At 73.1% G+C, this 57,324-nt stretch carries 48 protein-coding genes, 1 pseudogene and 1 riboswitch (1 of these 50 only partly in view); of the genes and pseudogenes, 24 read left to right on the top strand and 25 right to left on the bottom strand.

Annotation, left to right across the window (positions count from 1 at the left end):
* Positions 1-136 precede the first annotated feature (136 nt).
* The 5 genes from alc to AB0J08_RS26000 form a co-directional block, all read right to left on the bottom strand.
* Positions 137-1,402: an allantoicase gene (gene alc, locus AB0J08_RS25980; RefSeq protein WP_360638955.1), complete on the bottom strand. Its 1,266-nt coding sequence runs from the start codon at positions 1,400-1,402 to the stop codon at positions 137-139.
* Complete coding sequence (gene allB, locus AB0J08_RS25985) at positions 1,399-2,778, bottom strand: allantoinase AllB (RefSeq protein ID WP_360638959.1); 1,380 nt, start codon at positions 2,776-2,778, stop codon at positions 1,399-1,401. The genes alc and allB overlap by 4 nt, the downstream gene beginning before the upstream one ends.
* A 174-nt stretch (positions 2,779-2,952) precedes the next feature.
* The gene (locus AB0J08_RS25990; protein WP_360638962.1) at positions 2,953-4,095 is read right to left on the bottom strand and encodes a glycerate kinase; all 1,143 of its coding nucleotides are present in this window, start codon (positions 4,093-4,095) and stop codon (positions 2,953-2,955) included.
* Between the two features lie 319 nt (positions 4,096-4,414).
* Positions 4,415-5,302, bottom strand: coding sequence for a 2-hydroxy-3-oxopropionate reductase (locus tag AB0J08_RS25995; RefSeq protein WP_360638965.1), 888 nt, complete (start codon positions 5,300-5,302; stop codon positions 4,415-4,417).
* Positions 5,303-5,345: 43 nt separating this feature from the next.
* Positions 5,346-6,215 carry a TIM barrel protein gene (locus AB0J08_RS26000; protein ID WP_360638968.1) on the bottom strand — a complete coding sequence of 290 codons (870 nt, stop codon included), beginning with the start codon at positions 6,213-6,215 and terminating at the stop codon, positions 5,346-5,348.
* A 217-nt stretch (positions 6,216-6,432) separates the two neighbouring features.
* On the opposite strand from AB0J08_RS26000, the gene AB0J08_RS26005 reads away from it, so the two are divergent.
* The 7 genes from AB0J08_RS26005 to AB0J08_RS26035 all read left to right on the top strand — a co-directional run bounded on the left by AB0J08_RS26005 (position 6,433) and on the right by AB0J08_RS26035 (position 12,346).
* The gene (locus AB0J08_RS26005; protein WP_329490596.1) at positions 6,433-6,687 is read left to right on the top strand and encodes a thiamine-binding protein; all 255 of its coding nucleotides are present in this window, start codon (positions 6,433-6,435) and stop codon (positions 6,685-6,687) included.
* On the top strand, positions 6,684-7,064 hold the full coding sequence (locus tag AB0J08_RS26010; protein ID WP_360638971.1) for a helix-turn-helix domain-containing protein: 381 nt from the start codon (positions 6,684-6,686) through the stop codon (positions 7,062-7,064). The genes AB0J08_RS26005 and AB0J08_RS26010 overlap by 4 nt, the downstream gene beginning before the upstream one ends.
* A 226-nt stretch (positions 7,065-7,290) precedes the next feature.
* Positions 7,291-7,794, top strand: coding sequence for a 2-oxo-4-hydroxy-4-carboxy-5-ureidoimidazoline decarboxylase (gene uraD / locus AB0J08_RS26015; RefSeq protein WP_360638974.1), 504 nt, complete (start codon positions 7,291-7,293; stop codon positions 7,792-7,794).
* Positions 7,795-7,854: 60 nt separating this feature from the next.
* Positions 7,855-8,190 carry a hydroxyisourate hydrolase gene (gene uraH / locus AB0J08_RS26020; RefSeq protein WP_360638977.1) on the top strand — a complete coding sequence of 112 codons (336 nt, stop codon included), beginning with the start codon at positions 7,855-7,857 and terminating at the stop codon, positions 8,188-8,190.
* Positions 8,191-8,216: 26 nt separating this feature from the next.
* Positions 8,217-9,131 carry a factor-independent urate hydroxylase gene (gene pucL, locus AB0J08_RS26025; protein ID WP_360638981.1) on the top strand — a complete coding sequence of 305 codons (915 nt, stop codon included), beginning with the start codon at positions 8,217-8,219 and terminating at the stop codon, positions 9,129-9,131.
* A gap of 280 nt (positions 9,132-9,411) precedes the next feature.
* On the top strand, positions 9,412-10,890 hold the full coding sequence (locus tag AB0J08_RS26030; protein ID WP_360638984.1) for a nucleobase:cation symporter-2 family protein: 1,479 nt from the start codon (positions 9,412-9,414) through the stop codon (positions 10,888-10,890).
* Positions 10,891-10,960: 70 nt separating this feature from the next.
* Positions 10,961-12,346 (top strand): 8-oxoguanine deaminase, encoded by a 1,386-nt coding sequence (locus AB0J08_RS26035; protein ID WP_360638987.1) that lies wholly within the window; start codon positions 10,961-10,963, stop codon positions 12,344-12,346.
* Between the two features lie 166 nt (positions 12,347-12,512).
* Here AB0J08_RS26035 and AB0J08_RS26040 read toward each other — a convergent pair whose 3' ends face one another.
* Positions 12,513-13,760 carry an MFS transporter gene (locus tag AB0J08_RS26040; protein ID WP_360638990.1) on the bottom strand — a complete coding sequence of 416 codons (1,248 nt, stop codon included), beginning with the start codon at positions 13,758-13,760 and terminating at the stop codon, positions 12,513-12,515.
* A 55-nt stretch (positions 13,761-13,815) separates the two neighbouring features.
* Here AB0J08_RS26040 and AB0J08_RS26045 point away from each other — a divergent pair, with 55 nt between their 5' ends.
* Positions 13,816-14,832 (top strand): helix-turn-helix domain-containing protein, encoded by a 1,017-nt coding sequence (locus tag AB0J08_RS26045; protein WP_360638993.1) that lies wholly within the window; start codon positions 13,816-13,818, stop codon positions 14,830-14,832.
* A gap of 94 nt (positions 14,833-14,926) precedes the next feature.
* Here AB0J08_RS26045 and AB0J08_RS26050 read toward each other — a convergent pair whose 3' ends face one another.
* Complete coding sequence (locus tag AB0J08_RS26050) at positions 14,927-15,313, bottom strand: gamma-glutamylcyclotransferase (RefSeq protein ID WP_360638996.1); 387 nt, start codon at positions 15,311-15,313, stop codon at positions 14,927-14,929.
* A gap of 140 nt (positions 15,314-15,453) precedes the next feature.
* Positions 15,454-17,106: a malate synthase A gene (gene aceB, locus AB0J08_RS26055; RefSeq protein ID WP_360638999.1), complete on the bottom strand. Its 1,653-nt coding sequence runs from the start codon at positions 17,104-17,106 to the stop codon at positions 15,454-15,456.
* Between the two features lie 201 nt (positions 17,107-17,307).
* On the opposite strand from aceB, the gene AB0J08_RS26060 reads away from it, so the two are divergent.
* Together AB0J08_RS26060 and AB0J08_RS26065 are read left to right on the top strand one after the other, a co-directional pair.
* Positions 17,308-18,105 (top strand): IclR family transcriptional regulator, encoded by a 798-nt coding sequence (locus tag AB0J08_RS26060; protein ID WP_360639002.1) that lies wholly within the window; start codon positions 17,308-17,310, stop codon positions 18,103-18,105.
* A 245-nt stretch (positions 18,106-18,350) separates the two neighbouring features.
* Entirely contained in the window at positions 18,351-18,866 is a 516-nt protein-coding gene (locus AB0J08_RS26065) for a hypothetical protein (protein ID WP_360639005.1), read from the top strand.
* A 167-nt stretch (positions 18,867-19,033) separates the two neighbouring features.
* Here AB0J08_RS26065 and AB0J08_RS26070 read toward each other — a convergent pair whose 3' ends face one another.
* On the bottom strand, positions 19,034-20,278 hold the full coding sequence (locus AB0J08_RS26070; RefSeq protein ID WP_360639008.1) for a glycoside hydrolase family 16 protein: 1,245 nt from the start codon (positions 20,276-20,278) through the stop codon (positions 19,034-19,036).
* A 2-nt stretch (positions 20,279-20,280) separates the two neighbouring features.
* Positions 20,281-20,445, bottom strand: a riboswitch (cyclic di-AMP (ydaO/yuaA leader).
* 395 nt (positions 20,446-20,840) lie between these two features.
* Here AB0J08_RS26070 and AB0J08_RS26075 point away from each other — a divergent pair.
* The gene (locus AB0J08_RS26075; RefSeq protein ID WP_360639011.1) at positions 20,841-21,170 is read left to right on the top strand and encodes a hypothetical protein; all 330 of its coding nucleotides are present in this window, start codon (positions 20,841-20,843) and stop codon (positions 21,168-21,170) included.
* Between the two features lie 75 nt (positions 21,171-21,245).
* Here AB0J08_RS26075 and AB0J08_RS26080 read toward each other — a convergent pair whose 3' ends face one another.
* Together AB0J08_RS26080 and AB0J08_RS26085 are read right to left on the bottom strand one after the other, a co-directional pair.
* On the bottom strand, positions 21,246-22,388 hold the full coding sequence (locus AB0J08_RS26080) for an alpha/beta hydrolase-fold protein (RefSeq protein WP_360639014.1): 1,143 nt from the start codon (positions 22,386-22,388) through the stop codon (positions 21,246-21,248).
* 267 nt (positions 22,389-22,655) lie between these two features.
* Positions 22,656-23,276, bottom strand: a complete 621-nt coding sequence (locus AB0J08_RS26085; RefSeq protein ID WP_360639017.1) for a TetR family transcriptional regulator — start codon at positions 23,274-23,276, stop codon at positions 22,656-22,658.
* Between the two features lie 334 nt (positions 23,277-23,610).
* Here AB0J08_RS26085 and AB0J08_RS26090 point away from each other — a divergent pair, with 334 nt between their 5' ends.
* A complete protein-coding gene (locus tag AB0J08_RS26090; RefSeq protein ID WP_360639020.1) occupies positions 23,611-24,375 on the top strand; it encodes an SDR family oxidoreductase in 765 nt (254 codons plus the stop codon).
* Between the two features lie 575 nt (positions 24,376-24,950).
* Entirely contained in the window at positions 24,951-26,060 is a 1,110-nt protein-coding gene (locus tag AB0J08_RS26095) for a mechanosensitive ion channel family protein (RefSeq protein WP_360639023.1), read from the top strand.
* Positions 26,061-26,150: 90 nt separating this feature from the next.
* Here the strand turns inward: AB0J08_RS26095 and AB0J08_RS26100 are convergent, their stop codons facing one another.
* Complete coding sequence (locus AB0J08_RS26100; protein ID WP_360639026.1) at positions 26,151-26,864, bottom strand: VOC family protein; 714 nt, start codon at positions 26,862-26,864, stop codon at positions 26,151-26,153.
* Positions 26,865-27,232: 368 nt separating this feature from the next.
* Positions 27,233-27,976: a hypothetical protein gene (locus AB0J08_RS26105; protein WP_360639029.1), complete on the bottom strand. Its 744-nt coding sequence runs from the start codon at positions 27,974-27,976 to the stop codon at positions 27,233-27,235.
* Between the two features lie 227 nt (positions 27,977-28,203).
* On the opposite strand from AB0J08_RS26105, the gene AB0J08_RS26110 reads away from it, so the two are divergent.
* Positions 28,204-29,199 (top strand): helix-turn-helix domain-containing protein, encoded by a 996-nt coding sequence (locus tag AB0J08_RS26110; RefSeq protein WP_360639032.1) that lies wholly within the window; start codon positions 28,204-28,206, stop codon positions 29,197-29,199.
* A gap of 64 nt (positions 29,200-29,263) precedes the next feature.
* Positions 29,264-30,034: an MBL fold metallo-hydrolase gene (locus AB0J08_RS26115; RefSeq protein ID WP_360639035.1), complete on the top strand. Its 771-nt coding sequence runs from the start codon at positions 29,264-29,266 to the stop codon at positions 30,032-30,034.
* Between the two features lie 152 nt (positions 30,035-30,186).
* Here AB0J08_RS26115 and AB0J08_RS26120 read toward each other — a convergent pair whose 3' ends face one another.
* Positions 30,187-31,527: an NADH-quinone oxidoreductase subunit D gene (locus tag AB0J08_RS26120; protein ID WP_360639038.1), complete on the bottom strand. Its 1,341-nt coding sequence runs from the start codon at positions 31,525-31,527 to the stop codon at positions 30,187-30,189.
* 732 nt (positions 31,528-32,259) lie between these two features.
* Here AB0J08_RS26120 and AB0J08_RS26125 point away from each other — a divergent pair.
* The 6 genes and pseudogenes from AB0J08_RS26125 (at position 32,260) to AB0J08_RS26150 (ending at position 42,487) form a co-directional block, all read left to right on the top strand.
* Positions 32,260-32,886, top strand: coding sequence for a DNA polymerase ligase N-terminal domain-containing protein (locus AB0J08_RS26125; protein WP_360639041.1), 627 nt, complete (start codon positions 32,260-32,262; stop codon positions 32,884-32,886).
* Between the two features lie 21 nt (positions 32,887-32,907).
* A pseudogene (locus tag AB0J08_RS26130) lies at positions 32,908-33,090 on the top strand (ATP-dependent DNA ligase); the annotation flags it as partial.
* The gene (ligD, locus tag AB0J08_RS26135; RefSeq protein WP_360639044.1) at positions 33,087-34,019 is read left to right on the top strand and encodes a non-homologous end-joining DNA ligase; all 933 of its coding nucleotides are present in this window, start codon (positions 33,087-33,089) and stop codon (positions 34,017-34,019) included. The pseudogene AB0J08_RS26130 and the gene ligD, both read left to right, overlap by 4 nt.
* Positions 34,020-34,173: 154 nt before the next feature.
* Positions 34,174-40,188, top strand: a complete 6,015-nt coding sequence (locus AB0J08_RS26140) for a tetratricopeptide repeat protein (protein WP_360639047.1) — start codon at positions 34,174-34,176, stop codon at positions 40,186-40,188.
* Between the two features lie 5 nt (positions 40,189-40,193).
* Positions 40,194-41,453, top strand: a complete 1,260-nt coding sequence (locus AB0J08_RS26145) for a CHAT domain-containing protein (protein ID WP_360639050.1) — start codon at positions 40,194-40,196, stop codon at positions 41,451-41,453.
* Positions 41,450-42,487: a hypothetical protein gene (locus AB0J08_RS26150; protein WP_360639053.1), complete on the top strand. Its 1,038-nt coding sequence runs from the start codon at positions 41,450-41,452 to the stop codon at positions 42,485-42,487. Before AB0J08_RS26145 ends, AB0J08_RS26150 begins: the two co-directional genes overlap by 4 nt.
* Positions 42,488-42,928: 441 nt before the next feature.
* Here AB0J08_RS26150 and AB0J08_RS26155 read toward each other — a convergent pair whose 3' ends face one another.
* The 5 genes from AB0J08_RS26155 to rpe all read right to left on the bottom strand — a co-directional run bounded on the left by AB0J08_RS26155 (position 42,929) and on the right by rpe (position 47,943).
* Positions 42,929-43,678: a hypothetical protein gene (locus AB0J08_RS26155; protein ID WP_360639056.1), complete on the bottom strand. Its 750-nt coding sequence runs from the start codon at positions 43,676-43,678 to the stop codon at positions 42,929-42,931.
* A gap of 20 nt (positions 43,679-43,698) precedes the next feature.
* Positions 43,699-44,202, bottom strand: coding sequence for a SigE family RNA polymerase sigma factor (locus AB0J08_RS26160; protein WP_360639059.1), 504 nt, complete (start codon positions 44,200-44,202; stop codon positions 43,699-43,701).
* A 529-nt stretch (positions 44,203-44,731) separates the two neighbouring features.
* Positions 44,732-45,691, bottom strand: coding sequence for a pirin family protein (locus AB0J08_RS26165; protein WP_360639063.1), 960 nt, complete (start codon positions 45,689-45,691; stop codon positions 44,732-44,734).
* Between the two features lie 240 nt (positions 45,692-45,931).
* On the bottom strand, positions 45,932-47,137 hold the full coding sequence (locus tag AB0J08_RS26170) for an alpha/beta hydrolase-fold protein (RefSeq protein ID WP_360639066.1): 1,206 nt from the start codon (positions 47,135-47,137) through the stop codon (positions 45,932-45,934).
* Between the two features lie 122 nt (positions 47,138-47,259).
* Positions 47,260-47,943: a ribulose-phosphate 3-epimerase gene (gene rpe, locus AB0J08_RS26175; protein WP_360639069.1), complete on the bottom strand. Its 684-nt coding sequence runs from the start codon at positions 47,941-47,943 to the stop codon at positions 47,260-47,262.
* Between the two features lie 380 nt (positions 47,944-48,323).
* Between rpe and AB0J08_RS26180 the strand changes: the two genes are divergently transcribed.
* On the top strand, positions 48,324-49,181 hold the full coding sequence (locus AB0J08_RS26180) for a hypothetical protein (protein ID WP_360639072.1): 858 nt from the start codon (positions 48,324-48,326) through the stop codon (positions 49,179-49,181).
* Positions 49,182-49,414: 233 nt separating this feature from the next.
* On the opposite strand, the gene AB0J08_RS26185 is transcribed toward AB0J08_RS26180, so the two are convergent.
* On the bottom strand, positions 49,415-50,116 hold the full coding sequence (locus AB0J08_RS26185; RefSeq protein WP_360639075.1) for a C39 family peptidase: 702 nt from the start codon (positions 50,114-50,116) through the stop codon (positions 49,415-49,417).
* A gap of 169 nt (positions 50,117-50,285) precedes the next feature.
* Between AB0J08_RS26185 and AB0J08_RS26190 the strand changes: the two genes are divergently transcribed.
* Positions 50,286-51,572 carry an SUKH-4 family immunity protein gene (locus AB0J08_RS26190; RefSeq protein WP_360639078.1) on the top strand — a complete coding sequence of 429 codons (1,287 nt, stop codon included), beginning with the start codon at positions 50,286-50,288 and terminating at the stop codon, positions 51,570-51,572.
* A gap of 30 nt (positions 51,573-51,602) precedes the next feature.
* Here AB0J08_RS26190 and AB0J08_RS26195 read toward each other — a convergent pair whose 3' ends face one another.
* On the bottom strand, positions 51,603-52,196 hold the full coding sequence (locus tag AB0J08_RS26195; protein ID WP_360639081.1) for a DUF4188 domain-containing protein: 594 nt from the start codon (positions 52,194-52,196) through the stop codon (positions 51,603-51,605).
* 120 nt (positions 52,197-52,316) lie between these two features.
* Positions 52,317-52,919, bottom strand: a complete 603-nt coding sequence (locus AB0J08_RS26200; protein WP_360639084.1) for a TetR/AcrR family transcriptional regulator — start codon at positions 52,917-52,919, stop codon at positions 52,317-52,319.
* Positions 52,920-53,213: 294 nt separating this feature from the next.
* Between AB0J08_RS26200 and AB0J08_RS26205 the strand changes: the two genes are divergently transcribed.
* The gene (locus tag AB0J08_RS26205; protein WP_360639087.1) at positions 53,214-54,428 is read left to right on the top strand and encodes a glycosyltransferase; all 1,215 of its coding nucleotides are present in this window, start codon (positions 53,214-53,216) and stop codon (positions 54,426-54,428) included.
* Between the two features lie 133 nt (positions 54,429-54,561).
* On the opposite strand, the gene AB0J08_RS26210 is transcribed toward AB0J08_RS26205, so the two are convergent.
* From AB0J08_RS26210 to AB0J08_RS26220, 3 genes are all read right to left on the bottom strand, one after another.
* On the bottom strand, positions 54,562-55,548 hold the full coding sequence (locus AB0J08_RS26210) for an aldo/keto reductase (RefSeq protein WP_360639090.1): 987 nt from the start codon (positions 55,546-55,548) through the stop codon (positions 54,562-54,564).
* Between the two features lie 93 nt (positions 55,549-55,641).
* The gene (locus tag AB0J08_RS26215) at positions 55,642-56,463 is read right to left on the bottom strand and encodes an ABC transporter permease (protein WP_360639093.1); all 822 of its coding nucleotides are present in this window, start codon (positions 56,461-56,463) and stop codon (positions 55,642-55,644) included.
* Positions 56,463-57,324, bottom strand: partial view of an ATP-binding cassette domain-containing protein gene (locus tag AB0J08_RS26220; RefSeq protein WP_360639097.1) — the 3' portion only. It continues 167 nt past the right edge of the window; 862 of the gene's 1,029 nt are visible here — the last part of the coding sequence; the start codon falls outside the window, past its right edge; its stop codon occupies positions 56,463-56,465. The genes AB0J08_RS26215 and AB0J08_RS26220 overlap by 1 nt, the downstream gene beginning before the upstream one ends.

The raw sequence follows: 57,324 nt of genomic DNA on the forward strand, positions 1-57,324 counted from the left end.
TCGACGTGCTGTGGGCGATGCTGCGTGACAAGAGGCTGTTCACCTCCGCCCCGCCGGTCACGCAGACGGCTTGACACGGTCATTGAGATTCCTTCAGGGTCGATAAGGCGTGCGTGGAGAAGGGAGTGACGGCGGTTCAGACGCCGAGCAGGCGCCAGACGGCCGAGCGGCGGCGGGAGGAGTGCTCGCCGTCCGGTCCGTCGCCCGGCTGCAGCGCGGCGACGGCGGCGGTGGCCGCGGCCCGGTCCGCCAGCGGGCGGGCGGCGGCCAGTGCGGCGGCCTCCGCGCCGGTGAGACCGGCCCCGGTGAGCGCGGCGGTGGCCTCGGCGGCCGGGACGGCGTCGAACCAGCGCAGTGCGAGGGCCGCGCGGCCTGCCTCGGTCAGGCGGCCGGTGAGACGCAGGCGGGCGAGGCCGCCGTCCGGGTGGACGTTGATCCGCACATGGGTCACCGGGCGGCCGACGTCGAGTCGGAAGCGGTGCCGGGTGTCGGGCTGGAGGCGGGTCCGGGGCAGGATCTCGAACCAGCCGTCGCGGTCGGTGGCGGGATCCCCGCCGGCCGAGGCGTCGTAGCCGGTCAGGTCGGCCCAGCCGGGAGCGTTGGCGACGAAGTGGGTGGTGTCCACCTCGGCGGCCAGGACCTCGCCGCCCCCGGCCAGGGCGATCTGCACCCAGTCGTTGGCCTTGTCGCGCCGACGCCGGGTCTCCCAGCCCTCGCCCATGACGGAGGCGCGACCGGGAGCGTTCAGGTTGTGCGGGGAGGAGAAGTAGCGGTCGGACGCCGCCTCGGCCACGCCGCCGTACTCCTGGGCGGCCAGGTCGAAGGTGAGGCCGTCCAGCTCGCGCGGGTCGGGCAGCACCTCGCCGTGCACCCGCAGCCGGGCGACCCCGCCGTCCGGGAAGATGTTGAGGCGCACATGGGTGTAGCGGGTGTCGTCGCGTATCGCGAACTCGTGCGCGGTGTCGCCCTGGAGCGGGGTGCGCGGCAGCAGTTCGACCCAGTCGGCGGCCGCGAGCTCCGCCGGCGACGGGTGCCCGGGGACGGCGGCGGCCTCGACCGAGGCGCTCTCCGGGTAGTTGCCGGTGAAGTGCGCGGTGTCGACGATCAGCCCGCGGATGACGCCGCCGACGCCGAGCCGCACGACCGCCCAGTCGTGGTCCTCGTCGGCGGGGTGCGGCTGGTCGGCGCCGGCGCCGCGGCGGCGCCTGGACTCCCAGCCGTCCATGATCTGGCCCTTGTGGCCGAAGGTGTGCGGGCGGAACTCGGCGGGCTTGGCGACCAGCAGGTTCTCCGCGTCCGCGAAGGTGTCCTCGTTGGTGGCGACGACGCCCGCGCCGAGCAGCCGCGACGCCAGGTCGACCAGCTCGGTGAACGGGGCGCTCGGGGTGTTGACGGTGCTCACTGGGTCTCCTGGTGACGGGTGATCCGGCGGCCGAAGGGCTCGGCGGCGGTGTCGACCACCCGGCCGCGCAGCCAGGTGGTGCGGACGGCGCCGGTCAGCGTGCGGCCCGCGTAGGGGGTGACGGGATTGCGGTGGTGCAGCTCGGCGGCCTGGACCGCGAACGCGCCGTCCGGGTCGAAGGCGACCAGGTCGGCGTCGTGACCGACGGCGATGGCGCCCTTGGTGCCGGTGAGACCGACCAGCGAGGCCGGGCCGCTCGCCATCCAGCGGACCACGTCGGACAGGGTGTGGCCGCGCCGGCGGGCTTCGGTCCAGATCGCCGGCAGGCCGAGCTGGAGGGAGGCGATGCCGCCCCAGGCCGCCGCGAAGTCGCCGCTGCCGCCGTACTCGGGCAGCAGCTTGAGGTCCGGGGTGGAGGGCGAGTGGTCGGAGACGATCGCGATGAACTCCCCGGCGGCCAGGGCGGCCCAGAGTTCGTCGCGGTTGGCCTCGTCGCGGATCGGCGGACAGCACTTGAACGCGGTGTCGCCGTCCGGCACCTCCTCGGCGGCCAGCGTGAGGTAGTGCGGGCAGGTCTCGGCGGTCACCCGGACGCCGTCCGCGCGGGCCTGGCGCAGCAGCGGCAGCACCGCGGCGGAGGAGACGTGCAGGATGTGGACCCGGGCGCCGGTGCGCCGAGCGGTGTCGAGCAGCCGGGCGACGGCCGCGGTCTCGGCGCCGGCGGGGCGGGAGGCGAGGAAGTCGCGGTAGTGGACGCCGGATTGCTGGGGGGCGGCGGCGAGCACGGCCGGATCCTCGGCGTGGATGATCGCCAGCGCGCCGATCCGGGCCTGCTCGGCCAGTGCGGCCTCCAGGTCGGCCTGTTCGACGTGCGGGAACTCGTCGACCCCGGACGGGGCCAGGAAGCTCTTGAAGCCGAACACGCCCGCGCGGTGCAGTGGTTCGAGATCCGGGACGTTGCCGGGGACGGCGCCGCCCCAGAAGCCGAGGTCGACCCAGGCCTGGCCCTCGGCGGTCTTCCGCTTGACCTCCAGGCCGTCCACCGTGGTGGTGGGCGGGATCGAGTTGAGCGGCATGTCGATGATCGTGGTGACACCGCCGGCGGCCGCGGCCCGGGTGGCGGTGGCGAAGCCCTCCCACTCGGTCCGGCCGGGCTCGTTGACGTGCACGTGGGTGTCGACCAGACCGGGGAGCAGGGCGGTGTCGCCGAGGTCGGTCGACTGCCGGTCGCCGGCGGTGAGCGCGCCGTACTCGGCGATCCGCTCGATCGTCCCGTTCCGGATCAGCACGTCGGCGGGACGCTCGCCGTCCGGGAGGACGACCCGGCGGGATCGGATCACCGCCGCCTCGCTGAAGGACGCCTCGCTGGGGGGCATGGGGGACCTCCGAAACTGGGTACGAGTGGGGTGTGCCGAAGGAATGCCCGGAGCCTAGGGCCGCCTTCAACAAAACGTCAATGTAGGAAGATACGAGAGCCGGACGGACCGGACGGTCCGCTCGGGAGAGGCGGTCGGACCGGCCGGGAGCGCCGGGAGCGCCCGCCGGACGACTCAGCCGCTCAGCAGCGCGAGCGCGAGCCGCTCCCCCGCGACCTCGGCCAGCTCCGCCGCCCGGGTCATGCTGTCCCCCGGCCGTTCGGCCAGGTCGGTGAGCGCGTACGCGGCGGTGAAGCCGGCCGCCCGCCACTCGCGCTCCCCCAGCTCCAGCCGTCCGGCCACGGCGGCCACCCGAACCCCCGCCCGAGTGGCCGCCGCGGCGACTCCGGCGGGTGCCTTGCCGTGGAGCGTCTGAGCGTCCAGGCAGCCCTCGCCGGTCACGACGAGGCGTGCCCCACGCACGGCCTCGTCGAAACCCAGCAGTTCGAGCATCAACTCGATGCCGGGTCGCATGGTGGCGCCGAGCAGGGCGAGGGCGGCGAAGCCCACCCCGCCCGCGGCCCCGGCGCCGGGAGCCTCCCGGACGTCCCGGCCGACGGCCTCGCCGACCAGGTCGGCGAAGCGGGTCAGCCCCTCCTCCAGAACCACCAGGTCGCCGCCGTCGGCGCCCTTCTGCGGTCCGTAGACGGCGGTCGCGCCGCGCGGGCCGAGCAGCGGGTTGTCCACGTCGCAGGCCACCACGACCTCGACGCCGGCGAGCACGCCGGCCAGCGGTCCGAGGTCGATCCGGGCCAGCTTGCGCAGCGCGCCGCCGCCGGGCGGCAGCTCGCCGCCGTCGGCGTCCCGCAGGCCGACGCCGAGCGCCTGGACCATGCCCGCGCCACCGTCGGTGCAGGCGCTGCCGCCGAGGCCGAGCACGATCCGCTTGGCCCCCAGGGCCACCGCCCGGGCGATCAGTTGGCCGACCCCGTAGGAGCCGGCCGCGAGCGGGGCGGTACGGCCGCCGGGGAGCCTCGCCAGCCCGGAGGACTGCGCCAGCTCGACCACGGCGGTGTCGCCCCGGACGGCGAGCGCGGCGTCCACCGGCAGGCCGGTGGGGCCGGCCACCTTGGCCGGGATCCGGGTGAACCCGGCCGCCAGAGCGGCGGCCAGGGTGCCCTCGCCGCCGTCGGCGACGGGCAGTTCGCGGACCTCGACACCGGGCGCGGCACGGCGGATGCCGGCGGCGATCCGGGCGGCGACGTCGGCGCCCTCCAGGGTGCCCTTGAACTTGTCGGGAGCTACGACCACATGGCCCTGGGTGGGGGTGGCGGGCATGGTGCGGGCCTCACTTCCGGACGGTTCTGGCGCTGGTTCGTCAAGCATGTGCCCCGGAGGGCCGGGGTGCGGCCCCCTCCCCGCCGTTCCCCTCGTCCCGCTTCCGACGTACGAGAGGCTCCCCTCGGCGAGGGAGGGGGCCGGGCGACGCGCTGGCACGACCGAAGTGCCCCCGACAGGGGAGTGCGCGCCGCCGGTTGGTCGATCGGCAGGAGGCGGATGAGCCCCGGCCCGCCTGCCGATCGGCTTGGCCTCCTGGTGGCGCGGGCACGACCGGATAGGTACACGCCACCAGGAGGAGTCAGTGGTAGCGCGGGGGCTACTCGACCTCGCGGCCGGAGAGCCGCTCGACGCCGCGCAGCAGCGCCGAGTGGTCCAGCGAACCGTCGCCGTTGGCACGGGCGGAGGCGACCAGCTGGGCGACCACGGCGCCGACCGGCAGCGCGGCGCCCACGGCGCGGGCGGCGTCGGTGACGATGCCCATGTCCTTGTGGTGCAGGTCGATCCGGAAGCCCGGCGCGAACTCGCGGTTCAGCATGTTCGCCTTCTTGCGGTTCAGCACGGTGGAGCCGGCCAGGCCGCCGCCGAGCACGTCCAGGGCGGCGGCGAGGTCGACACCGGCGTTCTCCAGGAACACCACGGCCTCGGCCAGCACCTGGATGTTGACGGCGACGATCAGCTGATTGGCGGCCTTGACGGTCTGGCCGGCGCCGGCCGGGCCGACGTGGACGACCGTGGTGCCCAGCGCGTCGAACAGCGGCTTGGCCTCGGCGAAGTCCTCGGCCGCGCCACCGACCATGATCGAAAGCACCGCCTCGACGGCACCGGCCTCGCCACCGGAGACCGGGGCGTCCAGGGTGCGGACGCCCTTCTCCCTGGCGGCGGCCTCCACCTTGATCGAGGTCTGCGGGGTGATGCTCGACATGTCGATGACGAGCGTGCCGGGCCGCACGTTCTCCAGCACACCGCCCTCGCCGAGGATGGCCTGCTCGACGTGCGGGTCGGCCGGGACCATGGTGATGACGACCTCGGCGTCCTTCACCGCGTCCGCGATGCTGCTCGCACCGTGGCCGCCGGCCGCGACCAGGGCGTCGATCTGCGGCTGGGTGAGGTTGTAGCCGGTGACGTGGTGGCCGGCCTTGACCAGGTTGGCGGCCATCGGGCTGCCCATGATGCCGAGGCCGATGAAGGCGATCTTGCGGCTCATCGCGTCGTTCCTTTGTACGTGGTGGGGTGAGGGTGGCGAGGGCCTACTTGGCGGCGCGGTGCTCGCGCGGCAGCCACTCGAAGCTGTCGGCGCTGACGCCGGTGGAGGGGCGGTACTCCAGGCCGATCCGGCCGCCCCCGGCGGAGCCGCCGACCGGCCCGTAGCCGGCGGCGGTCAGGCGCGCGAAGAGGTCCTCGAAGTCGAGCCCGCCGGTGCCGGGCTCGTTGCGGCCGGGGGTGTCGGCGATCTGGACGTGGCCGAAGCGGTCGGCGTAGGTGTCGATGACGGCCGCCAGGTCCTCGCCGTTCCTGGCCAGGTGGTAGAGGTCGCAGAGGAACTTCGCGTTGCCCAGGCCGGTCGCGGCGTTGACCTTGTCGACGACCTCGACCGCGGCGGCCGCGGAGACCAGCGGGTAGTCCGGGGACTCGGGCTTGTTCAGCGCCTCGATCAGCAGGATCGCGCCGATCTCGTGGGCGGCCCTCGCGGCGACGACGAGGTTCTCCAGCGCGAGCGCGTCCTGCTCGGCCGGGTCCACGCCCTCGATCCGGTTGCCGTAGAGCGCGTTGAGCGCCGTGGCGCCGAGCGAGGCGGCCAGAGCGGCGGCGACCGGGACGTTGGCGCGGAAGCGCTCCCGCTCGGCCGGGACCGAGACCGTGCCGCGGGCGCCCTTGGCGAGGTCGTCCAGGAAGTTGAGGCCGGTGAGCCGCACGCCGGCGTCGGCGAAGGCCTTGCGAAGCGCGTCCTGCTCGGCCTGGGACGGGGCGTGCTCCTCGCCGAACGGCCACCACAGCTCGGCGGCGGTGAAGCCGGCGGCGGCGGCAGCGGCCGGGCGCTCCAGGAGCGGGAGCTCACCGAACAGGATCGACAGGTTGACGGTGAAGCTGTGCGCGGCGGCGGCAGTCACGTCAATCACCTCTCATCTCTCTTCCGTCTGTCCGCAACTTCCACGATCCGGAAGAGCGATTCTGCTTTATGGAAGCATGTCCGTCACGTCGAGCGGGTGTCAAGAGCGCCGCAACAATTTGTTGAAGCGGCCGGAACCGCTCCCCCACCCCGGGTCCGCCCTGTTCGATCCACCAGCCGCCGACCGCTCGATGACCGGGCGCACCCCCGCTCGGTACAGTGAGCAGGTGCGATTGATGGTGGAGTTCACGACAGAACCGTTCGAACTGGACACGTTCCCGGAGCACGCCGTGGCGGCCCGGAAGGTGGTCGACGAAGCCGGACTGGCCGTCGCGGTCGGCCCCTTCGGAACCGGCGCGGAAGGCGAGGCCGACCAGGTCCTGGCCGCCGTGACCAAGCTGCTCCGGGAGACCCTGGACGCCGGCGCGACCCGGATCTCGGTCCAGGTCAGCGTGCTCGGCGAGGAGGGCGGTACGCCGTGACCGAGCACGTGGACCACCCGCTCGCCGTGGCGATGAAGCCGCTGCTGGACGCCGTCGGCGCGACGCCCGTACCACTGGCGGAGGCGAAGTCCGAGGACGTCCTGCTGGAGTGGGAGGGCGCCCCGGCCCTGGCCGTCCGCCTGCCGCACCTGAGCAGTGCGCTGGACCGGCTGCTGGCCGAGATGACCCGCCAGTTCGACGGCCGCCCGCTGACCGAGCTGGACCGCTGGGAGAAGCAGCGCGTGGTCGCCCTGCTGGAGGAGCGGGGCGCCTTCACCGTCCGCCACGGGGTGGAGACGGTCGCCTCGGCACTCGGCGTGAGCCGCTTCACCGTGTACAACTACCTCAACCGCCAGGACGGCACGAAGTCCGGCTGAGCGTGCGACCCCGGAGTCCGGCCGACGCGGCCGGCCGGGTGAACCCCGCCGGCCCGGCCAGTCTTCACCAGCTCCCGGCGGGGCACACTTGTCTCATCGCACACGAAACGGCCCGGTAACCGGGGGCGGTTCAAAACGTAACCACCAACCGTTCAACAAAGTGTTGACGACCTGGTTGGGTGGATCTAGCTTGTGCGGGTGGCACCACTCTTCAGGAGGTCCACCCGTGACCAACCACCCCCACGCCCTTGACGCCCTGGCGGCGGCCGACGCCGCCGAGCTGAGGGAGATCCTGCTGGAGGTCTGCTCCAGCACCACCTGGGCCGACGCCGTGGCCTCGGCCCGACCCTGGTCCGACCGTGCGGCCCTGCTCGACGCCAACGCGGCGGCCATGGCCGCCCTGACGGTCGCCGACCTGCACGACGCGATGGCCGGCCACGCCCGGATCGGCACGCCCAAGGCGGGCGACGCCACCTCCGAGCGCGAACAGGCCGGCATCCGGGGAGTGGACACCGCACTCCTCGACGAGCTGCACGAGGCCAACGCCGCCTACGAGGCCAAGTTCGGTCACGTGTTCCTGATCTGCGCCACCGGCCGCACCGCGGACACCATGCTCGCCGCCCTGCGGGAGCGCTACCCCAACGACACCGCCACCGAGGCGGAGATCGTCCGGGGCGAGCTGCGCAAGATCAACGACATTCGGATCAACCGCCTGCTCGACGAGAACTGACGTCTCGTCACGTAGGTTCGACGCATCGTCACACCTGCCATCAGTAAGGTCACTCCACCCATGACTGGCATCTCCACCCACGTGCTCGACACCAGCCTCGGCCGCCCGGCCGAGGGTGTCCCGGTCGAGCTCGCACTGCACACCGAGGGTGGCTGGAAGGTGCTCGGCACCTCCGCCACGGACTCCGACGGCCGGGCCAAGGACCTGCCGGCCGCGGAGGCGGGCTCGGTCGTCCGGCTGCTCTTCGACACCGCCGCGTACTACGCGCGCACGTCGCAGGAGCCGCCGTTCTTCCCCGAGGTCTCGATCGTCTTCACGGTCGCGCCCGCGCAGCACCACTACCACGTACCGCTGCTGCTGAACCCGTTCGGATACTCGGTCTACCGCGGAAGCTAGACCGCTTGATTGATTGGGAGCCTGTCATGGCCCACGTGCTCGGTCAGAACCAGTACGGCAAGGCGGAGAACCGCATCGTCCGCGTCTACCGTGACAGCACCCGTCACGAGATCAAGGACCTGAACGTCTCGGTCGCCCTCTCCGGCGACCTCGACGACGTCCACCTCACCGGCTCGAACGCCAACTGCCTGCCCACCGACACCACCAAGAACACCGTCTTCGCCTTCGCGAAGGAGTACGGGATCGAGTCCGCGGAGCAGTTCGGCATCACGCTGGCACGCCACTTCGTGGACAACAACGAGCCGATCCACCGCGCCCGGATCCGGATCGAGGAGTACACCTGGGACCGGATCCGGACCCCGGACAACTCGGCCCGCTTCATCGGCTCCGAGGAGGTCGGCCACTCCTTCGTCCGCCAGGGCCAGGAGACCAGGACCAGCGAGATCGTCTACGACGGCGAGACGGTCCAGGTCATCTCGGGCCTGAAGGACCTCGTGGTGATGAACTCCACCAACTCGGAGTTCTGGGGCTACATCAAGGACAAGTACACCACCCTGCAGGAGGCCTACGACCGCATCCTCGCCACCCAGGTGACGGCGCGGTGGAAGTACGGCTTCGACGGCCGGGACGACGAGCCCCAGCCCAACTGGAACCGCTCCTACACCCATGTGCGGCGGCACCTCCTGGAGGCGTTCGCCGAGACCTACTCCTACTCGCTGCAGCAGACCCTGCACTCGATGGGCACCCGGGTCCTGAACAACCGCGCCGAGGTGGACGAGGTACGCCTCGAACTGCCCAACAAGCACCACTTCCTCGTCGACCTGGAGCCGTTCGGCCTCAAGAACGACAACGAGGTCTACTACGCCGCCGACCGGATGTACGGCCTGATCGAGGGCACCGTGCACCGCGAGGGCGTCGTCCCGGTGATCCCGGTCGCCTGACCGCCCCCACCCCATGGACCCCGCCCGGCACCACCGCACCCTCCGGCCTCCCACGGCCGGCTGGTGCCGGACGGTTCGCAGTACCCGCACCTCCTGCACCAGACGTTTCTCCACCCCCCACCAACCGGAGACCGTGCCCGCCTCACGGCGGCCGGCCCGGGGTGCTGGAGAGGCCGGCCGAGGGACCCTTGCACCGCCGTCCCGCCCTCGGCCACCAGGCAGTCGACACGTCTCCAGCGCCGCGGGCGCGCCGAGAGCCAGGGCACAAGAGGGGCTCGACATGGCACTCCGCTCCACCCGCACCACAGACGGCGGTTCCACCCCGGACAGAGACATCGTCCATGGGCCTCCGGGCCCGGACGGTGTGTCGACCAACCTCCCCGACGCACCGTCCGGCTCGGGGGTCCACCCCGTGGACGAGCTGCTGCCGCCGGTGAAACTGATCTCCACCGGACTGCAGCACGTCGCCGCGATGTACGCGGGAGTCGTCGCTCCCCCGCTCATCGTCGGCGCCGGCGTGGGGCTCTCACCCACCGAGCTCGCCCTCCTCATCTCGGCCAGCCTGTTCACCGCCGGACTGGCCACCCTCCTGCAGACCCTCGGCATCTGGAAGATCGGCGCGCGGCTGCCGTTCGTGAACGGCGTCTCGTTCGCGGGCGTCGCGCCCATGATCGCCATAGCCGAGGAGCACGGACCGAAGGACGCCCTCCCGGTGATCTTCGGAGCGGTGATCGTCGCGGGGCTCCTGTGCTTCCTCGCGGCGCCGTACTTCTGCAAACTGATCAGGTTCTTCCCGCCGGTCGTCCAGGGCACCGTGATCACCCTCATCGGGGTGTCCCTGCTGCCGGTGGCGGTCAACTGGGCGCGCGGCGGTTCGCCGGCCGCGCCCGGGTACGGCTCCATGCGGGCCATCGGCCTCGCCGCGATCACCCTCCTCGCGGTGGTGCTCTGCAACCGGCTGCTGCGCGGCTTCTGGCAACAGCTCTCCCTGCTCGTCGGACTGGCGATCGGCACCCTGCTCGCCTTCCCGCTCGGGCTGGCCGACTTCGGCGCGGTGCGGGACGCGAAGGTCTTCGCGCTCCCGTCCCCGTTCCACTTCGGCGCCCCCCTGTTCGATGCGGCCGCCATCGTCTCGCTCTGCATCGTCATGGTGGTCTCGATGACCGAGTCCACCGCCGACATGCTGGCGCTCGGGAGGATCGTCGACCGCGAGGCCGACGAACCCACGCTCGCCGCGGGCCTGCGGGCGGACGGGCTGGCCACCGCCCTGAGCCCGGTCTTCAACGGCTTCGCCGCCAGCGCCTTCGCCCAGAACATCGGCCTGGTGGCGCTGACGAAGATCCGCAGCCGCTTCGTGGTCGCGGCCGGCGGAGGCATCCTGATCCTGCTCGGGCTCTTCCCGGTGCTCGGATCGGTCGTCTCCCTCGTACCGCAGCCCGTCCTGGGCGGTGCCGGGATCGTGCTCTTCGGCACGGTCGCGGCGAGCGGCATCCGCACCCTCGCGGAGGCCGGCATGGAGTCCAGCTCCAACACCGTCCTGGTTTCGGTCGCGCTCGGGGTCGGCATCATCCCGATCGCGGCGCCGACCTTCTACGACGCGTTCCCGGAGGCCGTCCGCACCCTCCTGCACTCCGGGATCTCGGCCGGCAGCGTGATGGCCGTCCTGCTCAACCTGCTCTTCCACCACGTCGGAGTAGCCCGTCGGTCGCCGACCGACGAGCCCCCCGCCACGACGGTGCCGACGGCGACACCGTCCTGACCGGTTGACGGAGGGCGCGTGCCGCTCATCGCGCGCCCTCCGTCAACCCTCCCCCCATAGGAGTAACGCCATGGCAGTCCAGCCCCCACCCGCCGACCAGCGGATCGTGATCGAGAACGTCGCGATCGCGACGGTCGACGCCAACGACACCGAGTACGCCCGCGGCCACGTGGTCGTCCTCGGCAACAGGATCGAGTCGGTCGGCGACGGCCCCGCCCCGCAGTGGCTGGACAACGTGGTACGCCGGATCAACGGCGAGGGCCACCTCGTCACCCCCGGCCTGGTCAACACCCACCACCACTTCTACCAGTGGATCACCCGCGGGCTCGCCCAGGACAACATCCTCTTCGACTGGCTGGTCGCCCTCTACCCGACCTGGGCCCGGATCGACGACAAGCTCGTGCACGCCGCCGCCCAGGGCTCGGCCGCCGCGCTGCTCAAGTCCGGCTGCACCACCGCGGCGGACCACCACTACGTCTTCCCCCAGGACGGCGGCGACATCCTCGGCGCCGAGATCGAGGCCGTCCAGGAGCTCGGCATGCGCTTCACCGCGCTGCGCGGCTCGATGGACCGCAGCAAGAAGGACGGCGGTCTGCCGCCGGACCACGCGGTCGAGAACACCGAGGAGATCCTGATCGCCTCCGAGGCCGCCGTCGACCGGTACCACGACGCCTCCTTCGACTCGATGCTTCAGATCGCCATCGCACCCTGCTCGCCCTTCTCGGTCTCCACCGAGCTGATGCGCGAGGCCGCCGTGCTGGCCCGCCGCAAGGGCGTCCGGCTGCACACCCACGGCTCCGAGACCGCCGAGGAGGAGGCGTTCTGCAAGGAGCTGTTCGGCATGGGCCCGACCGACTACTTCGAGTCGGTCGGCTGGCTGGGCGAGGACGTCTGGATGGCGCACTGCGTCCACATGAACGACTCCGACATCGCCAAGTTCGCCGAGACCGGCACCGGTGTCGCGCACTGCCCGTCCTCCAACGCCCGCCTGGCCGCCGGCATCGCCCGCGTCCCCGACATGCTGAAGGCCGGCGTCCCGGTCGGCCTCGGCGTGGACGGCACCGCCTCCAACGAGTCCGGCGAGCTGGGCACCGAGCTGCGCAACGCCCTGCTGATCAACCGTCTGCACGGCTACCCGACCGCACTCACCGGCCGCCAGGCGCTGCGCCTGGGCACCATGGGCGGCGCCCGGGTGCTCGGCCGGCACAACGAGATCGGCTCGATCGAGGCCGGCAAGCTGGCCGACCTCGCCCTGTGGAAGATCGACGGCATCATGCACTCCTCGATCGCCGACCCGATCGCCGCCCTGACCCTCGGCGCCCTGCCGCCGCTCGCCGCCCTCTTCGTCAACGGCAACGCCGTCGTCGAGAAGGGTCAGCTGACCGCGGTGAACGAGGACCGGATCGCCCAGGCCTGCGCCCGCGCCGCCAAGGAGCTCGCCGCCCGACCCGTGTGACCCCCTGAACTCCGGGCCGCCCCAGGGACGGTGCGTCACCCGGACTCCGCGGACCGGCCCCCCGGGGGCGGCACGCGGACCACAGCCCCGGACCCACGGCGAGGGTCCGGGGCTGTGGCGCGCCACGGCGGCCCGCTCCCACCCCCGTGGGAAGCGAGCCGCACGATCAGTGGCCGGCGGCCGGTTCCTCCGCCCCCCGGGTCGCAGCCGGGAGCGCGGCGCCCGCGAGCACGAAGACGCCCGCCAGGACCACCCAGCCGGCCTGACCGTGATCGACCACGGTCAGGCCGACCACCAACGGGCCGATCACGTGAGCCGCCGCCTGGCCGCTCATGAACACCCCCTGGTACTCGCCGTGGGCCCGCGGATCGGCCAGGTCCAGGCTCAGCGTCCAGCCGCCGGCGGAGGTGAGCAGCTCACCGACGCTGTGCACCAGCGCCCCCGCCAGGATCGCCCCCGCCGCCAGGGCGGCCGGACCGTGCGCCGCCGCCGCGTAGAGCAGACAGCCCACGGCCAGCAGCAAAGCGCCCCGGGCACAGGCCCGGGCCGCGGACCGGACGTCGGCCACACCGCGGCTGGCGCGTACCTGAAACACCACCACCAGCAGGCAGTTGACCACGTTGACGGCGGCGACGGCCGCCGCCGGAGCGTCCGTCGCGAGCACGATCCACACCGGGATCCCCACCGTGAGCACCGCGAACTGGAGCTCCAGCACCGCGTGCAGAGCGGTGATCACCAGGTAGCGGCGGTCACGCAGCGCCGTGCGCCGCCGGACGGAACCCGCCGGGCCGCCCTCCTGACGGACCGCCACCGCCGCGGTCGGCAGGCCGGCCAGCAGCGCCGTCGCGCCCAGGAAGCTCACGGCGTCCAGGACCATCACGGCGACGTACCCGGCGTAGCTGTCGGACTGCAGCGCCAGCGCCGCACCACTGGACCCGATCACCAGCCCCGCGTTCATCACCGAGCGCAGCAACGCCCGCGAACGCACCTGGCTCTCGGCCGGCAGCATCCGGGCGATCAGTGCGCTGCGCACCGCCGCCGCGCCGCGTTCCAGCACCGTCGCCACGCAGGCCAGCGCCACGAAGGCGGCGAACGAGTGCACGAACGCGTAGCCGACGACGGCGACCGCCTCCAGCGGCCCGACCACCGTCAGCAGCCGCCGGGCGCCCACCCGGTCGGCGAGCCGGCCCATCGGCACCCCGGCGAACACCCCGCAGACACCGGCCATGCTCAGCCCGAGCGCCACCCCGCCGGGGGTCAGGCCGACGGAACGGGTCAGGAAGAGCACGCTGACCGTCACGAACAGGCCGTTGCCGACGGTGTTCACCAGACTCATCAGGGCGAGCCTGCGCAGCAGTGGGTCGGCCGGCAGCAGCCGGCGAACGGCCGAGGGGGGCACCGCGGTGGAAGTCATGGCAGTAGGACAGCGGGCTTCCCGGACCGGTGGAACTCATTTACCGTTACGGTCAATGTTCGAGTTCCACTTGGGCGTCGACGACCTCGCCGCCACCTGGTTCGGTTACTCCGCCCTGCAGGAGACGGTGTTGAGCATGCGCGCCCGCCGCTCGCCGGGCCGCTACCCGGAACAGCAGCCGTGGATCGCCGACTGGCAGGAGCGCTACGAGACGCTGGACACCGAGCTGCTGGAGTCGATGATCGCGCCGGTCGGCTTCGTGCCGGACTTCCTCACGCCACGGCCCGCCGGGCCGCGCCCGGACTTCGCGGCCGAGCTGGCGCGACTGGCGGCCACCCCGGCGGAGGTGGTGCGGGCGGACGTGCTGGAGGCGTACCGGGGCGGCGGGACGGCGAGCCCGCTGCCGCCGGTACTGGCCGCGCTGATCGACGACCCGGCGGCGCTGACCGCCCGGGTGGCCGAGGCGCTGGACCTGTACTGGACGCGCTGCCTCTCCCCCGCCTGGTGGCCGCGGGCCCGGTCGGTGCTGGAGGCGGACATCGCCCACCGGGGCCGGATGCTCTCGGAGCGCGGGGCGGAGGGGCTCTTCGCAGACCTCGACGTCAGGCTGACCTGGCACGCCGGGGTGCTGCGCCTCGTCGACCCGCACCCCGCCGTGAAGGCGGTGGGCACCACGGTGGACGTCGCCGGGCGGGGGCTGGTGCTGATCCCGACGCTGTTCGGGCTCGGCGCGCAGACCGACGTCACCCAGACGGGGCCGCCGCTGGTCTGCTACCCGGCGCGGGGCAAGGCGACGATGGCGGAGGGGCTGGGCCCGCAGCGGCCGGAGCGGGCGGGCGGAGCCCTGGAGGGGCTGATCGGAGCGCCGAGGGCCCGGCTGCTGGCGATGCTGACCGTCCCGGCGAGCACGACGGAGCTGGCCCAGCGGATCGGGGTCACACCGGGCGCGGTCAGCCGCCACCTGGGCGCGCTCGCCTCGGCTGGCCTGCTGGACCGCACCCGGCACGGCCACCGCGTGCTGTACCGGCGCAGCCGGCTCGGCGACGCGCTGGCCGCGGGCGGGGACGGGTGACGACGGGGAGGGTGACGACGGGTGACGGGCCCGGCGGACGGCGTCTGTCAGCGCCCCTCGGGGTCCGCCGGCTGGTCGCTGACCCCGGGCGGGCTCAGGCCGTGCGGCCGAGGGTGGCGAGGTAGGCGCGCCAGCCTCCGTACCCGGTGATCTCACGGTGGACGCCGCGGTCGGCCTCGCCGCGGGCGAGCAGCATGGAGAGGCAGGGCGTGCCGTCGGCCAGGGTGATGACGCCGAGTTCGAGCTCACGGGGCTCGCCGGGCAGGATCACGTCGCGAAGGTGTTCGAGGGTGATGTCGTACAGCTCGCCCTCGATGGCGGTGTCGACGCCCGGGTCGGCGAGCAGGCCCGGGCAGACGTCACCGATGGAGAAGAAGCGGTAGCCCGGCGCGGTGCGGACCGGGCCGACCAGCGCGTCGGCGACCGAGGCGTGGAAGGGGCCGCCGACCATGGCCTGGCCGTTGAAGAAGATGCGTGCCACGAGGGTTCCTCCGGACAGGGCCGTTCCGTACGGCGACGAGAGGACAGGTGGATTCGTCGCCGTACGGAACGGAGCAAAGGGGCGCTCCGAGTGCTACAAGCCGGCAGGCGGCAGCGGCTGCGCGCGCGGATAGATTGGGCTCAGCCCAGCAGGGGCAGCGCGGGGAGGGTCAGGAAGTCCGCGAAGTCCTCGGCCAGGGCGACCTGTTCGAAGAGCTTGGCCGCCTCGCGCCAGCGCCCACCGGCGTAGCCGTCGTCGCCCAGCTCGGCCCGGAGCCCGGCGAGCTCCTCGGCCACCAGGCGGCGCACCAGGTCGGCGGTGGCCTTCTCCCCGGTGTCGGAGAGCACGACCCCGTTGTGGATCCACTGCCAGATCTGCGAGCGGGAGATCTCGGCGGTCGCGGCGTCCTCCATCATGTTGAAGATGGCGACGGCGCCGAGGCCCCGCAGCCACGCCTCGATGTAGCGGACGCCGACCTGGACGGCGTTGTGCAGGCCCGCGCGGGTGCAGTGGCCGCCGGCGCCGGCGATGTCGAGCAGCTGCGCGGCGGTGACGGGCTCGGCCGGGCCGGGGTTCTCCTTCTGGTGCGGGCGGTCTCCGAGGACGGCGTCGAAGCTGGCGCGGGCGACCGGGACGAGGTCCGGGTGGGCGACCCAGGAGCCGTCGAAGCCGTTGCCGGCCTCACGGTCCTTGTCGGCCTTGACCTTCTCCAGGGCGGCCGCGTTGACCTCGGGGTCGCGGCGGCTGGGGATGAACGCGGCCATGCCGCCGATGGCGTGCGCGCCGCGCCGGTGGCAGGTCTGCACCAGCAGCCGGGTGTAGGCGGCCATGAACGGGGAGGCCATGGTGACGGTGTTGCGGTCCGGCAGGATGTAGTGCTCACCGGCGTCGCGGAAGTTCTTGACGATCGAGAACAGGTAGTCCCACCGGCCCGCGTTGAGCCCGGCCGCGTGGTCGCGCAGCTCGTAGAGGATCTCGTCCATCTCGAACGCGGCGGTGATGGTCTCGATCAGCACGGTGGCGCGGACGGTGCCGTGCGCGATGCCGAGCGCGGCCTGGGCGTGGGTGAAGACGTCGTTCCAGAGCCGGGCCTCCAGGTGGCTCTCGGTCTTCGGGAGGTAGAAGTAGGGGCCGGAGTTCGGGTCCTCGGCGCCGCGCGCGAGCAGCCGCGCCGCGTTGTGGAAGAAGTAGAGGCCGAAGTCGAGGAAGGCCCCGGCGACCGGTCGGCCGTCGACCAGCAGGTGGTTCTCGTCCAGGTGCCAGCCGCGCGGCCGGACCACGACGGTGGCCAGCTCGGCGGCGGGCCTGAGGGTGTAGGCCTTGCCGGCCGAGGAGGTGAAGTCGATCCGGCCCTCGAAGGCGTCGATCAGGTTGATCTGCCCGCCGATCACGTTCTCCCAGGTCGGCGAGGTGGCGTCCTCGAAGTCCGCGAGCCAGACCCGGGCGCCGGAGTTGAGGGCGTTGACGACCATCTTGCGGTCGGTGGGGCCGGTGATCTCCACCCGGCGGTCCTGGAGGGCGCGGGGGGCCTCGGCCACCGTCCAGTCACCCTCGCGGACGGCGGCCGTCTCGGGGAGGAAGTCCAGGGTGCCGGTGCGGGCGATCTCGGCACGGCGGGTCCTGCGGCGCACCAGGAGCTCCTGCCGGCGGTCCTCGAAAGCACGATGGAGGCCGACGACGAAGGCGACCGCCTCCGGAGTGAGCACCTCCTCGGCCCGGTGGACTCGCGGACCGGCGACAGTGACGACCGGAGCGGCGGGGGAGGCGCCGGCGGGTCCCTGATCTGTAGCCATGAGCAGGACACTCCTAAGACGGTTGAGCATGGCGAAGGCAGTTCCGGTGGGAACGTCCTTGATCTGAACCGATCTGAACCCCGCCTGTCGGAGGGTTCGATTCTGTAAGGTGGAGACTAGTTTCCGCGATACAGAATTTCAACGGTTTGTTGAGATGATCGCTGGGACTCTACTCCTCCCCCGACAGCGAAGGGAACGCCGGTGGTCGCGACCCCCGACACAGCATCGACGACAGGGCCGGACCGCGCGAGCGGCGGCGTGCAGTCCGTCGAGCGCGCCTTCCTGCTGCTGGAGGCGCTGGCCGACTCCGGTGGCGTGGCGACGCTCAGCGAGCTCTCCACCTCCTCCGGGCTGCCGATGCCCACCATCCACCGCCTGGTTCGTACCCTCGTGCAGCAGGGCTATGTCCGCCAGGACACCGCACGCCGCTACACCCTGGGCCCACGGCTGATCCGGCTCGGCGAGACGGCCGGGCGACTGCTCGGCAGCTGGGCCCGCCCCTACCTGGCCGAACTGATGGAGGCCACCGGCGAGACGGCCAACCTGGCCGTACTGGAGGGCGGCGAGGTGGTGTACGTCGGACAGGTGCAGTCGCGTCGCTCGATGCGGATGTTCACCGAGGTCGGCCGCCGGGTGCAGCCGCACTGCACGGGCGTCGGCAAGGCCCTGCTGGCGCAGCTGCCGGAGGAGGAGGCGCGGGCGGTGCTCGGCCCCAACCCGCTGCCGGCGCACACCTCGTACACCGTCACCGACCCGCAGGAGCTGCTGCTCCAGTTGGCGCAGGCGCGCGAGCGCGGCTACGTGGTGGACGACCAGGAGCAGGAGATCGGGGTGCGCTGCATCGCCCTCGCGGTACCCGGCGCGCCGACCCCGACGGCACTCTCGGTCTCCGGCCCGGAGGCCCGGATCCGGGCGCTGGAGGAGCAGGCGGGCGCGGCCTCGCTCGTCCCCGTGATGCACCAGATCGCGGCCCGGCTGGGACAGGTCCTCGCCCCCTGACGCGTCGTCACCGGAGTTCGTCCGTACGGGTCGTCGGACCACCCGGCTTCCCGAACGGCGGTTCCCCCGTTCGAGCGGCCCGAGGGCGGGTTGCGGCGACGGCGGCGAACCGGTCGGTCACGCTGGTGCGGACGCGGCCCGCGACGGTGCGGGGCGCCGGAACGCAGAGGGCAGGGTGAGCGACGATGTCGCACAGAAGGTCCGTTCTAAGTCACCTCGGCAGGGCACTGACGGTGGGGTGCGCGGTGACGGCGCTGGCCGCCGGTCCCGCATGGGGGGCCACCTGCCCGGTGGCCGATCCGGACCCGGCGGCCGGCGCCGGGTCCGCGGCGCCGGCACCCGCCGCGGCACCGGTCCCGTCCGACTCCGACCTCCAGGTGGTCCGGATCGATCCGGAAGCCGCCGCCCCCGGCGGCACCACCACGGTGCACGCCTTCGTCAGCAACCTCGGCCCGGACCGGACGGCCTCGTCGTTCACCGTGGTGGTCACCCTGCCGGAGGGCGTGACGCCCGAGGGCCCGTTCTTCCCGGAGAACTGCTCCGCGTTCCAGAACGGCCACCGGGTGCGCTGCGTCTTCCCGGCCGGGCTGCCGAAGTTCCGGACCGCCACGGCCCTGATCCCGGTACGGCTGGCGGCCGACCTCCCGGCCCCCGGCACGCTGACCGGGGGCTGGGTCGCGGTGCGCGGCGACGACGACCGGAACGAGGCGAACAACAAGCAGCCGTTCGAGATCCAGGTGGTGCAGACCGCCCGGAACTGAACCGTGCCGGTCCGGGCCGTACCGTCCTGGGCCGTTCTGGCCCAGCGCGGTACGGCCCGGACCGGGCTCAGGACCGGCCGGCTCAGGACCGGGCGGGGCTCAGGACCGGCCGGGGCTCAGGACCGGGCGGGGCTCAGGACCGGCCGGGGCTCAGGACCGGCCGGGGTTCAGCGGTAGACCCGGACGTAGTCCGCGGCGAAGGTGATCGGAGCCGTGCCCTGCGGCGCGGGGTGGTACTGGCCCGCGCTCAGGGACAGGTTGAGGATCAGGTACGCCGACCAGTTGGCACCGACGCCCTTGCCGTCCGAGAAGACCTTGGTCCCGTTGACGTACCAGTCGACCGAGGTGGCGCCGTAGTGGGTGCCGATGGTGACCCAGCCGTCCTTGGCGATCGCCTTGGCGTCGGTGTAGTACAGGTGGCCCGGGTTGACGTGGTTGGTCAGCTCCAGCAGGTTCGGGTTGTCGGGGTGGTACTCGAAGGAGTCGATCTCCCCGTTGCCGTTCTTCCACGTCCACAGGGCCGGCCAGGCGCCGGTCCCGGCGGGGAGCTTGACCCGGGTCTCGGCGTAGTCGCCGGTCTTCACCTGGAAGCCCTCACTGGAGTACTCGGTGGTGAGCAGCCCGGTGTCCCAGGACTGCTTGCCGTTCTCCAGCGTGTTGGCACCCGGCTTGGCGGTGAAGGTGGCGACACCGCCCGAGACGGCGACGTTGTTCTTGTTCAGCCAGTCGAGCTTGTTGTCGTCCGGGTTGTGGTTGCCGTAGTGGTAGGCGCTGCTCTTGTCGCCGGTCCAGCGCGAACCGTAGGCGATCGGGTTGTTGAACTCGTCCGACCAGGTCAGCGACTTGCCGGCGACCGGGGCGCCGGTGACCGGGGTCGACGTGGCGGTCGCGGTCGGCGTCGGGCTGGGGGTGGCCGTCGCGGTCGGCGTCGGGCTGGGAGTGGCCGTGGTGCTGGAGACCACGAGCTGGCGCGAGGGCAGATTGTGCCAGGCGCCGCCGAAGTCCTGCCAGAAGCCGAACTGGGTGTACGTCCCGGCGGGCAGGGTGCGGGCACCGGTGGTGATCGACAGGCCGGTGGGGCAGATCTGCGCGTTGGAGACGTTGCCGGGGAAGTCGAGGTTGTGTCCGGCCGCGTCGCGAACGCCCACACCGACGGTCTTGGCGGTGAAGCAGGCCGACGAGTGGACGGTCAGCGCGGCCGTGGTGGCCTTGCCCGCGACCATGGTGGCCGGGGCGAGCTTGTCCTGGGTGACGGTCGGCACGGTGGCCGCCTGGGCGCCGGTGAGCGCCGGGACGCCGAGCAGGCCGGCGCCGCTGATGGCGAGCGCGCCGGTGGCGGCGAAGGCGGCCTTGCGGCCTCGGTGGGAGGGGCGGGCATGGCGCGGGATCGCGCGCCGGGCAGGCTTCTGCATGGCAGTGTCCTCTGTGACGCCTGCGAGGTGAGCTGTCGGGTTCGGGCTGAGGTTGCCCGGCCGCCTGTGGAGCGGCTTCACCCCTAGCCTCGACCGGTACGCGAGAGCGCACGGGCCGGGCACTGACCTGGGTCCCCCGCTCCCGTCCGCCGTGGTGCTCGACTGCCGACCGGCGGGTGGACAGGACTCGGCGTCCCGACGGCGGGGTCCGCGAAGACGGACTCGTGCAGGCTAGGCAGGCCGTCCGGAAGGCGACAACTCGGCAGGGGACGATGTCGCGCAGCTCACAGTGGAGCGGCGCGGAGTTGATCAAGTCGCCGGTGGAGTTGATCAGTTGGCGGTGGGGCCGGTCGGGGCGGCCGGCGAGGGCGGCCGGTGGGGCCGGGCGGAGGGGCCGGGCGGAGGGGTGGTGGGCCGGGCTTCGGCCCGCGCCCGGCGGCCGGGCGGCGTGGGGCGCTGCCCGGCGGCGGGGTGCCCGCGAGTCCGCCGCGAAAGTCGGCCGGTCGGATAGGTTGGGGGTCCAGCCGTACCGCACAGACGAGAGACGAGGACCAGTCCCGCCATGACCGCGCCCCTGCCCGCCTTCGCCGGCCGCACCTACCTCTTCCAGGTCGACAACGGCGCGGCCTTCCGCAACGCCTACTCGCCCGACGGCAAGCGGCTGCGCTGGGAGGGCCTCGGCGAGTCGGCGGGCCAGTGGGAGGACGTGGCGCTGCACATCGCCGAGATCGGGCCGGAGCTGTACTTCGTGAGCTGGACCGAGCAGAGCGGCATCACCGTGAGCCATGTGATGGACCTCGGCAAGCTGACGGTGCGCGCGTTCTGGACGTACGAGGGCGAGGGCGGCCGGGTCGGCGAGCTGCACACCGGGACGCTGGAGCCGGTGGCCTGAGCCACCGGCCGCCGTGCCGGCCGTACCGTCGCGCCCGGCGCCCGCCCGGTCCCACGGCCCGGTCGGACGGCCCGGTCAGACCGTCCGGTCCGGCACCCTGAGGTGCTGGGAGAGCCACTCCAGCGAGGACGGCAGCAGCCTGCTCCAGGTCTCGAAGTTGTGGCCACCGGTCTTCATCATGCTGTAGGAGACCTTCATCGGGCCGTGTGCGGCGGCCACGAACGCCTCGGTGTCCCGCCGGTAGTCGCCGTCGCCCTCCCGGGTGCCGGCCAGCAACACGGACACCGCGGGCTGCGGCAGGTTCTTCAGCCGCCACATCAGGTCGGCCTCGTTGCGACGCTGCTGGCTGCCCTTGAAGAGGTCCCCGGTCGTCGGGTCGTCGGCGGCCTGGTAGTAGCCGGAGAGCGAGACGGCGGTCGGGAAGACCTCCGGGTGGCGCATGGCGAGCTTGAGGGCGCAGTAGCCGCCGGTCGAGTTACCCATGAAGCCCCAGGCCTGCGGGTCGGCGGAGACCCGGTAGGTCGCCTGGATCGCGGCCGGGACGTCCTTGGTGAAGTACGTCTCCGACTGTGCGCCGCCCGGGATGTCCTCGCACTCGGTGTCCTGCGGGAGCGCGGGCGAGGGGCGCATCAGCACCATCACGGTCGGCTGCATCCGACCCTCCTGGAGCAGCTTGAGCGCCGCACCCGGGTAGTTCAGCCGGGTCACCAGGTTCTTCGCGATACCGGGGAACCCGGTGCTCACGATCACCGCCGGGAACTGCTTCTGCGCGTACTCCGGCTGGAAGTACTGCGGCGGCAGGTAGACGTACCCCTCGGTGGAGAGCCGGGTGGTGGCGCCGTCGATCCGGACCTCGCGGATCTCACCGGACTGCTTCGGGTCGCGGCCCAGCGCCCCGCCGCCCTTGACGGACGCGTGCCCGATGGTCTCCACCTGCAGGCGGCCGGACGCGTCCGCCTTGTTGTGGATGACGACCGGGCCGCTGTCGCCGGTGCCGAGCAGGTCGTCCCAACTACTGTAGAAGGCGAAGTAGTTGTTGGCCGCCAGGCCCAGCGCGGCGAGCACGGTGAGCTGGGTGGCGAGCAGCGTACCGATCCGGCCGAGCACCGCCTGCCAGGTCTTCCCCGCCAGTCTCGGCCACAGCCAGACCGTGCCGGCCGTCATCACCACGGCGATCAATACGGTCAGCGCCAACACCTTGTGGCTCGTCAGACCCATGTCCTGCTTGCTCCCACGCCTCGAACTCCTCCGCCCCCCGCTGTAAGGACAACCGGGACGGCCACCCCGGTTCCCCCGTCCACCACGGAAGCCACCGCCGAGGCTCGATCAACAACCCTAGCGGTCCGCCGGGCCCGATCGGACCCGCCGACCAGCGGGGATGGCCGATCGGGGTGGGCGCGGGGTGGGCGCGGCGTGGGTGGTTACCGGGCGTGGGGCGAGTGCGAGGGCGGGTGGAGCCTGGAACGGGCGGCCGCTGAGGTCGCGTCAGCTGACGCTGCTCCAGAGGCGCAAGCCGGCGGTCAGTTCACGCATGCACCGGACGCCCAGCTCTTGGGGTGAGCCCGGCCCGGTGGCAGGAGCGTCGGAGAAGGCCCACTCCTCCAGGGCCACCCGGATGGCGGTGGTCGCGGCGGCGGCCGCGAGCCGGATCTCCAGCGCGTCGGTGCCCCGGGGGCAGCGGGCGGTGAGCACCGCGCGCAGCCGCTCCTCCGAGTCGGCGTGCACCCGCTGCCAGACCGAGTCGAGGCGGGGATCACGGAGCAGGTCGCGGGTCCAGTGCATGGCCTCGACGGCGGGGGTCTCGGTCGGCGTCAGCGACTCGACCGCCGAACGCTCCAGCGCCTCGCGCACCGGCAGGTCGGCCGAACTCTCCGCGAAGAGCAGCACCCAGCGCCGGCCGCCGGCCGCCAGCAGCGGGGCCACGGCGTCCTCCTTCACGGAGAAGTAGCGGTAGAAGGTGCGCACCGAGATGCCGGAGGCGAGCGCGATCTCCTCGGCGGTGGTCGCTTCGGCCCCGCGTTCGGCGAAGAGCGCGGCCGCCGTGCGGGCGATCTCCAGGCGGGTGGTGTCGCGGCGGCGCTGGTTCAGGGTGGGGCGTCCGATCACGGGCTCAGCGTACGCGGACCGGTACGTGGCGTGGCATGGCGCAGGGTGCCGTAGTGGCGTGTCGTGCCGTAGTGGCGCGTCGTGCCGCAACGGCGTGCCCTGCCGTAGTGGCGTGATCTGCCACGGCGGCGTGTCGTGCCGCGGTGGCGCGACATGCGCGGCGCGATCGGGGCGACGTGACGTGCCGTGACGGCCTCAGGTGCCGAGATGGCAGGTCAGGACCGAGTGACGCATCGTGCCAGTTTGGCACATCATGACTTATTGGCACGTTGTGCCACTTCGGCGTACCGTGTCAGGCGAGGTCGCGAGACCACCAACGAACGGAGTAACCACCATGGAGCGCTTCAGCGGACGGACCGTCCTGATCACCGGCGGCGGCTCGGGCATCGGCCGGGCCACCGTGCACCGGATCCTCGCCGAGGGCGGGCGGGTCGTCGCGGTCGACGTCAACGAGGACGGCCTGAAGGCCACGCTGGACCGGGCGGCCGGCGACGGTACCGCCGATCGTCTGACCACGTCGGTCGTGGACATCGCGGACGAGGCGGCCGTCCGCGCGGGCGTGGCCGAGGCGGTCGCCGGGCTCGGCGGGCTGGACGTCCTGGTGAACGCCGCCGGGATCCTGCGGTCCTCGCACACCCACGAGACCAGCCTGGAGTTCTGGAACAAGCTCATCGCGGTCAACCTGACCGGCACGTTCCTGATGACCCGCGAGGCGCTGCCGGCCCTGCTCGCCGGCGGCCGGGGCGTGGTGGTGAACTTCAGCTCCACCTCCGCGACCTTCGCCCACCCCTACATGGCCGCGTACGCCGCGACCAAGGGCGGCATCCAGTCGTTCACGCACGCGATCGCCTCGGAGTACGCGAAGCAGGGCCTGCGCGCGGTCTGCGTCGCCCCCGGCAGCATCGACAGCGGCATGACCAACAACCCGGGCCTGCCCGCGGACGCCGACTTCAGCCTGCTCGCCAAGCTCTCCCCCGCGCTGGGCCAGGGCTTCGCCGGCCCGGAGACGGTGGCCGGCGTGATCGCCATGCTGGCCTCGGACGACGGCGCCTTCGTCACCGGCACCGAGATCCGGATCGACGGCGGCACGCACATGTGACCCCGAGCCGGGACACCGGGTGGGTGCGGCGTTGACCGTCAGCCAGGGGGCGAACGCGTCGAGGGCGGCGGGGTAGTACTCGCAGAGCAGGGAGCGGAGCTTTGGAGATCTGCTGGCGGCCAGGTGGCGTCCTGCTGAGCTCGGGCCGGCACCGCAACTGCTCTCCCTGTCTCCGCTGCTCCTGCCGCTGCTGGTACTGATCGCGGGGTGTCCCGCAGCACCGCGGGCTCCCTCGGGTTGGCGCAGGCGGTTGTCGTGCCGGCGCAGGAATCGCGTCCCGTTCGGCGGCGGCCTCGTCGAGGGCGGTCTGGCGGGCGGCGGCGTCCTCGCGCATCCGGCGGCGCGGCTCCTGACAGGCGCTGCGGTCTGCGAGCGGAGGCGGACCGGCTGCACGACGGGCTGCTCGTCGCGGCGGCCGGGCCATGGGGCAGGATGGCAGTCCGTTCGGAATGCGTACATCCGCTCCGACGTGGCTGCGAACAACACGACCTGACAGGCGACAAGGTGATGACACAGCACATACGGCGGCCCGCGGCGGCCCGCTTCCTCGCCCTCCACGCTGCGGGGGCGGGGCGGTGACCCGGGACCTGGTCCTGCACGACTGGGTGGTGGCCGGCATCGCGCTGGCCTCCGGCTGTGTGGCCGGTCTGGTGCTGCGGGCTCTGATGAAGTGGCTGGGCAAGCACGCGAGCAGGACCAAGTGGAGCGGGGACGACGTCATCGTCGACGCGCTGCGCACCATCGTCCCCTGGGCGGCCGTGCTCGCCGGGGCCGCAGCGGCCGCTTCGGCCCTGCCGCTCACCGCGCGGATCGGGGGGCTGGTCGACCAGTCGCTGACGGCCGTGCTCATCGTCATCGCGACGCTCAGCGCGGCCCGGGTGGTGGCCGGGCTGGTGCAGTCGGTGGCCGCGTCCCGGACGGGCGTCGCGGCGTCCGCGTCCATCTTCGTCAACATCACCCGGATCGTGGTGCTGTCGATGGGCGTCCTCGTGGCCCTGGAGACCCTCGGGGTGTCCATCGCCCCGCTGGTCACCGCCCTCGGGGTGGGCGGTCTCGCGGTCGCGCTGGCGTTGCAGGACACCCTCGCCAACCTCTTCGCGGGTGTGCACATCCTCGCCTCCAAGACGGTCCAGCCGGGTGACTACATCCGGCTCACCAGCGGGGAGGAGGGGTACGTCGTCGACATCAACTGGCGCAACAGCGTGGTGCGCAACCTGTCGAACAACCTGGTGATCATCCCCAACGGCCGCCTGGCGCGGACGAACATGACGAACTACTCCCAGCCCGAGCAGAAGCTGTCGATCCTGGTCCAGGTCGGGGTCGGCTACGACAGTGACCTGGAGCACGTGGAGAGGGTCACCCTCGACGTCGTCGACAGCGTGATGGCCGACATCAGCGGCGGCGTGCCCGACCACGAGGCCGCCGTCCGCTTCCACACCTTCGCGGACTCCAGGATCAACTTCACGGTGATCCTGGGCGTCGGCGAGTTCAGCGACCAGTACCGGATCAAGCACGAGTTCATCAAGCGCCTGCACCAGCGGTACCGAACGGAGGGCATCTCGATCCCCGCGCCCACGCGCACGGTCTCGCTCCAGCAGGACGGGGCGGGCGCACCGTCCTCCCCCTCGCCGGTGCCGCACCAGCGGGACCCGTCGTCCGAGGTGCTGGCTGACCGGCGGCGGTAGCCGGGGCGGGGGCTCTCGACGGATGGGCTTGCCGGGCTGGTAAGAGGAATCGAGCGGCGGTCGAGGTCAGCGCGGACCTGATCAGCAAGGTCACCGGCGCGCGAGCACGCGGAACTCGTTGCCGTCGGGGTCGGCCAGCAGCACCGCGCCGTCCCCGCCGTGGGCGGACTGGACACGCTTCGCCCCGAGGGAGAGCAGGCGCTCGACCTCCGCTTGCTGATCGTCGTCCGGCGCGAGGTCGAAGTGCAGGTCCTTGCCGGGGTCCGGCATGAGCGGCGGACCGCCCCACGTGAGCTTCGTACCGCCGTTCGGTGACTGGATGGCGGTCTCCTCGTCCTGGTCCCAGACCAGCGGCCAGCCCAGCGCCTTGCTCCAGAAGTAGCCCACGGCCTGCGAACCATCGCAGGCGAGCGCTCCGATGAGGCCGCAGCCGGCGAGGAAGTTGTTGCCGGGCGCGATGACACAGAACTCGTTGCCCTCGGGGTCGGCGAGCACCACATGGGACGCGTCCGGTCCCTGGCCGACGTCAGAGTGTTGCGCGCCGAGGTCGAGCGCCCTGGCCACGGTCTCCTGCTGGTCCTCCAGGGAGGAGCTGGTCAGGTCGAAGTGCAGCCGGTTCTGCCCGGCCTTCCGCGCCGGGGAGGGACGGAAGCCGAGGCGGTAGCCGGCGTCGTTCCCGGACAGCAGGGCGACGCCGCCGTAAGAATCGTCGGCTCTCTCCAAGCCCAGGACGCCCGACCAGAAATGCGCCAGGCGCTCGGGCTGGTGCGCGTCGAAGGAGATTGCGAAGAGTCGGCTGCTCATTGCGCCACGCATCCTGGGTCCGTGGGGTGCCCACTGTCGGCAGGGCGCCGTGCCAGCGCCTCGAACGAGGATCCTATGGCGAGCCCGCCCCGGGTGCAGCCGAGTATTCCGCGGCCTTGGAACCGGAGCCACACCCTTGGGGGTTCGGGCTGCGAGTTGGTGGCTGAGGCGGGTGTGTCCGCTGCCCCGGGGCGAGGCGGCCAACGGGACCCACCGGCAGGCCGGACGCCTCCGCCAGCGGCTAGAACTCACCCGAGCCGATCTGATCAGACACGGCCGCAGACTACTAGCGAGCTGATCACGTGACGCCCGGTGCTCGAACGCCGCCACAACCACCCCCTGGGGCTGCCGATCAAACCGGCAGGAGATCAGGGGCGCAGCAGGGGACGTCCTTCGAGCACGGCTTCCCAGAGCTTTTCCGAGATGTCTCCAGTGTCGCTGTCCAGGAACTCGGGCAACAGGACGTCAGCCGCATCATCCGCGTCGGCGTGTTCGAGGTAATCGGCCTCGGACAAACGCAGCCGACGGGCCTTCAGACCATCGACGAAGACAACGTCGCCTCTGTCCCATGTTTCGAGCCACTCGCCCGCAGATGCAGCACCGTGTACGACCAACATTCCCGGGTCGGAGAGTTCCGTCATCAGCAGGCCCCCGACGGTGAGCGAGCCACCGATGAACAGGTTGCTGTCCATGAGGCACATCAGGTGCCGCGCGGTGACCGAGCCGGTGACGTAAAGCGGCGTGTAGACGTCTGCGTTCAAAAAGCGCATCGGCCCGTTGACCGTCAGATCGCCATCGATGACGTAGACGGTGTCCTGCGCCAGATCAGGGTCGTTCCCCATCAGCAGAGGCCCGTCTATGGTGAGGTCACCCTGGTGAACGAAGAAGCACTCCGGTTCGTCCCCGAAGAGTCCTTCCAGGTCCTCCACGAGGTCGTCGCTGGCTTTGCCGATGTCGTAGCGCTCTGCCGCCTCGGACAGCGGTACTGATTCCCAACGTGCGCTCCATTCTTCGAAGGACACCTGGTTCCTCGCGTTCTGTCCGATCCCGGTTGCCGTGCTGCGGCTCGCAGCACGGCGAAGGCCATCCAACGAATCCTGCCACTCTTCCACGGGCGGCATCGGTAGAACCACGAAGTCCAGTCCGTATCCCGGGATGGCTGCCCGCAGGGCAGGCCGCGACGGGGCGGTGACCTGTTCGAACCGCCGAGCCTTCTGACCCCTGCTGCCCTGACAGCGAGCGGACCCGGACACCCGATCGCTCCCGCCGTGACCGATGGCCGGATGTGACAGAACCTGGTCCTTGCGGACGCGGTCCGGGCGGCGGAAGGATCGGGGGTATGCCCGAACCGCGCACCATCGTCATCGCCGCGTTCCCCGGGGTCGAGTTGCTGGAGGTGACCGGTCCGGCGGAGGTCTTCTCCGTCGCCTCCCGCCTGGTGGAGGGCGGCGCACCCGCCTACCGGGTCGAGGTCGCCGCTGCGCAGGCCGGCCCGCTGCCCACCGCCGCCGGGATCAGCCTGGTCGCGGCGCGGTCGCTGGCCGAGGTGGGCCCGGGCGTCGACACCCTCCTCGTGGCGGGCGCCATGGACTACGAAGGCGGCCGCTACCAGGCCGTCGTCGACCGGGACGTCGTCGGATGGCTGGCCACCGCGGCTCCGGGTGCACGGCGTGTCGGCGGTGTGTGTGCCGGTGTCCACCTGCTCGCCGAGGCCGGGCTCCTCACCGGCCTGCCCGCCACCACCCACTGGCTCACCGCCGACCAACTGGCCGCACAGCACCCGGACATCGCGGTCGACCCGGAGCCGATCTTCATCCGGGCCGGACGGATCTGGACCTGCGCGGGCGTGACCGCCGCCATGGACCTCGCCCTCGCCATGGTGGCCGAGGACCACGGACCGGCGATCGCCCTCGACGCCGCCCGTGCCATGGTGATGTACGTCAAACGCCCAGGCGGGCAGACGCAGTTCAGCGTGCCGCTCTCCCTCCAGGCGAGTACCGACGACCGCATCGACGAACTCCGGCGCTGGATCGACGGCAACCTCGCCGAGCGGATCTCGGTCGAGGCCATGGCCGCCCGCCTGAACCTGAGCGTGCGCCACTTCGCCCGGGTCTTTCGCAACTGCACCGGACGCACCCCGGCCGACTACCTGGAGGCGGTCCGGGTGGAGGCGGCGCGGCGCCTGCTCGAGGAGTCCGGACGCAGCCTGCCCGACATCGCGGCCGCCAGCGGACTCGGGTCGGTGGAGACCCTGCACCGGGCCTTCCGCCGCCGTCTGGGCGCCACCCCGGCTGAGTACCGGCGCCGGTTCCGCCCCCACGCCACCGCCCGCTGAACCACCGGCCCCAGCCGCGGCCCCGCCCTGCCCGTACACCCCCGCTCGTGAAGGAGCGCATCCGATGTCCCGTACCAAGGTCGTCCCCATACCGGTCCTGGGCCGGCATACCGTCAACGCCTACCTGCTGCTCGGCCGCCACCCGGTCATCGTCGACGCCGGCACCCCGGGCAGCGGCCGGCGCATCACCGAACAGGTCGCCGCCCACGGCGTCGACCCGACCGACGTCCGCCTCGTCGTCATCACCCACGGCCACATCGACCACTTCGGCTCCGCCGCCGAACTGCGCCGCCTCACCGGCGCGCCGATCGCCGCGCACGCCGCCGACCTCGGCCCCTACCGCACCGGCCGGATCCGCGAACCGTACCTGCCCACCGGGCCGATGGGACGGCTCATGGCCCGGAACCCGAAGCTCCACGAACAGGCCGAACCCTTCGAACCCGACCTCCTCGTCCACGGCGAGACGGACCTCGCGGACTTCGGCGTCAGCGGCCGGATCATCCCCACGCCCGGCCACACCGCGGGCTCCGTCTCCGTCCTCACCGACGACGGTGACCTGGTGGCGGGCGACCTCATCGCCAACTCGTTCATGGGTCTGATCAAGGGCCGCCCCGCCAACCCGCCCTTCCACGACGACCCGCTGGCCAACCTCGCCAGCCTCCGAGCGATGCTCGACCTCAAGCCCGCCCGGCTCCACGTCGGCCACGGCATACCGCTCGACCCGTCCCGGGCAAGCCGCTGGGCCGCGGCGGAACAGCGCAAACTCGAACGCCGAGCAACCCGAGGACGCCTGCGGGCCAGACCCCGGACGCCGGCCGAGGAACCACGGCAGTGAGCTCTCCCGAACGGCCCGGCGCGACCGGCCCGCAGCCACGGTCACCGTACGGGTGATGGCCGTCAGAGCGGACGGCAGGGGCAAAATGACATCTGCCCGCGAGCCAGATCGAATGTCGGCACTCTTTCTTGCTGTTCGCGGTGTGGCAGCTCTCAGCGGTCCACGCCTCCCATCACCGGGTCGATGCTCGCCACGGCGACGATGACGTCCGCGACCTGCCCGCCCTCGCACATCGCGGCCATCGCCTGCAGGTTGGTGAAGCTCGGGTCGCGGAAGTGCACCCGGTACGGCCGCGTGCCGCCGTCGGACACGACGTGCACGCCCAGCTCACCCCTGGCGGACTCGACCGCCACGTAGGCCTGCCCCGGCGGGACACGGAAGCCCTCCGTCACCAGCTTGAAGTGGTGGATCAGCGCCTCCATGGACTCGCCCATGATCTTTCGGATGTGGTCGAGAGAGTTGCCCAACCCATCCGGACCGACGGCCAGTTGGGCGGGCCAGGCGATCTTCTTGTCGGCCACCATGACCGGGCCGGGGGCCAGCCGCTCCAGGCACTGCTCGACGATCCGCAGCGACTGGCGCATCTCCTCCAGGCGGATCAGGAACCGGCCGTAGGAGTCCGCGGTGTTGGCCACCGCGACCTCGAACTCGTAGTTCTCGTAGCCGCAGTAGGGGTCGGTCTTGCGCAGGTCGTGCGGCAGGCCGGTGGCCCGCAGGATCGGGCCGGTGGCGCCGAGCGCCAGGCAGCCGGCCAGGTCCAGGAAACCGACGTCGACCAGCCGGGCCTTGAAGGCCGGGTTGTTGGTCGCCAGCTTGTCGTACTCCGGCATCCGCGAGCGCAGCAGCTTCACGCCCTCGCGGATCTGGTCCACCGCACCCGGGGGCGGGTCCTGCGCCAGGCCGCCCGGCCGGACGTAGCCGTGGTTCATCCGCAGGCCCGTCACCAGCTCGAAGATGTCGAGGATGACCTCGCGGTCCCGGAAGCCGTAGACCATCAGCGTGGTGGAGCCGATCTCCATGCCGCCGGAGGCCAGCGCCACCAGGTGCGAGGAGATTCGGTTGAGCTCCATCATCAGCACCCGGATCACGCTCGCCCGGTCCGGGACCTGTTCGGTGATCCCGAGCAGTTTCTCCACTGCCAGGCAGTAGGCGGTCTCGTTGAACAGCGGGGTCAGGTAGTCCATCCGGGTGACGAAGGTCGTGCCCTGGACCCAGTTGCGGAACTCCATGTTCTTCTCGATGCCGGTGTGCAGGTAGCCGATGCCGCAGCGGGCCTGTTTCACCGTCTCGCCGTCGATCTCCAGGACCAGGCGCAGCACGCCGTGCGTGGACGGGTGCTGTGGACCCATGTTGACGATGATCCGCTCGTCGTCCACCCGTTCTTGTCGCTGCGCGGCGCCGGCGACCTCGTCCCAGTCGCCGCCGGTGACGGTGTAGACACGGCCCTCGGTCGTGTCCCTGGCTCCTGCCGACTCGTGCTCGATGCCGCTCATCAGCCGTATGGCCTCCGCTCGGGTCCGCCGGTCGGGTCCGTGTGCCCCAGTCGCGGCGCGCGATCGGGCACGACGGGCCGCAGCCCGTCTCAGCCGGCCGGCCCTCGCGCCAGCCGCACGGGCACGGATCGGCGGCACGGGCTGCTCAAATCCAGGATCACGCACATCTGCCATGAACACCCGACCGAACCGGCAGCGCACCGGCCACGGCCCTACCCCGGAACATTCGGGGGTTCTGGGCCGGGCAGACCGTTTTCGTGCTGATCTGCCGCTGCGGGGGTGCCCGCTCTACTGTGAAAGTACAGACGGCAGCCAGGTGGCCCAGGGCGTCGGCGCCCGGTGATGACGGGCGGCTCTGACCACCGACCGGATGTGACCGAGCCCCCGCGAGCGATCTCGGGCCCGCCGTGTCCAACGGCGGACACGGCGAGCCGGAAGGAGCCGGAAGATGGGTACGCCTCCGAACGATCCGGTGCCGCCCCACCCGACACCGGCGCCAAGCCCCGGTGGACCAGGAGCCCGGGCCAGCGCCCGGGCCGGTTCCCGCGCCGGGTGGCCCCGACCCCGTACCGCCGGCTCCTCCGCAGCCCGAGCCCGATCCACAGCCGCCACCTGTCCACAGCCGCCACCTGCGCCCGCACCGGAACCGGGCCCGCACCCCGGCCCGATGCCGGGCCCTGTACCGGCACCCGAGCCGGTCACCTGACCGACGCGACGGACAGGGAGACGACCATGCCCACGAATGACGCGCTCGCCGTCTACCGCCGCAAGCGGGACTTCTCCAGGACCACCGAGCCAACCGGCAGCAAGGCAGATCGGGTGTCGGACGAGCCCACCTTCGTGGTGCAGATCCACGACGCCAGCACCCTGCACTTCGACTTCCGGCTTGAGGTGGACGGTGTCCTCAAGTCCTGGGCAGTACCCAAAGGGCCCTCCGACGATCCTCATGACAAGCGCCTGGCGATGCCGACCGAGGACCATCCGATGGAGTACGCGGACTTCGAGGGCGTCATCGCCGAAGGCGAGTACGGCGCCGGCACCGTCATCGTCTGGGACGAGGGCACCTACCGCAGTCTGGCGACGGACCGCCACGGCCGGGAGATCCCGTTCGACCAGGCCCTGGAAGCCGGTCACGCCTCCTTCCGGCTGCACGGCCGTAAGCTGCACGGCGCCTACGCGCTCACCCGGATTCGCCGGGGCGGGCAGCGCGAGGCGTGGCTGCTGGTCAAGCACGACGACGCCCGCACCTCCCACCACGGCACGCCCCACCCCTCCCGGGCCCGGTCCGCGCACACCGGGCGGACCCTCGGACAGGTCTCGGCACAGGAGAGGACGGGCGGGAAGGACGAGCGGGGATGACCGGCACGCTCCTGGAACGGCCCGTTCGACGACGAGATCCGCGAGCGCACCGTGCACCGGGTGCGTCCGGAACCGGTCGCGCAGATCGGCCTCACCGAGTGGACCCGCGCCGGACAGCTGCGCCACCCGCGGTACCTCGGTCTGCGCGACGACAAGCTCCCGACCGACGTGGTGCGCGAACAGCCCGCAGGAGGAAAGCCATGAGCCCCGACCTGGAGATCTCCGCCGGCCGCCGGACCGTACGGGTCAGCCGGCCGGACAAGGTGCTGTTCCCCGACGACGGCATCACCAAGGCCGACCTCGCCGAGTACTACCGCACCGTGGCCCGCAGGATGCTCCCGCACCTGCGCGGACGGCCACTGATGCTGGAACGCCACCCGGACGGCATCGACGGCCAGTCCTTCATGCAGAAGGACGTGCCCGACTACTTCCCCGACTGGATCCACCGCGCCGAACTGCCCAAAGAGGACGGCACCGTCACCTACGCGCTTTGCGACGACACGGCCACCCTGCTCTTCCTCACCGACCAGGCGTGCATCACACCGCACCGGTTCCTCTCGCGCGCGGACCGGCCGGACCACCCCGACCGTCTGGTCCTCGACCTGGACCCTCCCGACGACGACTTCGCCCCGGTCCGCGAGGCTGCCCTGCAACTGCGCGAGCTGCTCGACGAGTTGCGCCTGCCGTCAGTCGCGATGACCACCGGCTCCCGTGGCCTGCACGTCATCGTGCCCCTGGACCGCCGCAGCCCCTTCGACGACGTCCGCGCCTTCGCCCGCGACCTCGCCGACCTGCTCGCCGTCCGGCACCGCGACACCCTCACCACCGCCGCACGCAAGCAGGCCCGCGGCGACCGGCTCTACCTCGACGTCCAGCGCAATGCCTACGCCCAGACCGCCGTCGCCCCCTACGCGGTGCGCGCCCGCCCAGGGGCACCGGTCGCCGCGCCACTGACCTGGCCCGAGGTCGAAGACCCCGGCATCAGCGCCCGGAGCTTCACCGTCACGTCCGTCATCGACCGTCTCGACCACGACCCCTGGCAGGACGCCCTGCGACGCGGCCGTGCCATCACCGCTGCGGGACGCCGCCTCACGGCGCTTCGTGAAGGTGCAGACGCACGGAAGACCCGTTGAGGCCCAAGCCGGGGGCCGACCCCGCCCCCGCTCCTCGGGGAACCGCTGACACTGCGCCTGACCTGCACTACGGTAGGTAGGCAGAGCAGGTCACGGGGGCGGGGGCGGCGCAGTGTTGATGTCCATGACGGCACACGTCCGCACTGAGAGCGGCATGCCCGACCCCGAACCCTACGAACAGCGCCGCCGCCCCGGCTTATCGTCGGCCGCCGGGGGCGACCCGCACGCCGCCGTCCTCCCGCCCGCTGCCGCGCGCGCCGCACAGATCGTCCAGGCCACCACCCCGACGCCCAACCTGCCACCCCGCGCCGCCGGCCGGCTCATCGGCCGGGAGCGCGAGTCGCGCGCCGTCGCCGACGCCCTGGCCCACGGGGACGGCGGCGGCCTGGTCACCCAGGCCACCACCCTGCACGGCCTCGGTGGCGTCGGGAAGACCAGCCTCGCCCTGCACCACGCCTATGCCCACGCCGGCCACTACCGGCTGATCTGGTGGCTCACCGCCGAGTCCGCCGAGCAGCTCGCCGAGGCCTTCGCCGGGCTCGCCGTCCACCTCCACCCCTCCTGGGCCCTCACCGCCCCGCCCGGCCAGCAGATCGAGTGGGCCATCGCCTGGCTGCGCGCCCACGACCGCTGGCTGCTGGTCTACGACAACGCCGAGGATCCGGCCGACCTCACCCCCTACGTCGGCCGCCTGCTCGGCCGCGGGCACCAGCTGGTCACCAGCCGGCGGGCGAGCGGCTGGCACCCGGGGATCCGCCCGGTCCGCGTCGACGTCCTCGACGGCCCCGAGGCCGCCCAGCTGCTCTGCGGGACGGCCTACCACGGCTCGACGGTCGATCCGGCCGAACGGGACCAGGCCCGGGCGCTCGCCGACGAGCTCGGCCACCTGCCGATCGCCCTCGCCCAGGCCGGCGCCTACGTCCAGCAGACCGGCACCTCCTTCGCCGCGTACCGCGAACTGCTGCGCGCCACCGGGCCGGTGGGGCCCGGTGCCGAGTCCACCGTCGCCCGGCTGTGGCGCACCACCCTGCGGACCGTCCAGCACACCGCGCCCTTCGCCGTCGAGCTGCTGCGCACCCTGGCCTGGTACGCCCCCGAGGCACTGCCGCGCGAGGTGCTCACCCCGTTCGGCTCGCGCCGGCCCGACGAGGTCGACCGGGCGCTGCGGCTCCTCGCCGACTACCACCTGATCACCCTCGGCGAGACCGTCACCGTGCACCGACTGCTGCAGGCGGTACTGCGGGACGCCGAGTTCCGGGGTCGCGCCGAGCAGCACCTGGCGCGGGCGGCGGCCTGCCTCTGGCCGGACGCCCGTCCCGAACTGCGGCGGGCGCTGCTGCCGCACGTCCGGGAGCTGGCCGACAGCGGTCCGTCGCCGGAGCCGACCGCCGAGAGCATCGCCCTGTACGGGCTGGCGGCGGCCGAACTCACCGACCGGGCGCAACGGGTGTACGCCGTCCGGCTGGTGGAGGCGATGGCGGACGGGCAGCGGCGGCTGCTCGGCGAGGACCACCCGGACACCCTCACCTCCCTCGGGCGGCTCGGCCGGCTGCAGGCCAAGACCGGCGACCCCGCCCGGGCCGTGGAGCTGTGCCGGGACGTCGTCGCCCGGCGCACCCGGGTCCAGGGCGCGGACCACCCCGCCACCCTCGCCGACCGGCACACGCTCGCCCAGGGCTACCGCCGGGCCGGCCGACACGCCCTGTCCGTGGAGGAGTTCCGGGGCGTCGTCGCCGACCGGGCACGGGTGCTGGGGCCGGACCACGCCGACACCCTGCACAGCCGGGCGAGCCTGGCGTACGCCCTGCAGGCGGCGGGGCAGCACCGGGAGTCCGTCGCCGAGTACGAGCGGCTGGTGGCGGACACGGAGCGGGTGCTCGGACCGGACCACCCCGCGGTGGTGACCCGCAGCAGCGGCCTCGCCTTCGCGCAACTCGCGGCGGGGCTGCACGGGTTGGCGATCGCCCGGTACGAGCAGGTGGTCGCCGACCGCACCCGCCTGCTGGGCGCGGACCACCCGGACACCCTGAACAGCCGCCGTTGGCTGGCGGCCGCCCACGCCGACACGGGCGACCACCTTGCGGCGATCACCGCCTACCGGGCCCTCGTCGCGGACTGCACCCGGGTGCAGGGGCCGGACCACCCGCACACGCTCTACGCCCGCAAGCGACTGGCCTCGGTCCACCGCAAGTCCGGCCGCCCCGCCCTCGCCGTCGCCCAGTTCGAGGAGGTCGTCCCCTCCTACGGCCGGGTGCTCGGCCCCGATCACCCGCACACCTTCAACGCGCGCAGCGGCCTGGCCCGCGCCCACCGGGAGGCGGGCACGCCCGCCGTCGCGGTCGAGCAGCACCGGGCCCTGGTCCGGGACCGCACCCGCGTCCAGGGCGAGGGCCATCCCGACACCCTGGAGGAGCGCAGCTTCCTGGGGTTCGCGCTGCGCATCGCGGGACTGCCCGCCCTCGAAGTCGAGGAGCTGGAGCGCCTGGTGGCCGACCGGGCCCGGCTCCAGGGCCCCGACCACCCCGACACCCTGGAGGAACGCTCCGGTCTCGCCCGCGCCCTGCACGCCGCCGGCCGCCCGCGCGAGGCCCTCGCCGTCCGGGAGCGGCTGGCCGCCGACCGGCTCCGCGTCAACGGCCCCGAGCACTTCGAGACCTTCGACGCCCGGCTGCGGCTGGCCCGCTCCGTCGACGAGGCGGGCGAACACCGACGGGCGGCGGACCTGTGCGACCGGCTGGTCGCCGACCGGCAGCGGGTCCTCGGCCCGGACCACCCGGACGTGCTCACCACCCGGTGGTGGCAGGCCTCGATCCACACCAACGCCTGCCACTACGGCGAGGCCCTGACGCTCTTCGAGGCGCTGCTCGCCGACCGTACCCGCCTCCAGGGGCCCGACCACCCGGCGGTCCTCAACACCCGCTGGTGGCTGGCGACCGCCCACCGTAACCTCGGCCGGCACCGCGAGGCGCTGGCACGGTACGAAGCGCTCGCGGCCGACCGCACCCGCCTCCAGGGGCCCGACCACCCCGATGTCCTCAACACCCGCTTCTGGATCGGTCACAGCCATCAGGTGCTGGGCGACTGCCGCCATGCCCTGGACCTCTACGAAGCCCTGGTGAGCGACCACGTCCGGATCAGCGGTCCTGATCACCCCGGAACCCTCGCCGCCCGCTTCAACTGCCTGTCGGCCTGCCTGGGCGCCGGCCACCACCGGCGGGCCGTCGAGCTGGCCGAGTCCCTGGTGGCCGACCAGATCCGCATCCTGGGCGCCGACCACCCCGACTCCCTGACCGCCCGCCAGTGGCTGGCCACCGCCCACGGAGGCGCGGACGACCACCGTCGGTCGGCCGGCCTGCTCGAAGCACTCGTCACGGACCGCGCCCGGATCCAGGGCCCCGACCACTCCGACACGCTCTTCGCTCGACTCGCCCTCGCGCTCACCCATCGGAACGCCGACAACCACCGGCAGGCGGTGGCCCTGCTGGAGGAACTCGGTCACGACTTCGCACGAGCCCTGGGCCCCGACCATCCGGACACCCTCAACGTCGGTGTCTGGCAGGCGTCCACCTGCCAGCTCGCCGGTGACCACCGCCGGGCCGCCGCGCTGATCGAGGAACTCGTCACCGATCACACCCGGGTGTTCGGGCCGGACCACCCGAGCACCCTGCGCTGCCGTCGTGAGCGTGCCTCGATCCGGCGGGCCTCCGGCGAACACCCTCGGGCCATCGCCGAGTTCGCCTCCCTGGCGGCCGATCACACCCGCATCGACGGGCCGGACCACCAGCAGACTCTGGCGGTCCGCGAAGAGCTGGCACAGTCGCACTCCGAGGCGGGCGACCACCGCATCGCCGTGGAGTCGTTCCTGAGCCTGGTCGCCGACCGTACGAGGGTTCAGGGCGCCGACCACCGGGCCACTCTCATCTCTCGCTGGTGGCACGCCTTCGCCCAGGACGAGGCCGGGGAGCACGGCGTCGCGAGCGAGCTCTTCGGTGACCTGGCCGCCGACCGCGCACGGGTCCTCGGTGCCGAGCACCCGGACACCCTGTTCGCCCGGCAGTCCCAGGTCTCCTCCTGCCGATCGGCCGGCGACCTCCGGCGGGCGCTGCACCTGGGCGAGGCCCTGGTCGCCGACCGGGCCCGGATCCAGGGCCCCGACCACGCGGGCAGCCTCCACGCCCGCCTGCTCCTCGCCTGGGTCCACCGGACCTCCGGGAACCACTTGCTCGGCATCCGGCTCGACGAGGCCCTGGTGCGCGACCGCACCCGGATCTTCGGCCCCGACCACCCGAGCGTGCTCACCGCCCGGAGCATCCTCGCCACCAGCCGGGGGTTCGCCGGCCTCTACCGGCAGGCCGTCATCGACCGGGAACTGCTCGCGGCGGACTACGCCCGCATCCACGGACCGGAGCACCCCGACAGCCTGCTCATCCGTTCCAGGCTGGCCGGGGACATCCGCACGACCGGTGAACTCGACCGGGCCGCCGGCCTCTTCACCGAGCTGATCGCCGTCCGGACCCGGAGCCAGGGCCCCGACCACCCGGACACCCTCGATGACCGGTCCGAGCTCGCCTACACCCACCGGCTCAGCGGACGCCATCGTCAGGAGGCCGCCGAACGGCAGGCGCTCGTCTCCGAGCACATCCGGCTGTACGGTCCCGGTCACCCCGCCACACTCGCCGCCCAGGAGCGCAGCGGCCACGCGCTGCGCCACGGATGGGACCACGACCGCGCGGACTCGCTCTACCGGTCCGTCCTCGCGGACCGCGGCCGGACCCTGAGAGCCGGCCACCCGGACACCATCCACGTCCGGGACAGCATCGCGCTCAACCTCTTCGAGGCGGGCCGCCACGCCGAGTCGGCCGGGTACTACGACGAGACGCTGTCCCTCGCCGTCGAGGCCCTCGGGCCCGATCACCCCTCAGTTCGGGAGCTCCGGCACGACCGTGCCAAGGCCCTCATCCTCGACGGTCGCCCCGGCGCTGCCGCCATCGAACTGTCCCCGATGACGGACGACGCGGCCGATCCGGTCGCGGTGGGCCTGCCGGACCGGATCCGCGCCGGCTGCCTGCTCGCCTTCGCCCAGCACCTGAGCGGACACCCGGAGACGGCCCTGGGCCTGGCCGGCGAGTTGGTCTCCGCCGCCGCCGAAGCCCTCGGCGACCCGGACGACGCGACGGTCACCGCCCGGCTCACCCAGGCACTCCTGCTGGCCGGTGGCCCCCGCCCGCTGCGTGCCGTCGTCCGCCTGGAGGAGCTGGCAGAGGCCTGTGCCGGGAGCCGGGGACCGCGCAGCGCCCTCACCCTGGACGTCCGGCAGGCCCTCGCCCACGCCCGGCTGTGTGCCGGGGACCCCGACGGCGCCGTCCGGGTGTACGAGCGGATCATCGCCGACCGGATCCCGGCCGCGGAAGCCGCACCCACCACCACGCTGCTGGCCTGCCACCGGGAGGCCGACGACCTCACCGTCAGCGTCGGCGCCGTCCGCCCCGGGCCCCTGCCGCTGTACCCCACCCTCGCCGTCGACCTGGCCCAGGCGCTCGCCGCCGCCGGCCGCCGGGATGCCGCCCGGGCGCTGCTGGAAGCGGTCCGCGTCGGCCGCGAGGCACTGATGGGCACCGGCCACCCGCTGGCCGCCGAGGCCCGTAGCGTGCTGGCCCGGCTCCCCGGCGGATCCCAGCCCGACCACCACCCGCGGCTCGCCCCGCGCGGGACCGCTCCCACGCCCACCCCCGCGCTGCGCCCCCGGCGCTCCCGCGGCGCGATGCACCGCGCCGTCGAGCCGGCGACGCGCCACCCCGCCTGGCAGCCGCGCCTGACCCTCACCTCCGATCCGGCCGTGGGCGCCACCACCCACCTGGAGCTGCGCCTCGAATCCGCCGACGCCTCCGCCGACCCGGCCGCCCTGCCGGACCTGCACCTGGTCGCCGCGGTGACCCCGGACGCGGCACTCGACCCGCCGGTCACGGACCACACCCCCGCCGGCGGGCCCGCCCGGTTCGCGCTCACCCCGGCCGCGCCCGGGCCGCACACCGTCCGGATCACCGTCTTCGACCAGGGTCACGGCGCCGTCCTCCAGGACCTCTCCGTCGTCCTGGACGTCCCCGCCGTCCCGGACCGATCCGCCGTCGTGGATGAAGCCGCCGCGACCGCATCCCAGGAGCAGGAGTAATCGACGTGCCCCGGGACCTCCAGATCCTCGTCCGACAGAACCCCTCCGCCGACTACACCCGGCTGCCCCGGCAGGCGGGCCCGGCCGACGCCGGCCCACCGAAGGGCCCGGCGCCACTGGACCTCGTCGTCTCCCTCCGCCGCCACGGTGACGAGCTGCACGTCAGCGCCTTCCGCCCGGGCGAACGCACCCCCGGCACCCGCATGCACCGGGCGCGACTGACCGTCACCGCGCCGGTGCTGCTGGCCAAGGCCGCCCGGCTGCGCTCCGTCTGGCGCGACCGGCTGATCGGCTACGACCCCGACCCGTTCGACCCGTACCCGTTCGCCACCGCCGTCGACTTCACCCCGCACGCCGCCGTCGCCGAGCGCAAGGTCGCCGAACTCGCTGAGGAGGGACGCTACTTCCTGGAGACCATGTTCGACGGGACCGACCGCAGCCTGGTCCACTTCCGGGAGTACCTCACCGCCACCCTCACCGAACACGGCTCGCTGCGGATCAGCTTCGACTCCGACCTCCACCTGCCCTGGCCGATGCTCGCCGTGGACACCGGCCGGCCCGACCCCTGGGTGGACTTCCTCGGCCACCGCCACCAGATCGAGCAGACCGGCGCCGCCTACCCGCCGATCCAGCCGCCCAACTCCGCCCGCGCCAAGCCCGTCACCAGCCTCAACACGGACGACCAGCTCACCGGCATCGGCCGGGCGCCGGAGGTACGCAAGCTGCTGGAGGACCGTTCCCAGCTCACCGTGCGCACCGAATCGGACCTCCTGCTGGAGGCGCTGTCCGCGGCCGTGCTGGACGAGGACGTCATGTACTTCTGGTGCCACGGTCAGTTCGTCGCCAACGACTCCCCGTACGAGCAGCTCGCCGTCCGGCTCTCCGACGACCGGCACATCGACGCCGAGCTGGTGCGCCGGCACCGCCGACGCCACCTGGACCGGCCGGAGGCCGTCTTCCGGCCGTTCGTGCTGCTGAACGCCTGCCACACCGGGCAGTCGGCGGCGGCCGAACTCGACCACCTGGGGCGGGCCTTGGTCGACCTCGGCGCGGACGGGGTGCTCGGGCCGCAGCTCCAGATCCCGCAGGAGTTCGCCGCCGAGTACGCCTTCGCCTTCCTCGACCACTACCTGACCGGCGAGTTCACCGCCGGGGAGATCACCCAGCAGCTGGTGCGCTGGTTCGCCCGCGAGTACCGCAACCCGCTGGCACTCGCCTACTCCCTGCACTGCGGCATCGACAGCATCCTGGAGCTCAATCCGTGAACCCCACTCCCCCGGCCTCCGTACGGCCCGCGACGGTCGACCTGGACGATCACGGCCGGCTGCTCGTCCCTGGGACGACGACGCCCGTCCCGGACGCGCGGGTCGCCGACCACCTGGCCCGCCACCTGCGGATCCCCGAGGGGGCGACCGACCTGTTCGTCTACGTCCACGGCTGGCAGACCAGCCCTGACGCCGCCGACCGGACCGCCGCCGCATTGATCGAACGGGCCACCGCGCTGCACCACGCCACACCGTCTGCCTACCCGGGGCTCGCCGCCGGGTTCCGCCCCTGGTGCGTGGTGGTGCGCTGGCCCTCCTCCAGCCTGCCGAGCCTGCACGGCTACCGGCGCATCCGGGAGCGCGCGCACGCGATGAGCGCGCGTGGCCAGGCCGGGCGGATCCTCGGCCACCTGCTGGGCTACCTCGACTCCGGCCGCGGCCGGCCGGACGCCCCGCGCGTCCTGGCCAACCGTCACGGCCAGTACCTCCACCTGCTCGGGCACTCCTTCGGCGGCCGGTTCCTCTGCGAGGCCGTCCAATACGCGGCCGACCGACCGGCCGGTCCCCCGGTGCTGAGCTGGTCCTCCCGGCCCGGCGACCCGAGCCGTCCGTTCACCGTCGACAGCGCCCTGGTCTTCCAGATGGCCGCGCCTCGCGACGCCTTCACCCGGCTGTTCCCCCGGCTGTTCCTCGGCCCCGGCCGGGCCGGCGCCCCGCTGAGAGGCCCGCTGGTCCTCACCCACTCCCGCTGGGACCGCGCCACCGGCTTCTGGCACCTGCGCGCCGAGGGCCTGCCGGGCATCGGCCACTCCGGCACCGGCTCCGCCCCGGTCCCCCAGTTCAGCACCCGGCTCCGCCCGGCGGACTCGCCGTACCCGCACGCCGAGCTCGACCACCCAATCGTCAACATCGACGCCGGCCACGTCTACCGGGGCGGCCTCGCCACCCGGCTGCACCCCTCGGGCGCCCATTCCGACTTCCAGCACCCGGAATCCGCCCACCTGCTGCTCAGCCTCGCCGCCCACTCCCGCTGAGGCGGGCTCCACGCTCGGGGGGTGCCCCTCGTCCCCGCCACGTACGTCACCCCCGGCCGGCATACGCCACCGGACGGCCGTCTTCGAGTCACATCAAACCCGGAGCACTCCCGACACGTCCACGGCCAGGAGCGCTCCGCACGCCATCACCGCAATGCGGTGAACGGGTTCACCGCGAGTACCCGGCCAGCCGGGACATGCTCATCGGGCCGCCACGCCGCACGGCCGTCCGGATCGAGCGGGTGGTGGAGACTTCGTCGTCGTCACCTCCCCACCCGCCCGACCACCCGGCGGAGCACGGCGCCGACGGGCGGCGGCCAGCGACGGCGGGAGGGCATGTCGTCCCGGCAGGTCGAGTCGAACGTCATCGTCGCCCTCGGCCGCGCCGAGCGGCGGCGCGAACCGGCCTGTGCCGCCGGTACCGCGTATCCGTGCCGCGGCTCAGCTCGGCGCGTCCATCGGGACGCTCTGGAGCGCTGCGGCCACCTGGGGGGCGCGAACCAGGGCTTCGAGGTCGTCCAGTGGGGCCGGGCCGACGTCGTGGCCGCCGCCGCCGGGAACACCGCCGAGTCCGAACACCTTTCCCTGCGGGGTGGCCAGCGTGACGCCGGTGACCGGGTTCGTGGTGCCCTTGCTCAGCCAACCGGTCGAGCCGTCCGGGAGGGTGACCGACCGGCAGTCCGCGAAGTACGCCTGCCCGGCGGGCCCGGCCGCGTCGCAGGGGTTGCGCGGGTACGTCCCGGCCGGGAGTGGGTTGCTGCCCATGACGGCCGCGACCGCCACTGTGCCTCCGTCCGGGCGGACCAGCCCGAAAGTGGTCGGGCCGCTGCCGTCGACGACGTTCACGTAGCCCGCCGGCAGGTTCGCCCGCAGCGCGGCGAGCATCCGGTCGTGCACCTTGTCGAGCTGGTCCATGCCGTCCTGGTGCTCCGGTCCGCCCGTGCCCCCGGCCGCCGGCCCCACCGACGTCGGGCGCGATTCCACCGCGACCACCGCGCCCGCCCCGCACAGCGCCAGCACGACCAGCGCGCCCGCCCCGACCGCCAGCCGCCTCCTGCGGCGCAACCTGCGACCGCCTCTCCGCACCTCGCCCAGCACCTGCGGCGGGTCCGGCTCCGGCTGCGCCAGCACCTCCTGGAACAGGGCGGCGGTCATCCGGTGAACCCGCTCGGCGTCGTTCTGCGATGTCATGCCTCTCTCCTCTCCCCGCGTCAGATTGCGGCGATGTCGCTGAGCGACTCACCGAGGATCGCCCGCAGCTGGGCCAGGCCCCGGTGTGCGTCGGAGCGCACGGCTCCGGTACTCACACCGAGGATCGCCGAGGTCTCCTCGATGCTCTGGTCCTCCCAGTAGCGCAGCACCAGGACGGCCCGGTAGCGGGGCGACACCTGGGCCAACGCCGCCAGCAGTGCGAGCCGTCGGTCGCTGTCCGGCCCGGCCGCGGCCTGCTCCGGCAGGTCCAGCCCGGTGAGTTCACCGCTGGAACGCCGGCGCCGACCATCGATGTAGGTGCGGGTCAGCGTGGTGCGGGCGTAGCCCGCCGCGGACTGCGGGTCCCGCAGGCGGGACCAGCGCGCGTACAGCTTGATCAGCGTGGCCTGCACCAGGTCCTCGGCCCGGTGCCAGTCCCCGCACAGCAGATACCCCGTGCGGCGCAGCGCCGCGTAGCGCGCCGCGACGAACTCGTCGAACTGACTCTCACGTTCCGGTGACATCCGATCCCGGCCCCCTGCCCCGATTCCCGGCGCCGTCGTACCGACGCCATCAGTAGTCACGCATCCGGCCGCGCGAAATGTTGCGCCGAACGCCCGCCGGCAGCCGCCGATCAACTCGCGCCACGCTGGTCAACTCGGGAGGGCTGTACGACTCTCAGAAGAAGATGTGCGAAGCCAAGCAGCAGGATTCCGAGGTCAAGATCCCCGCCCCGCGGGAAGTCAGGACACCGCATACAAGCACACGGGAATGCTCGACGGAGCACTCGATCTTCCTGGCGGTTCCTCCCCCACGGCCTGCTTCACGACCCCCTAGCGGGCGAGCGCGTCCGCTGGTATCGGCCTCGCCCACCGAGGCTCATTCCTAGCCCCCAGCCGTCCTCTCCATAGTGTGCGGTGGGTCGCGGGGCAGCGCGTAAAACGGCCCTCTCCCGAACGGCCTCACGGAGGCCCGGTCAGCCACCATCCGGAACTGTAGACACAACGACCTCGCGGGCCCCACCCACGCACCTCCTCCCACCCTTTTCGCAGGTCAGCGCACCCGGCCCCGGGCCTTCAGCGGGATGTCGGGGAGCCCGGGCGCCCGCAGCCGGGCACCGTCGTAGCCGTGTACCTCGCCGAAGCGTGAGCTCTTCTCCCAGTCGTTCCGTGCCTGGACGATCTCCTCGCCGGACCGCCCGATGAAGTTCCACCACATGACCAGCTTCTCCTCGAACGGTTCGCCGCCGAGGAGGAGGACGGCGGCGTCGGTGCGGGCGAGGAGGGGGAGTTCGCGGCGGTCGGTGCCGAGGTAGAGCATGGAGCCCGGTTCGACGCGGACGCCGTCGACGTCGACGCTGCCGGACATGGCGAGCACGGCGTACTCGAAGCCGGGCTCCAGGGGGAGCTTGAGGTCGGCGCCCTCGGTGAGGGCGAGGTCGGCGCCGACCAGGGGGGTGTAGGCGGTGCCGGGAGAGGTCGCGGTGTCGAGGCTGCCCAGGATGACGGTGCCACGCAGGCCGGGGGCGGTGACGACGGGCAGGTCCGCGTGGTGCTCGAAGGCGGGAGCGGTGTGCCGGTGGGCGTCCGGGAGGGCGACCCAGAGCTGGGCGCCCTCCAGGAAGCGGGCGTGCTCGCGCGGGGACTCCTCGGAGTGGGAGATCGCCCGGCCGGAGGTCATCAGGCCCAACTCGTAGGGGCGGACGGTCTGCAGGCTGCCGAGGCTGTCGCGGTGCAGGACCTCGCCCTGGTGGAGCCAGCTGACCGTCTGCAGGCCCATGTGCGGGTGCGGCGGGACCTGCATGCCGGGCTCGTCGGCGATGTCGTCGGGGCCGTAGTGGTCGACGAAGCACCAGGCGCCGACCATCCGGCGGCCGAGGTTGGGCAGCAGCCGGCGCACGACGGTGCTCTCGCCGAGCGGGACCTGGCGCCCGGTCAGCAGTTCGCGTACCGGTCCGGCACCGGCCTCGCCGCCGCAGGAGGTCGGAGCGGGCTTCTGGTCGAGGTTGCTCATGTCGCGGATCCACCACCGTACGGGTCGGGGCCGGCCGGGGACGTACGGTCCGGGGCCGGGGGTCGTCGGCAACGATCATCCACCACCCCGGGGCGTTCCTCCACCTGCGGCCGACACGGCCCGCGGGTACGGGCCCCCGACGGCCACCCAGCGAGCCCGTCAGCTCCCGAGGACGTCAGCCGCCGAGCAGGTCAGCTCCCGAGCCCGTCAGCCGGCCGAGGACGTCACCCGCCGAGCAGGTCAGCCGGCGGCGCGACCCGCCAGGGCGTGGCCGAGGAAGGCGACCGCGTCCGGCAGGACCTTGCGCCAGTACGCCGCGTCGTGCGCTCCGGGGGTGAAGCGGGCCTGGACGGTGTCGCCGGCGAGCTTGCGGGCCGCGTCGCAGAACGGGTCCTCGGTGCCGCACCAGACGCCGATCGGGCGGCCGTGCGGCTGGTCCTGGTGGAGCAGCGGCTCGTTCTCGCGCCAGTCGGCCTCGTCCTTGAAGACGCCCACCGCCTTGGCGTCCCCCCAGCTGCGGAACAGTGCCGGGCTGAGCACCGCGACCGGGCCGAAGCCGGCGCCCCGGTTGCGGGCGTAGCGGAGCGAGCCGAAGCCGCCCATCGATATGCCCATCGCCGCCTCGGGTGCGCGCAGCCCCTGCGTGGCGAGCCAGCCGGGCAGCTCGTCCAGCAGCATCTTCTGCGGGTCGTCGCCGGACGGCGTGCGCCGCCAGTAGGTGGCGTCGCCGCCGTCGACGGCGACCACCGCGAACGGGGGGACGCCGGCCGCGATGGCGGCGACCAGGATCTGCGGCAGCCCGAGGTCGGTCCACGCCTGGGCGGTGGCGCCGCGCCCGTGCAGGGCGACGCAGACCGGCAGGTCGGCCGGGCGGGCGATGCCCTGCGGGACGATCGTGATCATCTTCACCGCGGCGCCGTTCCGGGCCGCCGAGCGCTGCTCCTCATTGCGGAGCGAGGGGACGACGGCCGTGGCGGCCGACGGTGACACCGTACCGGTGGGCGCCGCGGCCGAGGTCGTACCGGCGCCGGAGGGCGTGCCCGGGCCACCGGAACCGCCGGGCGCGGTCGGGTCCGACGAACCGCCGGACAGGGCCACCGCCGTGCCGGTACCGATGACGGCCAGGCCGCCGAGGCCGAGGCCGGCCCTGAGCAGCCGGCGCCGCCCGAGCGTCCCCGGGCCGAACGCTCCTGCAGGCGCTCCCCTGCCGGCCCCACCCGCGCCCGGCCCGATCACGGGCGGCACCGCGGGCGGCGGCGGCGAGACGGGCGGCGGCACCGCGAACGGCGGCGAGACGGGCGGCGGCGGCACGGCCACGGCGCGCGCGACGGCGCCGGCTCCGACGCCCGCTCCGGCACCGGCACCGGCTCCGGCACCCGCTCCGGCACCCGCACCCGCACCGGCAGCCACTCCGGCGTGCCCACTCCCCTGGTGGTCCAGGTCCACGGTTCTCCCCTCCGACAGTCAGCCAGCACTGTACGTCGGGCCGGCCCGTCGGGCCGCACCGTGTCCGTCACAGCTGATCAACAACTCGTCACCGCAGGTCGGGGGCGGTGTCCCCGGGTACTTCAGTGCTTGCAGGCCCACCAGGCGTCCGCGGTCGCCGCGTCCGCGAGCGCGCGCAGCTTGGTGACGGCCTCGGCCGGGTCCTGCGCGCCGTACACCGCGGAGCCGGCCACGAAGACGTCCGCGCCCGCCTCGGCGCAGCGTTCGATGGTGCTCGCCGAGACCCCGCCGTCCACCTGCAGCCACAGCTCCAGGCCGTGCTTGTCGATCAGCTGCCGGGTGCGGCGGATCTTCGGCAGCATGATGTCGAGGAAGGCCTGGCCGCCGAAGCCCGGCTCGACCGTCATGATCAGCAGCATGTCCAGCTCGGGCAGCAGGTCCTCGTACGGCTCGATCGGGGTGGCCGGCCTGAGCGCCATGGACGCGCGGGCGCCCTTGGCCCGGATCTCCCGGGCGAGGCGGACGGGCGCCGCCGCGGCCTCGACGTGGAAGGTGACGGACCCGGCGCCGGCCTCGACGTACTGCGGGGCCCAGCGGTCCGGCTCCTCGATCATCAGGTGGCAGTCCAGCGGGGTGCCGGTGGCGCGGGCGAGTGCCTCGACCACCGGGACACCCAGGGTCAGGTTGGGCACGAAGTGGTTGTCCATCACGTCCACGTGCAGCCAGTCCGAACCCCTGACGGCCTCGGCCTCGTCGGCGAGCCTGGCGAAGTCCGCGGACAGGATGCTGGGGTTGATCTGCGCCATTTCCGATGCTTCCTACGAGGGTTCCGGCACCTGGAGCGGGCACCTCGCCCCATCATCTCGCGGGGAGTCGGCGGGAACTGAACAGTGAGACCTCCCCGTGACCCGCATCACACCCGCCAGAGGGTTACCGTGACCGCCGCCGTGGTCATCAGCCCTGTGAAACCCGGCGTTCGCGCCTCCGGCCGCCCTCGTTCCCGCTCCATTTCCACCACACACCCTCCGCACAGTCCGCCCCACAGCTCCCCGCCCGACGCCCGTCCACCCCGCCCGCGCTCGCCCACACCGGTCCGCGCCCGCCCCGCCGTCCCCCTTCACCGTCCGACCCGCTCCCTCCAGCTTTCGCACACACCCGCCACGCCCATGTCGAGGAAGGTCTTCCGTTGGCCGATCTGGTCCATCCCGCCCGCGCCCTGTGGTGGCTCTTCGAGCCGGTGCACGCCGTCACCTACTTCTCGCCCGAGGGCCGCGCGGCGTTCGAGGACGCCGGGCTGCGCGGCGGCTGGCGCGGCTACTTCGCCGGCCGGTCGGCGCCGTTGGGCGCGGTCGACGCGCCGCCGGTGATCGCCGCGTTCTTCAACTTCGCTCCCTCCGCGGTGGAGCGCGCCCTGCCGGACGTCTGGAAGCTGGTGGATCCGGACACCGCCCTGGCCGCCCGGGTCAAGGGCTCGTCGGCGGCACTCGCGCGGCTGCTGGAGCACGTGGAGCCGGTGCAGGTCGAGCTGGTGGCGGACCTGCTGGAGCGGGCCGTCGACCGCCTCGACTGCGCGGGCCGGGTCCTGGCCGCCGCCAACGCCGCCGTCCCCCGGCCGACCGGCCTGTACGGGCGCCTCTGGCAGGCCGCCACCGTGATGCGCGAGCACCGCGGCGACGGCCATGTCGCCGCGCTGGTCTCCGCCGGGCTGGACGGCTGCGAGGCGCTGGTGGTGCGCTGCGCGCTGGACGTCCGCCGCGAGGTGCTGCAGCCCCTGCGCGGCTGGACCGACGAGGAGTGGGCGGCCGCCACCGCCCGCCTGGTGGAACGCGGTTGGCTGACCGAGCGCGGCACCATCACCGAGTGCGGCCGGATCCGCCACCAGTCCCTGGAGGCCGCCACCGACCTGGCCGCCGCCCGGGTCTGGGAGAGTCACCCGCGCGCCGAACTCGACCGGCTCGCCGCCGCCCTCACACCGATCTCCGCGCTCTGTCGCAGCTCGCTGCCGCCGATCAACCCGATCGGCCTGCCGGCCACGACGGCCTGACGCCTGACGGCCCGGCACCCGAAGCCCGGGACCCTGACGCACGACCCGGCACCCGGCACCCGGCACCCGAGTCGCAGGGGCCGGGTGCCGGGGGCCAGGGGCAGGGGGCGGCCTCCGGCCCGGACCTCCTCGGCAGGGTGCGCAACCCGGTGGACGGGCTCCGGCGCCGGGCCGTCGCCGGAGCCGTGGTCAAGCCGGCGCCGTGGTCCAGCCGGCGCCGCGGTCCGGCCCCCTCAACTCCCGTCCTCCTGCGCCCCGTCCGCCTCCTCCGGCGCTGCCCCGCCGGCCGGGCGGGCGCGTTCCGGCGGGCCGAGCACGATCCCCCGGCCCGCGTAGAACCGGTCGAGCCGCCGCCACGGCACGTGCGCGTAGGCCTGCGACTCCGCCGCGAACCCGGACGGGTTGTGGATCACCAGCGCCGTACCCGTGACGCCCACCGCCAGGACCAGGTGTCCGCCGCGCCGGTGCGGCTCGGGGCCGTCCGGTGCGCGGATCTCGGGGTGCACCGACAGCATGACCAGCCGCCCGTCGGTCACCTCGCCCGCCACCTCCTCGGCCGTCAACTCCCGTGCCTGCGCGGCCAGGCCCCACCGTTCGCGGACGTACGCGGCGAACGGCGTGTGGATCAGCCCGCGGAGCCGCTCACCGTCCCGCTCGTACGCGCCGGCCGCCAGGCACTCCGCCGCCAGCTCGACCTGCGGCGGCGCCACACCCCACCAGCAGTCGAGCGCCATCCGCAGGCAGGCCACCCCGCACAGCCGCCAGGACCAGTACGCGTACTCCTCCGGTGTCGCCGCCCCCGACTGCCCCCAGCGCGGATCGTCCGCCGCACCCACCGAGCCTTCGATGATCTCCCGTACCAGCTCCGGGGACTCCCACTGCGCGTAGTACGGCACCTCGTGCACCACGGCCGCCCGGCCGCCGCCTTCCACCATCCCCCGACGCTCTCACGCCGCTCGGCCACCGCAGGGCCGCGACACTCGCTCCGACTCCTCCCCCGTCCCCCGTCCCCCGTCCCCCGTCCCCCGTCCCCCGTCCCGCCGGATTGTCGGTGGTGCCCGCTACGGTCGATCGGGATCATCGGTTGGGGAGGAGTGGCCGGGCATGAACATCGAGGCGCACTGGGACGGGCGCCTGCGCCTGGGGTCGGCAGGCCTGCCGGAGGAGTTGTCCCACCAGCCCAGCCGGACCTTCCTGGCCGGGGAGGGGCTGCCCGAGAAGGGCGCCTTCCTGGACTTCGCCGCCCTGGACGCGCCCCCGCTCGGGGTGCTGGGCTCAGGCCCGACCGAGCGGCTGTTCGTCCTGGGCGAGACGGGGTACGTCGCCGCCACCGACTACGAGGGCGACGCCGTCCTGCTGGACGGGGCGACGGGCGAGGTCTTCCTCGCGGCCCGGCGTCGTGGCGGCCGCCACGACGGGCTGCGACGCGATCTGATCGCCTCCAGCCTTCCCGCGCTGGTCGAGCTGATGCGCGAGGTCGACGCCGTGGCCGTGGCTGCGGCGGAGCCCGCCGCGCTCGACGGGTACCGGGGGCCGGCGGTGGTCGCGGAGGTGGTCGGGGTCGCCCGGCGGCGGATGCGCGCGATCGACCCGGAACTGTTCGACCGCGCCGACGACGCTCCCCCGCACTGGGACACGGCCCTGCTGGTGCGCTCCCTCTCCTGGGGTGCGCTCCCCGGTGGCCCGGGCGCGCTCGCGTACGAGCTCGGGCCGGAGCTGGTCCAGGACCTCGCCGCGCTCGGGGCCGACGGGCTGGTCCGCCGCTACCGCCCGGAGGAACTGCCCGACCGGCTCACCCATGGACCCACCAGGCGACTGCTCGCCGAGGTCGGACTGCCCCTCGGCGGCGGGCTGTTGACCGTCTCCGACGACGAGCCGCTGCGCACGATGGCCGAGGCCTACCCGGAGCACTTCACCCCGGACGCGCCTTCGGACGCTCCCGCACACACATCCGTGGCCACACCCTCGGACGGCTTCCCGCTCGACGCCCGGAGCGACCGCCCCGGCGTCTCGCCGCAGAACCGCGACCACCAGCGCGACCACCTCGCCGTCGGCGACTGGCCCGACGACCTCGTGGTAGCCCTCGACGGCGCCACCGGCCGGCTGGAGCTGCCCGACTGGAACGAGGCCGGCGAGCCGGAGGCCTACCTCAACCGGGACTTGTCCGCCCTGCTGTACTCGCTCTGGGTCTGCGAGCGGCTGCGCGCCGAGTGGCGCCGCTGGGAGTACGGGCGCGCGGCCGGCAGCTGGGAGGTCTTCGACCCGCAGTCGCTGCTGAGCGGCGTGGTCGAGGACGTGATCGCCGCCATCGACCCGGAGGCCTTCGCGACACCGGGCCACTCCTGGCAACTCCTCGCCGACGACGCGCACATGGGCGGCCTGCTGAACTGACCACAGGCCGCCGACGCCGCTCCCCGGCCGCTACCGTCGCCAAGCGGCCGGCTCCGCCCCGGACGCCTCACCCGGCTGCTTCCCCGACCCCGCCCCCGGCTCCTCCACCTGCTGCTCCCCGCCCTCGGTCCGCGAGCGGTAGGCGAGCCGGTCCGCCGCGCGCCGCCCCCGGCGCTCGACCGGCAGCGAGCCGTGGGCCCCCGCCAGCCCGAAGGGCGGCATGTCGAAGTAGATCGCCTCGTACGAACCCTCCGGCACGATGTACGTCTCGTGCCAGAGCCCCACGTACTGGCGCACCTTCCCGGCGCGTATCTTGCGGTTGGCGATCCCCCACGCCTTGTGGTGGAAGGCGTCCGGCGCGGCCGCGTAGTCGTACAGCCTCTCCTTGGACTCCCAGTACTGGACGACGTAGTACGTCCGCGGCGAGGCGGTCAGCAGGATGCGTCCGCGCAGCCCCCGCTCCGGCTCCTTGGCCAGGTCGTGGAGCATCCGGAACATGGCCGCCATCACCGGGATCCAGTGGTGGACGGCCCAGAAGCGGTTGATGCGCATCCCGATCAGCAGCACCACGGTGTCCCCGGTGACGGCCGCGGTGGTGTATCCCGGAGTCGGTTTGGCGAACATGTGTTCCTCCAGCTCTCTCCTCCACCCATGTAAGCGGTGATTACATCAGCGGCCGAGAGCCCGGTCAAGGCTCCGCGCACCCTCAAATCCTGTGCAGTGAGCGGTGGTTGACGTCAGGGGTCAGCGACGGTTACCGACCCCCTGGCCGAAGGTGTCCACCACCTGCTCGGCCAGTTCCTCCGCCTTCTCCGCCGGCAGGTACCCGTCGACGATCATCTGCGCGAGCCCGTACACCAGCGCCTGCCCGGCCAGCCCCACCAGGGCCGGATCGCCGGGGCGCAGCCGGCCCGCCTCCTGGTCCGCGACGATGAACTCGATGAGCGCCTCGTCGATCCCGGAGAGCCGCTCCCGCAGCTCGGGCTGCCGGGAAGCCGTGAACACCCGCGAGCGGACCAGCTCGAACCGGTACGGGTGGCGAATCGCGTACCGGATGAACCCGAGCCCGAGCGCCTTCATCGCCGGGCCCCCGCTCCGCTCGATCTCGGCGAGCTGCCAGCGCTCGAAGTCGGCCAGCACCCGGTCCGCCACCTCCGTCAGCAGCGCCTGCCGGTCCGGGAAGTGCCGGAACGGTGCGCCCGCCGACACCCCCGCCCGCCGTGCCACCTCGCGCATGGTGACCTTCGCCGGCCCCTCCTCGTCCAGCAGCGCGAACGCCGCCGCGACCAGCGCCTCGGGCAGGGCCCCGTGGTGATAGCTGCCGCGCTCGGCAGGCCTCTCCGTCATGCCAGCTAGTGCTACCACAGCCCACCGGGGTGACCGGCGAGTACGCCGAAGGACCGGGATGGGCGGCTCGGCTCGCCGCCGCTTCGCCAGGCCCGGGGAGGGGCAGGCGGTCCGTCCGCATCGAACACGGCGGACGCAAGAGAAACACGCTGCACACGCCGAACACGAGGAAGGAGCGTGTCGCCTCCTTGCCATGATCAACATATAGCGCACGGGGGGCCTTGCGGCAAGGCCCCGGTCATGCCGCAGAATCGCCGACCTGAGCACGGAGCCGGCGAAACGGGGAGTACTGGCATGCGCGTGGTGTTGTCGACGTACGGGGCGCGCGGGGGCGTCGAGCCGATGGTGGGACTCGCGGTGCGGCTGCGGGAGCTGGGTGCGCAGGTGCGGGTGTGCGCGCCACCGGACGAGGAGTTCACGGAGCGGCTGGCCGGGGTCGGCGTGGAGGTGGTGCCGACCGGCCGGCCGGTGCGCCCGCTGGTGACCACGGTGACGCCGGGGTCGGCGGAGGGTCTGGCGCAGCGCATGGCCGAGTTGATGGCCGCGCAGTTCGACACGGTCGCCGCGGTGGCGCAGGGAAGCGACGCACTGGTGGCGACCGGTCCGCTGCCGGCCACGGCCGGCGCGCGCTCGGTGGCCGAGAAGCTGGGCATCCGCTACGTGCACGCGAGCCACCAGCCGGTCAGCCTGCCGTCACCGTACCGCCGGCCTCCCGCGCGGCGGGGCCGGCCGTTGCCCGAGGACGCGACCGACAACCGGGCACTCTGGGACGTGGACGCCCGGATCGCGAACACGATGTTCGGCGAGGAGCTCAACACCCAGCGGGCGTCGTTCGGCCTGCCACCGGTCGACGGCGTCCGTGACTTCGCCTTCACCGACCGGCCGTGGCTGGCCACCGACCCGGTGCTGTCCCCGTGGCAGCCGACGGAGCTCGGCGTGGTGCAGACCGGTGCCTGGATCCTGCCGGACGAACGCCCCCTCCCCGCCGACCTGGTGGAGTTCCTCGACGCCGGCGCGGCGCCGGTGTACGTGGGCTTCGGCAGCACCCCCGTGAGCGCCCCGGAGGAGGTCGCCCGGGCGGCCGTCGAGGCGATCCGCGCGCAGGGCCGCCGGGTGGTCCTCGCCCGTGGCTGGGCCGGGCTGGCCCCGATCGACGACCGGGACGACTGCTTCGTCGTCGGCGAGGTCAACCAGCAGGCGCTGTTCCGCCGTTCGGTCGCCGTCGTGCACCACGGCAGCGCGGGCACGACGACGACCGCGGCCCTGGCCGGCGTGCCGCAGGTGGTGGTGCCCCAGGGGGCGGACCAGCCGTACTGGGCCGGCCGGATGGCCGACCTGGGCGTCGGGGTGGCGCACGACGACCAGGCCCCGACCACCGAGTCCCTGTCGACGGCGCTCAAGGCGGCCCTGACCTCCGAGACCCGCGCACGGGCGACCGCCGTCGCCGGCACCGTCCGCACCGACGGGGCGACGGTGGCCGCGAGGCTGCTGCTCGACGGGGAGGGCTGAGACGCACAGCCGAGTGAGACGCCCAGTGGCCCGAGAACACACAGTGGGCCGAGAACACACAGCGGCCTGAGGAGGCACAGCGGCCGCCCGGGCCTCGTCCGAGGCCCGGGCGGGTCCGTGGGCGGTGTCGGGCCTACCAGGCGTAGTCCTCCGGGGCCGGCTGGTGGCCGGGGAAGATCTCGTCGAGTCGGCCGAGGGTCTTCTGGTCCAGCTTGAGGTCGAACACGGCGACGGCGGCGTCGAGGTGGGCGAGGGTGCGGGGGCCGACGATGGGGGCGGTGACGGCGGGGCGGGTGAGCAGCCAGGCGAGGGCGAGATCGGCCGGGTCGGCGCCGAGTTCGGCGGCGAAGTCCTCGTAAGCCTGGATGCGCTCGCGGTTGGCCGCCAGGATCTCACTCGCGTGGCCCGTGGCGCCGCGGACGGCCGCGCCCTCGTTCAGCTTGCGCAGGACGCCGCCGAGCAGGCCGCTGCGCAGCGGGGACCACGGCAGAAGGCCGAGGCCGTAGTGCTGGAGGGCGGGGATGACCTCCAGCTCGATCGTGCGGTCGATCAGGTTGTAGAGGGACTGCTCACTGACCAGGCCCAGGAAGTGCCGGGAGCGGGCGGCCTCCTGGGCCTGGGCGAGGTGCCAGCCGGCGAAGTTGCTGGACCCGACGTAGATGATCTTGCCCTGGGTGACCAGGACCTCCATCGCCTGCCAGATCTCCTCCCAGGGCGTGTCCCGGTCGATGTGGTGCATCTGGTACAGGTCGATGTGGTCGGTGTTCAGGCGGCGCAGGCTGTCCTCGACGGCGCGACGGATGGCGAGGGCGGAGAGCCGGCCCTCGTTGGGCCAGTCGCCCATCGGGGCGTACGCCTTGGTGGCGAGCACCGTCCGTTCGCGGCGGCCGCCGCCCTGGGCGAACCATCTGCCGATGATCTCCTCGGTGCGGCCCTTCAGGTTGCCCTCGTCGTCACGGCCGTAGGCGTTGGCGGTGTCGAAGAAGTTGATGCCCCGCTCGTGGGCGGTGTCCATGATCTGGTGGGCGTCGGACTCCGCGGTGTGCGGGCCGAAGTTCATGGTGCCCAGGCAGAGTCGGGAGACGGTCAGGCCGGTACGGCCGAGATGGGTGAACTCCATGGTGCCCACCCTCTGCCGCACCGGCCCGGGTGTCCAGCACATTCCACCGACCGGACCTCGAACGTGCCGGTCGGCCTGACGTGAGCGCCGAATTCAGCGCCCGTGACTGGCGAACCTCCGTACCGCGAGCGGCCCGCAGAGTGCCAGCAGCACCGCGCACCAGAGCAGGGTGGCGGGCACCGCGTGCTGCATCGGCCAGGCCGGGCCGGGCGCCGACGGGTTGCCGAACAGCTCGCGGCAGGCCTGCACCACGGCGCTGACCGGATTCCCGTCGGCGATCGTCCGCAGCCAACCGGGCATGCCGCCGGTAGGCACGAACGCGTTGGTCACCATCGCCAGCGGAAAGAGGCCGACGGCGAGTTGGCCGGCCGTCTCCTCCCTGCCGACGGCCAGCCCGACGAGCGTGCCGACCCAGGTCATCACGAAGCGGAACAGCAGCAGGAGTGCGAACGCCTCGGCGGCGTCGGCGAATCCGCCCCTGATCCGCCAGCCGGCTGCCAGGCCGACGGCGGCCACCAGCGCCAGCACGATGGTGCTGACCAGCAGGTCCGCCAGGTTCTGGCCGAGCAGCAGGCCGGTGCGCGAGAGCGGCATCGACCGCAGCCGGTCGGTCACTCCGCGCCCGACGTCGCGGGCGGCGCCGATCATGGTGGGCATCATGCCGTTGACGGCCACCATGGCGAACAGGCCGGGCATCAGGAACTCGCGGTAGTTGCCGCCGCCGGGCACCCGGATGGCACTGCCGAAGACATAACCGAAGATCACCACCATCACCACCGGCACCGCCAGCGAGGCGGCCAGGAGGCCGGGCGAGCGGCGGTAGGCGAGCAGCACGCGGAGCATCGCGGACCAGGTGTCGCTGAGCAGCCGACCCGGGGCGGAGAGCACGGGAGGGGCGACGTGGACGGTGGCCATCAGGCGACCACCCCGAGCGCGCCGGTTCCACCGGCAGCACCGACACCGCCAGCACCGCCGGTACCACCGGCAGCACCACCGGTGAGGGCGAGGAACACGTCGTCCAGCGACGGCGGGCGCAGTGCGACGTCGCGGGCCACCACACCCACCGCGTCCAACTCCCGCACCAGCCTGGGCAGCAGCACCTCCACGCCCGGCCGGGTGACCACGGTGACGGTCCGCTCGGCGTGGTCCGCCACCACGTCACCGTTCTTCGCCAGGGCGGCCAGCACCACGGCGGCGGAACCGAGCCGGCCGGCGTCCGGCGACTCGGCGAGCGTGACCGAGATCCGGGTGCCGATCGCCGCCTTGAGCCGGTGCGGCGGTCCGGTGGCGATCGCGGCGCCGTGGTCGACGACCACGATGTCGTCGGCCAGCCGGTCGGCCTCCTCCAGGTACTGGGTGGTGAGCAGGACGGTCGTCCCGCCGTCGGCCAAGTCCTTGACCGCGTCCCAGACGCCCTGTCGGCCACGCGGGTCGAGACCGGTGGTCGGCTCGTCCAGGAAGAGCAGGGGCGGGCCGGTGACCAGGCTGGCGATCAGGTCGAGCCGGCGCCGCATACCGCCGGAGTAGGTGCGGACCAGGCGGTCGCCGGCCTCGGCGAGGCCGTGGCGTTCGAGCAGTTCGTCCGCGCGGGTCCGGGCCGCCCGGGCGCCGAGGTGGTGCAGCCGTCCGAGCAGCCGGAGGTTGTCGCGGCCGGTGACGCCCTCGTCGACGGCGGCGTGCTGCCCGGCCAGGCCGATGCTGCGCCGCACGGCCTCGGCCTCGCGGACGACGTCGTACCCGGCGACCCGGGCGGTGCCGCGGTCGGGGGCGACCAGG

Source organism: Kitasatospora sp. NPDC050463 (genome assembly GCF_040655255.1).
Classification (GTDB): domain Bacteria; phylum Actinomycetota; class Actinomycetes; order Streptomycetales; family Streptomycetaceae; genus Kitasatospora.

Bases quoted from the DNA above. Each gene is read 5' to 3' on its own strand.
- allB (WP_360638959.1), bottom strand. From the start codon at position 2,778: ATGCCCCCCAGCGAGGCGTCCTTCAGCGAGGCGGCGGTGATCCGATCC.
- AB0J08_RS25990 (WP_360638962.1), bottom strand. From the start codon at position 4,095: ATGCCCGCCACCCCCACCCAGGGCCATGTGGTCGTAGCTCCCGACAAG.
- AB0J08_RS25995 (WP_360638965.1), bottom strand. From the start codon at position 5,302: ATGAGCCGCAAGATCGCCTTCATCGGCCTCGGCATCATGGGCAGCCCG.
- uraH (WP_360638977.1), top strand. From the start codon at position 7,855: ATGACTGGCATCTCCACCCACGTGCTCGACACCAGCCTCGGCCGCCCG.
- pucL (WP_360638981.1), top strand. From the start codon at position 8,217: ATGGCCCACGTGCTCGGTCAGAACCAGTACGGCAAGGCGGAGAACCGC.
- AB0J08_RS26030 (WP_360638984.1), top strand. From the start codon at position 9,412: ATGGCACTCCGCTCCACCCGCACCACAGACGGCGGTTCCACCCCGGAC.
- AB0J08_RS26035 (WP_360638987.1), top strand. From the start codon at position 10,961: ATGGCAGTCCAGCCCCCACCCGCCGACCAGCGGATCGTGATCGAGAAC.
- AB0J08_RS26040 (WP_360638990.1), bottom strand. From the start codon at position 13,760: ATGACTTCCACCGCGGTGCCCCCCTCGGCCGTTCGCCGGCTGCTGCCG.
- AB0J08_RS26045 (WP_360638993.1), top strand. From the start codon at position 13,816: ATGTTCGAGTTCCACTTGGGCGTCGACGACCTCGCCGCCACCTGGTTC.
- aceB (WP_360638999.1), bottom strand. From the start codon at position 17,106: ATGGCTACAGATCAGGGACCCGCCGGCGCCTCCCCCGCCGCTCCGGTC.
- AB0J08_RS26070 (WP_360639008.1), bottom strand. From the start codon at position 20,278: ATGCAGAAGCCTGCCCGGCGCGCGATCCCGCGCCATGCCCGCCCCTCC.
- AB0J08_RS26075 (WP_360639011.1), top strand. From the start codon at position 20,841: ATGACCGCGCCCCTGCCCGCCTTCGCCGGCCGCACCTACCTCTTCCAG.
- AB0J08_RS26080 (WP_360639014.1), bottom strand. From the start codon at position 22,388: ATGGGTCTGACGAGCCACAAGGTGTTGGCGCTGACCGTATTGATCGCC.
- AB0J08_RS26090 (WP_360639020.1), top strand. From the start codon at position 23,611: ATGGAGCGCTTCAGCGGACGGACCGTCCTGATCACCGGCGGCGGCTCG.
- AB0J08_RS26100 (WP_360639026.1), bottom strand. From the start codon at position 26,864: ATGAGCAGCCGACTCTTCGCAATCTCCTTCGACGCGCACCAGCCCGAG.
- AB0J08_RS26110 (WP_360639032.1), top strand. From the start codon at position 28,204: ATGCCCGAACCGCGCACCATCGTCATCGCCGCGTTCCCCGGGGTCGAG.
- AB0J08_RS26115 (WP_360639035.1), top strand. From the start codon at position 29,264: ATGTCCCGTACCAAGGTCGTCCCCATACCGGTCCTGGGCCGGCATACC.
- AB0J08_RS26120 (WP_360639038.1), bottom strand. From the start codon at position 31,527: ATGAGCGGCATCGAGCACGAGTCGGCAGGAGCCAGGGACACGACCGAG.
- AB0J08_RS26125 (WP_360639041.1), top strand. From the start codon at position 32,260: ATGCCCACGAATGACGCGCTCGCCGTCTACCGCCGCAAGCGGGACTTC.
- ligD (WP_360639044.1), top strand. From the start codon at position 33,087: ATGAGCCCCGACCTGGAGATCTCCGCCGGCCGCCGGACCGTACGGGTC.
- AB0J08_RS26140 (WP_360639047.1), top strand. From the start codon at position 34,174: ATGCCCGACCCCGAACCCTACGAACAGCGCCGCCGCCCCGGCTTATCG.
- AB0J08_RS26155 (WP_360639056.1), bottom strand. From the start codon at position 43,678: ATGACATCGCAGAACGACGCCGAGCGGGTTCACCGGATGACCGCCGCC.
- AB0J08_RS26160 (WP_360639059.1), bottom strand. From the start codon at position 44,202: ATGTCACCGGAACGTGAGAGTCAGTTCGACGAGTTCGTCGCGGCGCGC.
- AB0J08_RS26165 (WP_360639063.1), bottom strand. From the start codon at position 45,691: ATGAGCAACCTCGACCAGAAGCCCGCTCCGACCTCCTGCGGCGGCGAG.
- rpe (WP_360639069.1), bottom strand. From the start codon at position 47,943: ATGGCGCAGATCAACCCCAGCATCCTGTCCGCGGACTTCGCCAGGCTC.
- AB0J08_RS26185 (WP_360639075.1), bottom strand. From the start codon at position 50,116: ATGGTGGAAGGCGGCGGCCGGGCGGCCGTGGTGCACGAGGTGCCGTAC.
- AB0J08_RS26190 (WP_360639078.1), top strand. From the start codon at position 50,286: ATGAACATCGAGGCGCACTGGGACGGGCGCCTGCGCCTGGGGTCGGCA.
- AB0J08_RS26195 (WP_360639081.1), bottom strand. From the start codon at position 52,196: ATGTTCGCCAAACCGACTCCGGGATACACCACCGCGGCCGTCACCGGG.
- AB0J08_RS26200 (WP_360639084.1), bottom strand. From the start codon at position 52,919: ATGACGGAGAGGCCTGCCGAGCGCGGCAGCTATCACCACGGGGCCCTG.
- AB0J08_RS26205 (WP_360639087.1), top strand. From the start codon at position 53,214: ATGCGCGTGGTGTTGTCGACGTACGGGGCGCGCGGGGGCGTCGAGCCG.
- AB0J08_RS26210 (WP_360639090.1), bottom strand. From the start codon at position 55,548: ATGGAGTTCACCCATCTCGGCCGTACCGGCCTGACCGTCTCCCGACTC.
- AB0J08_RS26215 (WP_360639093.1), bottom strand. From the start codon at position 56,463: ATGGCCACCGTCCACGTCGCCCCTCCCGTGCTCTCCGCCCCGGGTCGG.